At 54.0% G+C, this 56,181-nt stretch carries 56 protein-coding genes and 3 pseudogenes (1 of these 59 only partly in view); 33 read left to right on the top strand and 26 right to left on the bottom strand.

Annotated elements, in window-relative coordinates; translation table 11 throughout:
- The 4 genes and pseudogenes from C3451_RS11685 to C3451_RS11700 all read left to right on the top strand — a co-directional run.
- Positions 1–109 (top strand): IS3 family transposase (locus tag C3451_RS11685; protein ID WP_131023897.1); only part of this gene is annotated, 109 nt, incomplete at its 5' end.
- A 247-nt stretch (positions 110–356) separates the two neighbouring features.
- Positions 357–584 carry a hypothetical protein gene (locus tag C3451_RS11690; RefSeq protein ID WP_223862217.1) on the top strand — a complete coding sequence of 76 codons (228 nt, stop codon included), beginning with the start codon at positions 357–359 and terminating at the stop codon, positions 582–584.
- Positions 585–845: 261 nt separating this feature from the next.
- Positions 846–1,070: pseudogene (locus C3451_RS24535) on the top strand (hypothetical protein); the annotation flags it as partial.
- Positions 1,009–1,365, top strand: coding sequence for a putative T6SS immunity periplasmic lipoprotein (locus C3451_RS11700; protein WP_063139186.1), 357 nt, complete (start codon positions 1,009–1,011; stop codon positions 1,363–1,365). The pseudogene C3451_RS24535 and the gene C3451_RS11700, both read left to right, overlap by 62 nt.
- A 21-nt stretch (positions 1,366–1,386) precedes the next feature.
- Here C3451_RS11700 and C3451_RS11705 read toward each other — a convergent pair whose 3' ends face one another.
- On the bottom strand, positions 1,387–2,031 hold the full coding sequence (locus tag C3451_RS11705; protein WP_038416650.1) for a LysE family translocator: 645 nt from the start codon (positions 2,029–2,031) through the stop codon (positions 1,387–1,389).
- A 543-nt stretch (positions 2,032–2,574) separates the two neighbouring features.
- On the opposite strand from C3451_RS11705, the gene C3451_RS11710 reads away from it, so the two are divergent.
- The 3 genes and pseudogenes from C3451_RS11710 (at position 2,575) to C3451_RS11720 (ending at position 5,155) form a co-directional block, all read left to right on the top strand.
- Positions 2,575–3,750 carry an outer membrane protein transport protein gene (locus C3451_RS11710; protein ID WP_045622061.1) on the top strand — a complete coding sequence of 392 codons (1,176 nt, stop codon included), beginning with the start codon at positions 2,575–2,577 and terminating at the stop codon, positions 3,748–3,750.
- Positions 3,751–3,813: 63 nt separating this feature from the next.
- Positions 3,814–4,443, top strand: coding sequence for a winged helix-turn-helix transcriptional regulator (locus C3451_RS11715; protein ID WP_022649277.1), 630 nt, complete (start codon positions 3,814–3,816; stop codon positions 4,441–4,443).
- Positions 4,444–4,543: 100 nt separating this feature from the next.
- A pseudogene (locus C3451_RS11720) lies at positions 4,544–5,155 on the top strand (outer membrane beta-barrel protein).
- Positions 5,156–5,213: 58 nt separating this feature from the next.
- Here C3451_RS11720 and C3451_RS11725 read toward each other — a convergent pair.
- Entirely contained in the window at positions 5,214–5,612 is a 399-nt protein-coding gene (locus tag C3451_RS11725) for a hypothetical protein (RefSeq protein ID WP_022649275.1), read from the bottom strand.
- Positions 5,613–5,783: 171 nt separating this feature from the next.
- Here C3451_RS11725 and C3451_RS11730 point away from each other — a divergent pair, with 171 nt between their 5' ends.
- Entirely contained in the window at positions 5,784–7,766 is a 1,983-nt protein-coding gene (locus C3451_RS11730; protein ID WP_045622063.1) for an alkyl sulfatase dimerization domain-containing protein, read from the top strand.
- A gap of 102 nt (positions 7,767–7,868) precedes the next feature.
- Here C3451_RS11730 and C3451_RS11735 read toward each other — a convergent pair whose 3' ends face one another.
- Together C3451_RS11735 and C3451_RS11740 are read right to left on the bottom strand one after the other, a co-directional pair.
- Positions 7,869–8,753 carry an SDR family oxidoreductase gene (locus C3451_RS11735; RefSeq protein WP_022649272.1) on the bottom strand — a complete coding sequence of 295 codons (885 nt, stop codon included), beginning with the start codon at positions 8,751–8,753 and terminating at the stop codon, positions 7,869–7,871.
- 61 nt (positions 8,754–8,814) lie between these two features.
- Positions 8,815–9,204 carry a YdeI family stress tolerance OB fold protein gene (locus C3451_RS11740; RefSeq protein WP_022649271.1) on the bottom strand — a complete coding sequence of 130 codons (390 nt, stop codon included), beginning with the start codon at positions 9,202–9,204 and terminating at the stop codon, positions 8,815–8,817.
- A 139-nt stretch (positions 9,205–9,343) separates the two neighbouring features.
- Here C3451_RS11740 and C3451_RS11745 point away from each other — a divergent pair, with 139 nt between their 5' ends.
- Genes C3451_RS11745 through C3451_RS11760 form a run of 4 tightly spaced genes read left to right on the top strand, consistent with a single transcriptional unit; the run spans position 9,344 to position 11,840 of the window.
- The gene (locus tag C3451_RS11745; protein ID WP_124304315.1) at positions 9,344–9,847 is read left to right on the top strand and encodes a hypothetical protein; all 504 of its coding nucleotides are present in this window, start codon (positions 9,344–9,346) and stop codon (positions 9,845–9,847) included.
- Positions 9,848–9,856: 9 nt separating this feature from the next.
- Positions 9,857–10,303 carry a YetF domain-containing protein gene (locus tag C3451_RS11750; protein ID WP_022649269.1) on the top strand — a complete coding sequence of 149 codons (447 nt, stop codon included), beginning with the start codon at positions 9,857–9,859 and terminating at the stop codon, positions 10,301–10,303.
- 15 nt (positions 10,304–10,318) lie between these two features.
- A complete protein-coding gene (locus C3451_RS11755) occupies positions 10,319–10,837 on the top strand; it encodes a 2-oxo-tetronate isomerase (protein ID WP_022649268.1) in 519 nt (172 codons plus the stop codon).
- A 16-nt stretch (positions 10,838–10,853) separates the two neighbouring features.
- Positions 10,854–11,840, top strand: a complete 987-nt coding sequence (locus tag C3451_RS11760) for an SDR family oxidoreductase (protein WP_023298529.1) — start codon at positions 10,854–10,856, stop codon at positions 11,838–11,840.
- Here the strand turns inward: C3451_RS11760 and C3451_RS11765 are convergent, their stop codons facing one another.
- From C3451_RS11765 to C3451_RS11795, 7 genes are all read right to left on the bottom strand, one after another.
- Complete coding sequence (locus C3451_RS11765) at positions 11,841–13,466, bottom strand: alpha-amylase family protein (RefSeq protein ID WP_045622067.1); 1,626 nt, start codon at positions 13,464–13,466, stop codon at positions 11,841–11,843.
- 8 nt (positions 13,467–13,474) lie between these two features.
- Positions 13,475–14,485, bottom strand: a complete 1,011-nt coding sequence (cydB, locus tag C3451_RS11770) for a cytochrome d ubiquinol oxidase subunit II (RefSeq protein ID WP_022649265.1) — start codon at positions 14,483–14,485, stop codon at positions 13,475–13,477.
- Positions 14,485–15,888 (bottom strand): cytochrome ubiquinol oxidase subunit I, encoded by a 1,404-nt coding sequence (locus tag C3451_RS11775; protein WP_003862857.1) that lies wholly within the window; start codon positions 15,886–15,888, stop codon positions 14,485–14,487. Before C3451_RS11775 ends, cydB begins: the two co-directional genes overlap by 1 nt.
- Positions 15,889–15,958: 70 nt before the next feature.
- The gene (locus C3451_RS11780) at positions 15,959–16,831 is read right to left on the bottom strand and encodes a manganese catalase family protein (RefSeq protein ID WP_022649263.1); all 873 of its coding nucleotides are present in this window, start codon (positions 16,829–16,831) and stop codon (positions 15,959–15,961) included.
- A 17-nt stretch (positions 16,832–16,848) separates the two neighbouring features.
- A complete protein-coding gene (locus C3451_RS11785) occupies positions 16,849–17,355 on the bottom strand; it encodes a ferritin-like domain-containing protein (protein ID WP_038416640.1) in 507 nt (168 codons plus the stop codon).
- 62 nt (positions 17,356–17,417) lie between these two features.
- Positions 17,418–17,915 (bottom strand): ferritin-like domain-containing protein, encoded by a 498-nt coding sequence (locus C3451_RS11790; protein WP_003862851.1) that lies wholly within the window; start codon positions 17,913–17,915, stop codon positions 17,418–17,420.
- A gap of 90 nt (positions 17,916–18,005) precedes the next feature.
- Positions 18,006–18,194: a general stress protein gene (locus C3451_RS11795; RefSeq protein ID WP_022649261.1), complete on the bottom strand. Its 189-nt coding sequence runs from the start codon at positions 18,192–18,194 to the stop codon at positions 18,006–18,008.
- Between the two features lie 452 nt (positions 18,195–18,646).
- Between C3451_RS11795 and yjdI the strand changes: the two genes are divergently transcribed.
- The gene (gene yjdI, locus C3451_RS11800; protein ID WP_022649260.1) at positions 18,647–18,877 is read left to right on the top strand and encodes a 4Fe-4S mono-cluster protein YjdI; all 231 of its coding nucleotides are present in this window, start codon (positions 18,647–18,649) and stop codon (positions 18,875–18,877) included.
- 10 nt (positions 18,878–18,887) lie between these two features.
- Positions 18,888–19,160 (top strand): GNAT family N-acetyltransferase, encoded by a 273-nt coding sequence (locus C3451_RS11805; protein ID WP_006811846.1) that lies wholly within the window; start codon positions 18,888–18,890, stop codon positions 19,158–19,160.
- A gap of 33 nt (positions 19,161–19,193) precedes the next feature.
- Here C3451_RS11805 and C3451_RS11810 read toward each other — a convergent pair whose 3' ends face one another.
- Together C3451_RS11810 and C3451_RS11815 are read right to left on the bottom strand one after the other, a co-directional pair.
- On the bottom strand, positions 19,194–20,423 hold the full coding sequence (locus C3451_RS11810) for an amino acid permease (RefSeq protein ID WP_045622068.1): 1,230 nt from the start codon (positions 20,421–20,423) through the stop codon (positions 19,194–19,196).
- A 116-nt stretch (positions 20,424–20,539) separates the two neighbouring features.
- Complete coding sequence (locus C3451_RS11815) at positions 20,540–21,004, bottom strand: multidrug/biocide efflux PACE transporter (protein ID WP_022651793.1); 465 nt, start codon at positions 21,002–21,004, stop codon at positions 20,540–20,542.
- Positions 21,005–21,105: 101 nt separating this feature from the next.
- Between C3451_RS11815 and C3451_RS11820 the strand changes: the two genes are divergently transcribed.
- The 3 genes from C3451_RS11820 (at position 21,106) to C3451_RS11830 (ending at position 24,244) form a co-directional block, all read left to right on the top strand.
- Positions 21,106–21,972: a LysR family transcriptional regulator gene (locus tag C3451_RS11820; protein ID WP_045622069.1), complete on the top strand. Its 867-nt coding sequence runs from the start codon at positions 21,106–21,108 to the stop codon at positions 21,970–21,972.
- Between the two features lie 92 nt (positions 21,973–22,064).
- The gene (locus C3451_RS11825) at positions 22,065–23,243 is read left to right on the top strand and encodes an acetyl-CoA C-acetyltransferase (protein ID WP_032626064.1); all 1,179 of its coding nucleotides are present in this window, start codon (positions 22,065–22,067) and stop codon (positions 23,241–23,243) included.
- 317 nt (positions 23,244–23,560) lie between these two features.
- On the top strand, positions 23,561–24,244 hold the full coding sequence (locus tag C3451_RS11830) for an oligogalacturonate-specific porin KdgM family protein (protein WP_063139185.1): 684 nt from the start codon (positions 23,561–23,563) through the stop codon (positions 24,242–24,244).
- A gap of 291 nt (positions 24,245–24,535) precedes the next feature.
- Here the strand turns inward: C3451_RS11830 and C3451_RS11835 are convergent, their stop codons facing one another.
- Positions 24,536–25,720, bottom strand: coding sequence for an oligogalacturonate lyase family protein (locus C3451_RS11835; RefSeq protein ID WP_045620836.1), 1,185 nt, complete (start codon positions 25,718–25,720; stop codon positions 24,536–24,538).
- A gap of 300 nt (positions 25,721–26,020) precedes the next feature.
- Between C3451_RS11835 and kduI the strand changes: the two genes are divergently transcribed.
- The 3 genes from kduI to C3451_RS11850 all read left to right on the top strand — a co-directional run bounded on the left by kduI (position 26,021) and on the right by C3451_RS11850 (position 29,410).
- Entirely contained in the window at positions 26,021–26,857 is an 837-nt protein-coding gene (gene kduI / locus C3451_RS11840; protein WP_045620837.1) for a 5-dehydro-4-deoxy-D-glucuronate isomerase, read from the top strand.
- Between the two features lie 63 nt (positions 26,858–26,920).
- Complete coding sequence (gene kduD / locus C3451_RS11845; RefSeq protein WP_045620838.1) at positions 26,921–27,682, top strand: 2-dehydro-3-deoxy-D-gluconate 5-dehydrogenase KduD; 762 nt, start codon at positions 26,921–26,923, stop codon at positions 27,680–27,682.
- A gap of 312 nt (positions 27,683–27,994) precedes the next feature.
- The gene (locus tag C3451_RS11850) at positions 27,995–29,410 is read left to right on the top strand and encodes a sugar porter family MFS transporter (protein ID WP_023298523.1); all 1,416 of its coding nucleotides are present in this window, start codon (positions 27,995–27,997) and stop codon (positions 29,408–29,410) included.
- Positions 29,411–29,480: 70 nt separating this feature from the next.
- Here C3451_RS11850 and C3451_RS11855 read toward each other — a convergent pair whose 3' ends face one another.
- Genes C3451_RS11855 through C3451_RS11870 form a run of 4 tightly spaced genes read right to left on the bottom strand, consistent with a single transcriptional unit; the run spans position 29,481 to position 33,706 of the window.
- Positions 29,481–30,767: an ABC transporter substrate-binding protein gene (locus tag C3451_RS11855; RefSeq protein ID WP_023298522.1), complete on the bottom strand. Its 1,287-nt coding sequence runs from the start codon at positions 30,765–30,767 to the stop codon at positions 29,481–29,483.
- A gap of 13 nt (positions 30,768–30,780) precedes the next feature.
- Positions 30,781–31,908 carry an ABC transporter ATP-binding protein gene (locus C3451_RS11860; protein ID WP_032626059.1) on the bottom strand — a complete coding sequence of 376 codons (1,128 nt, stop codon included), beginning with the start codon at positions 31,906–31,908 and terminating at the stop codon, positions 30,781–30,783.
- Between the two features lie 12 nt (positions 31,909–31,920).
- Positions 31,921–32,823 (bottom strand): carbohydrate ABC transporter permease, encoded by a 903-nt coding sequence (locus C3451_RS11865; RefSeq protein ID WP_022649251.1) that lies wholly within the window; start codon positions 32,821–32,823, stop codon positions 31,921–31,923.
- On the bottom strand, positions 32,816–33,706 hold the full coding sequence (locus tag C3451_RS11870) for a sugar ABC transporter permease (protein WP_003862825.1): 891 nt from the start codon (positions 33,704–33,706) through the stop codon (positions 32,816–32,818). The genes C3451_RS11865 and C3451_RS11870 overlap by 8 nt, the downstream gene beginning before the upstream one ends.
- 543 nt (positions 33,707–34,249) lie before the next feature.
- Between C3451_RS11870 and wzz(fepE) the strand changes: the two genes are divergently transcribed.
- A complete protein-coding gene (wzz(fepE), locus tag C3451_RS11880) occupies positions 34,250–35,386 on the top strand; it encodes an LPS O-antigen length regulator Wzz(fepE) (protein WP_023298520.1) in 1,137 nt (378 codons plus the stop codon).
- Between the two features lie 33 nt (positions 35,387–35,419).
- Here the strand turns inward: wzz(fepE) and C3451_RS11885 are convergent, their stop codons facing one another.
- Positions 35,420–35,743 carry a cupin domain-containing protein gene (locus tag C3451_RS11885; protein ID WP_045620839.1) on the bottom strand — a complete coding sequence of 108 codons (324 nt, stop codon included), beginning with the start codon at positions 35,741–35,743 and terminating at the stop codon, positions 35,420–35,422.
- Positions 35,744–35,878: 135 nt separating this feature from the next.
- Between C3451_RS11885 and C3451_RS11890 the strand changes: the two genes are divergently transcribed.
- Positions 35,879–36,571, top strand: a complete 693-nt coding sequence (locus C3451_RS11890) for an aspartate/glutamate racemase (RefSeq protein WP_045620840.1) — start codon at positions 35,879–35,881, stop codon at positions 36,569–36,571.
- On the opposite strand, the gene C3451_RS11895 is transcribed toward C3451_RS11890, so the two are convergent.
- Positions 36,566–37,492: a LysR family transcriptional regulator gene (locus tag C3451_RS11895; RefSeq protein WP_022649247.1), complete on the bottom strand. Its 927-nt coding sequence runs from the start codon at positions 37,490–37,492 to the stop codon at positions 36,566–36,568. The two genes, C3451_RS11890 and C3451_RS11895, sit on opposite strands and share 6 nt — an antisense overlap.
- A 120-nt stretch (positions 37,493–37,612) precedes the next feature.
- On the opposite strand from C3451_RS11895, the gene lysA reads away from it, so the two are divergent.
- The gene (lysA, locus tag C3451_RS11900; RefSeq protein WP_045620841.1) at positions 37,613–38,875 is read left to right on the top strand and encodes a diaminopimelate decarboxylase; all 1,263 of its coding nucleotides are present in this window, start codon (positions 37,613–37,615) and stop codon (positions 38,873–38,875) included.
- On the opposite strand, the gene C3451_RS11905 is transcribed toward lysA, so the two are convergent.
- The gene (locus tag C3451_RS11905) at positions 38,845–39,882 is read right to left on the bottom strand and encodes a LacI family DNA-binding transcriptional regulator (protein WP_023298518.1); all 1,038 of its coding nucleotides are present in this window, start codon (positions 39,880–39,882) and stop codon (positions 38,845–38,847) included. The genes lysA and C3451_RS11905 overlap by 31 nt on opposite strands.
- Positions 39,883–40,181: 299 nt before the next feature.
- Between C3451_RS11905 and C3451_RS11910 the strand changes: the two genes are divergently transcribed.
- The 4 genes from C3451_RS11910 to C3451_RS11925 all read left to right on the top strand — a co-directional run bounded on the left by C3451_RS11910 (position 40,182) and on the right by C3451_RS11925 (position 44,267).
- A complete protein-coding gene (locus C3451_RS11910) occupies positions 40,182–41,507 on the top strand; it encodes a PTS transporter subunit EIIC (RefSeq protein WP_003862812.1) in 1,326 nt (441 codons plus the stop codon).
- Positions 41,508–41,514: 7 nt separating this feature from the next.
- Positions 41,515–42,942, top strand: a complete 1,428-nt coding sequence (locus C3451_RS11915; protein WP_045620842.1) for a glycoside hydrolase family 1 protein — start codon at positions 41,515–41,517, stop codon at positions 42,940–42,942.
- A gap of 78 nt (positions 42,943–43,020) precedes the next feature.
- Positions 43,021–43,794 carry a GntR family transcriptional regulator gene (locus C3451_RS11920; RefSeq protein ID WP_022649243.1) on the top strand — a complete coding sequence of 258 codons (774 nt, stop codon included), beginning with the start codon at positions 43,021–43,023 and terminating at the stop codon, positions 43,792–43,794.
- Complete coding sequence (locus C3451_RS11925) at positions 43,791–44,267, top strand: GNAT family N-acetyltransferase (RefSeq protein WP_023306858.1); 477 nt, start codon at positions 43,791–43,793, stop codon at positions 44,265–44,267. The genes C3451_RS11920 and C3451_RS11925 overlap by 4 nt, the downstream gene beginning before the upstream one ends.
- Here C3451_RS11925 and galR read toward each other — a convergent pair.
- Positions 44,222–45,244 carry an HTH-type transcriptional regulator GalR gene (gene galR, locus C3451_RS11930; RefSeq protein WP_003862806.1) on the bottom strand — a complete coding sequence of 341 codons (1,023 nt, stop codon included), beginning with the start codon at positions 45,242–45,244 and terminating at the stop codon, positions 44,222–44,224. The two genes, C3451_RS11925 and galR, sit on opposite strands and share 46 nt — an antisense overlap.
- Positions 45,245–45,861: 617 nt before the next feature.
- On the opposite strand from galR, the gene aas reads away from it, so the two are divergent.
- Together aas and lplT are read left to right on the top strand one after the other, a co-directional pair.
- On the top strand, positions 45,862–48,021 hold the full coding sequence (aas, locus tag C3451_RS11935) for a bifunctional acyl-ACP--phospholipid O-acyltransferase/long-chain-fatty-acid--ACP ligase (RefSeq protein ID WP_045620843.1): 2,160 nt from the start codon (positions 45,862–45,864) through the stop codon (positions 48,019–48,021).
- Positions 48,014–49,207 carry a lysophospholipid transporter LplT gene (gene lplT, locus C3451_RS11940; protein WP_022649240.1) on the top strand — a complete coding sequence of 398 codons (1,194 nt, stop codon included), beginning with the start codon at positions 48,014–48,016 and terminating at the stop codon, positions 49,205–49,207. The genes aas and lplT overlap by 8 nt, the downstream gene beginning before the upstream one ends.
- A 105-nt stretch (positions 49,208–49,312) precedes the next feature.
- Here lplT and C3451_RS11945 read toward each other — a convergent pair whose 3' ends face one another.
- From C3451_RS11945 to C3451_RS24540, 4 genes and pseudogenes are all read right to left on the bottom strand, one after another.
- Positions 49,313–50,353, bottom strand: a complete 1,041-nt coding sequence (locus C3451_RS11945; protein WP_015571754.1) for an NADP(H)-dependent aldo-keto reductase — start codon at positions 50,351–50,353, stop codon at positions 49,313–49,315.
- Positions 50,354–50,485: 132 nt separating this feature from the next.
- Positions 50,486–50,704, bottom strand: a complete 219-nt coding sequence (locus C3451_RS11950; RefSeq protein WP_003862794.1) for a YgdI/YgdR family lipoprotein — start codon at positions 50,702–50,704, stop codon at positions 50,486–50,488.
- A gap of 128 nt (positions 50,705–50,832) precedes the next feature.
- Complete coding sequence (gene mutH, locus C3451_RS11955; RefSeq protein ID WP_022649239.1) at positions 50,833–51,525, bottom strand: DNA mismatch repair endonuclease MutH; 693 nt, start codon at positions 51,523–51,525, stop codon at positions 50,833–50,835.
- Positions 51,526–51,680: 155 nt separating this feature from the next.
- Positions 51,681–51,755: pseudogene (locus C3451_RS24540) on the bottom strand (hypothetical protein); the annotation flags it as partial.
- 454 nt (positions 51,756–52,209) lie between these two features.
- Here C3451_RS24540 and rppH point away from each other — a divergent pair.
- The 4 genes from rppH to thyA all read left to right on the top strand — a co-directional run.
- Positions 52,210–52,740, top strand: coding sequence for an RNA pyrophosphohydrolase (rppH, locus tag C3451_RS11960; protein WP_032622373.1), 531 nt, complete (start codon positions 52,210–52,212; stop codon positions 52,738–52,740).
- 12 nt (positions 52,741–52,752) lie between these two features.
- Positions 52,753–54,999, top strand: coding sequence for a phosphoenolpyruvate--protein phosphotransferase (ptsP, locus tag C3451_RS11965; RefSeq protein WP_023306854.1), 2,247 nt, complete (start codon positions 52,753–52,755; stop codon positions 54,997–54,999).
- A gap of 228 nt (positions 55,000–55,227) precedes the next feature.
- Entirely contained in the window at positions 55,228–56,103 is an 876-nt protein-coding gene (gene lgt, locus C3451_RS11970; RefSeq protein WP_032626044.1) for a prolipoprotein diacylglyceryl transferase, read from the top strand.
- Positions 56,104–56,109: 6 nt separating this feature from the next.
- On the top strand, positions 56,110–56,181 hold the start of the coding sequence (gene thyA / locus C3451_RS11975; RefSeq protein ID WP_006811817.1) for a thymidylate synthase. It continues 723 nt past the right edge of the window; only the first 72 of its 795 coding nucleotides appear in the window; it begins with the start codon at positions 56,110–56,112; its stop codon lies off the right edge, out of view.

The raw sequence follows: 56,181 nt of genomic DNA on the forward strand, positions 1-56,181 counted from the left end.
TGATTACATCGAAATGTTTTATAACAGTAAGCGTCGGCATGGTTCCAGCGATCAGATGTCACCGACAGAATATGAAAACCAGTATTATCAACGGCTAGGAAGTGTCTAGATTATCCGTGGCGATTCAAAGTTTGTACATGAATCAATACTAAGTGTTAATCAATACAAAGTACTTCTGACTTTCGCAAAGCGAAACCAACCATTGTCGTAATGTCCTTGCATCACCCAAATAATAAGAAAGTGGAGATGGAATCTGCCGAAAAGTTTCGGCTGGATTGCAGTAAAGTTCATCATTATGATTGCTTGCATAATCAGCGATTGGAAAAACACTTTTGGGAGATAAGGGACGAGACGATATGAAAGTGACTGATGAGGCTTTGTTACGTTCAGGGTTTACGCAGCCCGAATTGCAGAAGATAAAAAGCAATATTGATAAATATGGAGGAACGCCTGGAGAGGCCATAAATGACCTCGCTAGACGATTTGTTACCCTGGCGGGAGTGGTGGCTGTGTGTACCTTTACCCTACTGTACTTTTCGTCTTCAGCTCACCTGATAGAGCAGCTGCATGGGGGCTGGCGATGATCTTTGGGGTTGCCATTATGTCCTTCGCACAGCCGCCGGTAATTTCCTATAAATCCTGGCGTTATCGAAAAAATACAAAGGATTAACGGGTTCCATTTTCTGCTGTTAACAGGTCGAAAATCACTTTTGCTTTAACGCCATAACCGACAATCTTCATTGTTATCTTAGGAGTGCTGATTGTGCTGACATTGCGATAGTAATCGTGTGAAAGCCAGCGGAATAATCTCCAGGCTCCAGTTTTCGAGCAAGTCCTACTGGGTTGCTGAATATACCTACAGACTGGATAAAGAAAAGCTCACTGATTACTCTCTTGAACAGCAAGCCTCTATTTTAGCTGATTACTGGTTACTGCTGGTTTATGGGATTAGTAAGTGGTCTTATTATCAAAGGCCTGGGCGCATGGGGATGTACAGGGGCGTTAAACATGAAGTACAAAATGTTGCTGGGTGTTGTGTTCATCTTAACGGGATGCCCTGGGCCTGGTGATCGAATGGTAGATCGTGAATCTTCAACGGCATTAATCAAAGATAATCAAGTTTGTGTCGTGTCACCACTGGAGCCACAGGAACGGATCACTGCTATCCAAATTAACAGTGATAATAGCGACTCTCTTCACAAGATTTTTGATGACAAGCCCGTGTATGTTCAAAAGGGCGGGTGTCTTCCTGTGTTCGGATTTAAGTTTACACCTGGAGAGCGGTATAACTTCGCCTATTACGTCCAATCTGATAAATCAGGGTCACATTTAGTCACTGCTGTATTTTCTTATCCCAAAGAATAAGGGGCTGAACGCCCCATATTCTTAACGGCGTGTAAACGCCAACCTGAGCCCTAATCCAATGAATGTTACACCAACAATTCTATCCAGTATTTTCTGCAACCTTCTGTTTTGCGAAACGGTTCCGGCTGCACTACCTGCAAGTACGGCGAACGTTAAATCAGTCATAAAAGCGATCAATGCGTAGGTCATTCCCAGGAGTAGAAAAGAAGCTGTCTGGTGCTCGCTTCCAGGCGCAACGAATTGAGGGAAAAAGGAGATGAAGAATAACAGTACCTTCGGGTTGGTTAAGGTAGTTATGAAACCTTTAGTAAGTAGACTCGTCAGAGTCGCTTTTGCCTTAACACGTTCAGCTTCGTTGTGATTCGTGGTTTGCTTTGTCAGCGTTCCCCAAATCATCTTACTACCGAGATACATCAGATAAGCCGCACCGAGAGACTTAATGATGGTGAACATCATCGGAGATGCTGTTATCAACGCGGTTAATCCCACAGCGCTTGCAATTGCATGTGTGCAACTACCTAATGCTACACCAGCGGCAGAGATAATTCCCGCTCGTCTTCCATTAACCACGCTTTGACCTACCACGTAGGCTATATCAGGCCCAGGTGTAACGGAAAGGAGAAATACAGATAGGACGAAAAGCCCAAAATGAGTTATGTCCAGCATAGCCATCTCCAGAAAAAAATTATGTACCTCCATGCTAACACTGAATTTTTATGCCGTAAAAGGTGATTTTATATGCTTTTAGTCTGCTTTTGCTAAACAACGAATCACTCATGGCATAACACGCTAAGTTGCACATTTCCTGTACCCTGGATACCCTGAGATTAATCCTAATAACTCAAGGGTGAGTATGGCTAGCGGGAAGAGAAAGAATCAAAAGGAATCGCCTGAAGAAGAGTTAGATCGCCTGCTGGATGAGCTTGAACTCACACCGGAGCAACGGGAGTTTATCGAATCCATGCGAGAGGATAAGAGCGATCCCAGTAGTGAGTAACGCTTGTCTTAAGCCGAACGAGTACAAACGGCATTGTAAGAAATTCTTCTCCTGGTGCATGCAGAATCACGGTGCCTTTGTTCCGGCTGTCGCTGGAGTGTCATAAATATAATTACGCGCGCGCATAATTTAAAATTAAACCCTCTTTCTTTTTACGTAATCAATCGCCCCTGTTATATCTGTCGGCAAATTTTTTATTTCCCGGATCGCAGATGAAAACACGAATCCTCCTGTGCGCTGGCTTATTAGCTGCCTCCAGTGCCCATGCCAGCGCCCTCTATTTTTATGAAGCTGGCACCGAAGATACCGCGCTTGCCGGAGCAGGGCAGGCGGCTCGTGCGCAGGATGCCTCTACAATTATGACCAACCCGGCTGGCATGACGCGCTTACCGGATCATATGGTCACCGGTGGGTTACAGGTTATGGATGGCTCCATCGACAACCAGCTGGATAACGATGCCCATCAAAGCCCCGGCGATGTGATGAAAACCATCCCGAATGCCAGCGCCTTTTATAGTCAGAAGATAAACGATGATCTTTATGCCGGGGTCGGGCTTTACGGTAATTACGGCCTGGGGATCGATTACGGCAGCTGGATGGGCGACAGGCTGATTAAAAAGAGTACCATGGTAGCCATGACGCTCAGCCCCTCGCTGGCCTATAAGCTTAACGACCGTCTTTCGATTGGCGCGTCCGCCAACGTTAACTACGGTTACTTCTCGCTGACTCGCAGCGTTAACGATGATGACTACCGGCGACGCGATGAAGACCTGGCCATGAGCTATCGGCTTGGGCTGCTGATGCAGCTAACTGACCAGACCCGAGCCGGTATTACCTGGAACAGCGAAACGGACTACAGCTTCAATATTGACGGCAACGCGCGTCTACAGAACGGCACCTACGACCTGCCGGTGTCAGCACAAATCAGCGCGCCGCAGCAAATTATGCTCAGCCTTGTGCATGACATTAACCCGCAGTGGTCGGTTATGGGCGATCTCGGCTGGCAGGACTGGAGCCAGTTCGGCGCGCCGCAAATCGTCGTCGGGGACCAGCAGCTTAACAACGTCAGCCGCCTGAAGGACACGTGGCACGGTGCGGTGGGCGTGCAGTATCGTCCAACGCCTCAGTGGCGACTGAATGCCGGTGTGGCGTTCGACAGCTCGCCGTATGAAAGCCAGAGCGATGTGGCCTTAACCTTACCTACCGGCGATGAGTGGCGATTTGGTACGGGAGCCCAGTATCAGATCACCCCGGCCAGCAATATTGGTATTGCCGTGTCGTATCTTCATATGCAGTCGTCGCATGTGAAATCGCCGGTGGCGTTTGCCGGAAGTTACGACCATCCTTATCTTTGGTTTGCCAGCGTCAACTACAGCTATCAGTTTTGATCGGCTAACCGCTTAAAATATATGGTCTATAATGGCAGATACTGAATGTCAGAAGGTTGTACCATGCATATTTTACCGCCTGTTCGACCCGAAAAATCCATCGAACGACTGACCGCTATCCTTGAGCCGATAGCGGAGAAAGTGCACGTTGTTCCACGTAAGCGACTCACCTGGTTACGGAAGGGGAAACAGCAGATGTACCTCTTTCTGGAAGGGGAGCTGTCCCTGCTGCGGACATCGGATGGACTGGTGGTCGTGACCGTTTACGAGCCGCATTTGTTTGGTATTGCTGAGATGATCCAGCCTACGCAAGGCCATTTTCTCCGTGCGGAAAGGGAGTCGACCATTTTACGTCTCGATGCGGACAAGGCGGCCGAGTTATTCCGTGCCGAGGGCGTCTGGGAGGATGTCGCAGCGCTGCTCTCATACCATACGGCCTATTTGATATTCCGTGATGCGCAGGTACTCCAGCAGCGTACCTATTCCGTTATTCGTAACCACCTTCAGGAAATGATTTTGCTCCCGGAGGAGACGCGTTTGCGTACCACGATACTGGAATATATTCAGGATCGTACGCTGCTTTCTCGCAGTAGTATACTCAATGTATTATCCGCCCTTAAACAGGGAGAATATATCTCCTTTAAGCGCGGTGGGTATTTGCTTGAAGTCAGACACTTACCTGAATCATTCTAGGGGAAGTTTAAAATTAAACAGAAATGGAATTAACGAGGCTGTTAATTTTCTATATCGTTTGCTTTCTAAGGTTTATCTTTATTAAGTAAACGGTATATTTATGAAAAAGACAGTTCTCGCTTTGATTATGGTTAATGCGTTTACCGCCACTTCCGCGTTCGCCGCCGCTGATGCGGGCACCTGGTATGGCGGAGCGAAATTCGGCTGGTCACACTATTTTGATACCAATATGGGTTCAAAAGCGTTTGATAACAATAATTCCGACCACTTCGATTTTGACCATGATAATGTCGGTGGGGGTGTTTATACGGGTTACCAGATTACCCCATGGCTTGCGGTAGAAGGCGGTTATGATTATTTAGGCAACATGCAGATCAAGGGTCAGCATGGCGCAGGGGCGCAAATGAAGACGCAGGGTCTGTAAATGTCACTGAAGGCCAGCTATGCCTTGACCAATGACTGGGATATCTACGGCCGTGCCGGTGCGATGGGCTATCGCGCTGAATCCGATGTAAGTGGTCACAATCGTTTTGAAACCGGTGTGCGCCCGCTTGCAGCTGTGGGTACTGAATACGCCTTCAATAAAAACTGGGCTGGCCGCCTGGAATATCAGTGGGTAAGCAATGTGGGTAATGCAAACCAGATCGGTGTGAGCAGCGACCTGAGTTCCGTCACCGCAGGGCTTAGCTATCGCTTTGGTCAGTACGACTGATGCATGTGATATGGCGATTAAGAAAAACCCGGCTGCTATGTTGCCGGGTTTTTTGTTATCAGCTGGCGAATAACGGTTCAAGCATAATATGAATATTTTGCAGGCCCGTGACATTATTGTCTTTCAGGTATTGCTGATTAACCATATCTAACTGTTCCAGTTTGGTCAGCGAGGCGTAAACGCGTTGAACAGCGCTGTCCGCAACAAAAATTTCTTTTGCGGTAGTGTCCTGAAGATACTGTGATTTTACGCTGCGCGTTAAGTTATCGATCTGCTGTTTATTTTCCTGATAAAGAGACGCGATATGAGATATCTGTGCCTGCGGCGGTTTTTCCCCCGGTAATACCAGCGGAATTTGCAGATGATTAATCTTTTCAACGTTGTCTGGTGGTGGAGAGCTACATGCTGTTAATGTGCTCAGACTTAATATAGCGAAAAAGAACGGCAGGCTCTTCATCGAATCACTCCGGGGAAATAATTGGACTCAGCATTATCCCTGAAGGCCGCAGCGACGAAAGAATAAACTTATTTATTTATAAACGTTATTTCCATAGGTAAAAGAAAAGCCCGGTGATAGCCTCCTTTCCCCCCATGTACCGCCAGCGTGAATATGACGCCTCGAGGATGTATGAAATTTAAAACTCTCGTTAGTGCGATGGCCGTTGCTGGTCTGCTATTGGCCTCGTTGATCTCATTGCCTGTCCTGGCACAAAAGGAGGTGAAGGAAGCCACTGCCCATACGAAACAAATGAATGATGCACTTTATGGTCAACTGCCCTTCTTTGATAAAACCGATTTCCGAAATGCGCATAAAGGCTTTATTGCCCCGCTGCCACCTGCGGTGATTAAAGGTGAAAAAGGCGCCGTTATCTGGAATCCCCAGAAATACGCTTTTATCAAAGAAGGGCAAAAAGCGCCGGATACCGTCAACCCGAGCCTGTGGCGTCAGGCGCAGCTGAATAATATCGGCGGTCTGTTTGAAGTCACGGAAGGCGTCTACCAGATCCGCAACCTCGATCTGTCGAATATGACAATCATAGAGGGCAAAGAGGGGATCACGGTTATCGATCCGCTGGTGTCTGCGGAAACGGCTAAAGCGGGCATGGATCTTTACGTTAAGCATCGCGGCAAACGTCCGGTTGTTGCCGTTATTTATACCCATAGCCACGTCGATCATTATGGCGGCGTGCGTGGCGTAATTGATGAAGCCGGGGTAATGTCCGGCAAAGTGAAAGTCTATGCGCCAGCCGGTTTTATGGAAGAGGCGGTATCGGAAAATATCATGGCCGGAAACGCCATGAGCCGCCGTGCCAGCTATATCCACGGAAACCTGCTGAAACCCGGTGTGAAGGGGCAGGTGGGGGCAGGTCTGGGGACTACCACCTCAGCCGGAACGGTCACGCTCATCGCGCCCACTCACTCTATTACCGAAGAGGAGCAGAAAGAGGTCATTGACGGTCTCACCTATGACTTTATGCTGACGCCGGAATCGGAAGCACCGTCTGAAATGCTCTGGTATGTGGAAGAGAAAAAGCTGATCGAAGCAGCAGAGAACGTCACTCACACCCTGCACAATACCTACTCGCTGCGCGGGGCTAAAATACACGATCCGCTGGCATGGTCAAAGTACATCAATAACGCCATTGATCGTTGGGGTGATAAAGCGGAAATCATTATCGCGCAGCACCACTGGCCCACGTGGGGTAACAAAAAAGTGGTGAAGCTGATGAAAAGCCAGCGTGATATCTACCGCTATATCAACGACCAGACGCTCAGACTGGCGAATAAGGGGCTGACGAGGGATGAAATAGCCGCTAATTTCGCCCTGCCTTACGGGCTGGCTAAATCCTGGGCAGGCCGTGGCTATTACGGCTCGGTAAGCAACAACGTCAAAGCCACCTATGTCTACTATCTTGGCTGGTTCGACGGCAATCCGGCGACGCTCGATGAACTGCCTCCGGTCGAGGCGGCGAAAAAGTATGTCGATTACATGGGCGGAGCCCGCGCGATCCTTGAAAAAGCCCGTGTCGATTATGCCCGGGGGAATTATCGCTGGGTGGCTCAGGTGGTCAGTAAAGTCGTTTTTGCCGATCCGAATAATAAGGCGGCGCGCGAACTGGAAGCCGATGCGTTTGAACAGCTGGGATACCATGCGGAGTCAGGGCCGTGGCGTAACGCCTACCTCACCGGTGCGCAAGAGTTGCGTAACGGCGTGAAGATAAAGCCGACGCCCAAAACCGCCAGCCCGGATGCGGTCCGTGCCATGTCAACTGAGATGATTTTTGACTACTTCGGCGTTCACCTTAACGGCGTCAGAGCGGCGAATGCCAGAGGCATTTTTAACGTTGATTTAGGCCGCGAGGGCGGCAGGTATAAGCTGGAGCTGGAGAATGGCGTGCTAAACCACAGTGCCAATATCCAGGCAGAAGATCCGGATGCAACCATTACGCTCAGCCGCGAAACGCTGAACAAAATCATCCTTAAGGAAACCACGCTGAAAAAGGCGCAACAGGCAGGAGAGGTGACGATCGTCGGCAACGCCGTGAAGGTAGATGAAATGCTGCGCTGCATGGAGAGCTTCAGTTTCTGGTTTCCTGTCGTCACCCCTTAAAAGTAAAAAAGGCTGCTTTCGCAGCCTTTTAGCATTAGCCAACAACAATTTGCCGGGTGGCGGCTTCGCCTTACCCGGCCTACACTCTGCGCTGCTTGAGCGCTAGATGACGCCGTCGCCGCCGTCAGAACACCAGACCTGCCCGGAGGTGTATGAACACTCATCCGAGGCCAGAGTGACATACAGCGGTGCGATCTCCACGGGCTGTCCCGGGCGTCCCAGAGGGGTACTCTCGCCAAAATGTTTCACTTTTTCCTGTGGCTGCCCACCGCTGGGCTGGAGCACGGTCCAGTAAGGTCCGGGCGCTACCGCGTTCACGCGGATCCCTTTCGGACCCAGCTGTTTCGCCAGCGCTTTGGTAAACACCGCGAGACAGGCTTTGGTCTGCGCATAGTCAAGCAGTACGGCGCTCGGTTTTACCGCCTGTACAGATGAGGTATTAATGATGGAAGCGGGAGCTTTCATGTGGCGCAACGCCGCCTTTGTGATCCAGAAAGGCGCATAGACGTTGGTTTTAAAGGTCGCGTCAAAATCTTCCGTGGTCAGTTCTTCCAGCGTCTCACGGTACTGCTGGCGGCCTGCGTTATTCACCAGGATGTCCAGCCCGCCCAGTTTTCCGACGGCCTGTTCCACCAGGTTCTGACAAAAAGTTTCGTCCCGCACATCGCCCGGAAGCGCGACGGCATTCCGTCCTTCCGCTTTAATCAGGGCGATCACTTCCGCAGCGTCTTCTTCCTCTTCCGGCAAATAGTTAATGGCGACATCTGCCCCTTCGCGGGCATAGGCAATGGCTACCGCGCGTCCGATGCCAGAATCGCCACCGGTAATTAGCGCCTTCTTACCGGTAAGCCGGCCATGCCCTTTGTAGCTTGTCTCGCCGTGATCGGGAACAGGGTCCATTTCAGAGGCCAGGCCCGGTGGCGTCTGGGGCTGCTCCGGGAAAGGTGGCGTTGGGTAAGCGTTAGTACGTTGTTCATTATCACTCATAGCTAACTCCTTGTTAGGGGTGAGATTTGATGGATAGTTACAGCGTTAACGCTTCGCTGAATTATTTTTGCAAGTGGCTGACCCGCACTACGGGTGGGGATGATTTTTTATCGAGCGAGCCGCTAATACTGATCATGTTGTCAGGTTCCACGGTTCTGTCATCAAATACGGCTTTCGGGATAATAACGTCGATTTTCCCGGTTTTATCCTGGAATACGTATTTATCGCCGTTGCCATCAATAAGATTGCCACGCAGTGAAATAGAGGCGCCATCATGCATCTCTTTCGCCTGAGTAATGGTCATAATGCGCGCATCATCGGTACCACGATAACCACTGTCCAGGGCGTGCGGCGGTGGCGGCGCTTCACCCTTTTGTAACCCGCCGTTATTATCTGCCCATGCGGAAGGGATAATTAATATTAACAAGGCTGAAATCACTGATAATTTCATCTGATATCCTTCATTTTGGATGTCTTGACTTATTAAGTATTGTTGCTATTCCTTTATGTGGCAAATGTGATAAGTCTTAAAAGCATTTGCGTAGAAAAATCAAAAATTTCGGCAATTAAGCGAAACGGTGACAAAAGCCATGGAACCAAAAAATGAAAAAGTGCCTGGGATAAGAGAGAGTTATCGTTTACTGACGTTTGAGTATGCATTTCGTCAGGTGGGTTTTATTGTACTGTTAGGTATTATCGTGGCCGCATTAGCCGGCCTGTTTTCCAGCGGTGCGGTTAGCGACGTGGAGAGAACAAACGAAGCAAAATCCCTGAACCTGAGCTATGAGCGCTTCGGCCGCCGCCAGACCGAATCGCGGATGACGCTGACGTTTCCGGTGACGTCTGAGGGTAAATATATTCTCAGCCTGACCAGCGAAAGCAGCGACGTATATGAGCCGGGCAGCGTCTGGCCGCAGCCGGACAGCATGTATAGCCGGGGGAATACCCTGTTTCTCGTTTACGACAATCTGAAACAGAGCGATAAGTTCACCGTCCTGCTGTTCATCACGCCGACAAAAGCAGGGAAATGGACAAACAGCATCCGCGTAAACAACGGGCCAGATATCCGCTTCTGGCAGTTTATTTACCCCTAGGAGTCGAATATGGACATGGTTTTTCGTGCCCTGGCAATATACCTGTTTCTGGTGATCGTGTTTAAAGTCGCCGGACGGCGCGCCCTGCTGCAAATGACCAGCTTTGACCTTATTTTGCTCTTAATTATCAGTGAGGCGACACAGCAGGCGCTACTGGGCGAAGATTTTTCCGTCACCGGTGCGATGATTACAATAACAACGCTGGTGGTGGTGGATATTATTTTTGGCCTGATTAAAAAATATTCTTCTTCTGTTGAGAATGTTCTTGATGGCACCCCGGTGATATTGGTAGAGAATGGTATTCCCATTGCGGATAAACTGAAAAAAGTCGATGTATCCTGCGATGATATATTGGTTTCAGCACGGCAGAACCACGGCATAACGGAATTAAAGGATATTAAGTACGCGATCCTTGAGCGTAACGGCCATATTTCAATTATTCCTGAAGAAAATTAACTAAGGGGCACATCCATGAGCAACCTTATTCACGATAATAATACGACCATCAGCGAGCTGACGAAAAAGCTTGCCACTACGCTCACAGAAAGAGGACTGCGTCTAACCACGGCGGAGTCCTGCACCGGGGGTAATCTCGCGGTTGCGCTTTGCGCTGAAGAGAACACGGCGGAATTTTATGACGTTGGCATGGTGGTGTTCAGCGATGCGGCGAAGGAGAGGATCCTCGGCGTGCGGCACGAAACGATTGAGCGCTTCACCGCCGTCAGTGAACAAACGGTTACTGAGATGGCCGCTAAAATTCGCGATATTGCCGAGGCGGATATTGGTGTTGCCATCAGCGGCTATGCGGGACCGGAAGGCGGAGACGATGGCACGGCAGCCGGTACGGTCTGCTTCGGCTGGAATATTCGCGGACAGACGGAAACCCGCACCGTGCTGTTTTCCGGTGAATGTCAGGATGTGGTGGAAAAAGCGGTGCGTTATTCGCTGTCTGAACTGATCGAAATACTCTCCGGATGGGATAACGTCTGAGACAAGGGGAAAGGTTATGGCTGTTATCGTTATTACCGGCGGTACGGCGGGCGTGGGGAAAGCCACGGCGCTGCACTTTGCTAAAGCGGGCTACGATGTAGGCATTATTGCCCGCGATGAGCAGAGCCTGCGCTCCACAGAAGAGGAGTTGCGCCGTTTCGGGATCAACGCGTGTGCCGTTCAGGCCGACGTGGCGGACAGCAAGGCGGTGACCGATGCTGCTAACGAAATTGAATACCGGCTTGGAGCCATCGATGTGTGGGTGAATAACGCCATGGGCGGGATGCTGGCGCCGTTTCGCACCATGTCCCCGGAGGAGTTTCGCCGCGTCACCGAGGTGACCTATCTGGGCTATGTTAACGGCACCCGCGCCGCGCTGGAGTTAATGACCCCTCGCGATCGTGGAACGATTATTCAGGTTGGCTCCGCGCTGGCCTACCGTTCCATTCCCTTGCAGTCAGCCTACTGTGGGGCGAAGGCCGCGATCCGCGGATTTACCGATGCCGTACGCACCGAGCTGATGCATGAAAACAGCCGGGTGCAGATCGCAATGGTACAGATGCCGGGCCTCAATACGCCGCAGTTCGAGTGGGCGAGGAATAAATTTGCCTGGGCGATGCGCCCGGTTCCTCCCGTATTTCAGCCGGAAGTGGCCGCCAGCGCTATTTTTAAGGTGGCGCAGAAACCGGTGCGGGAGCTATGGGTGGGCAGCAGCACCGTCCAGTCGATTGTCGGGCAGTTTCTTTTCCCCGGTTTTCTGGACCGGCTGATGGTTAAAAAGGCCTGGGAAGGGCAGATGACCGATACGCTAAATGCGGATGACCGTCAGGACTATCTGGATCAGCCGGTTAACGATCTGCATAAAATCCACGGGCATTTCACCGACGAAGCAAAAGAGCGCGCCACCAGCGTTACCTCCGGCATGCCGGGGAAAGTGCTGCTCGGCTCCCTCGCCGTTACGGGCGCGATCGTGGCGCGTCTGCTGCTCTCGCGGAGACGATAATCAGCGCAGTGCGGTACGATCGGTCCAGAACCAGCGGTAGCCATAGCCGCTGAGGTTAAGCGCGACGGTTTTGCCGCATACCAGCGCGTCGTCGTAGCGTTTGTCCGCCAGGCATGCGGTCCAGGTCGCATGCCGGATCCCTCTGGCGGTAAAATTAACGGGCTTATCGCTGAAATTAACGAAGGTCAGAATGCTGCGCGTGTCGGTTTCGTAATAGATCCCCAGTACCGCATCGTTGTCGATAGTAATAAGACGAAACGGCGCGACGCCGATCTCAGGAAACTCCGAGCGCGTATTGGCGATATCGATAATGCAGTGCAGGAGGGAGTTGCGGTGCAACAGCGAATCCGCCACGTTGATTTTTTGATAGCGGTACGGACCATGGTCAATCATTGGGGCGATAAAGGTTTCCGGGTCGGCATCTGAGAAACCGCCGCCCTGCGATCCGGCCCACTGCATCGGGGTGCGTACGGCGTAACGCTCCTCCAGATCTAAATCATCGCCCATTCCAATTTCATCCCCGTAGCGCATGACCGGTACGCCCGGCAGCGAAAACAAGACCGCATGGCAAAAGGCCAGCCGCTTTCGATCGCCCTTAAGCATCGGCGCCAGACGGCGGCGGATCCCTCGCTGATACACGCTCATCTCTTCATCAGGGGCGAAGGCATCAATGACGGTCTGCTTCGCTTTTTTGCCTATCCCTTCCAGATCCAGCTCATCATGATTGCGCAGCCAGTTGGCGAAGCAGCAGGAGTCCGGCGGCACGATCATCTTCTTCACTGCGTTGCGCAGCGGTCGTGCGCTCTTCTCTGCAAGGCTGACGTAAAAGTACTTATTGAGCCAGAAATTCAGCACCAGGTTGAGCCGGTCATTCTGACCAAAATAATCTTTGTAGGCGTCGACCTCCACGTCGACTTCGCCGAGCAGGATCGCGTCCGGATTGCGCTGTTCGATAAGACGGCGCAGATGCTCCAGGATCCACAGGCCACGTTTTTCATCTCCACGCCCGGCCTGTTTTGTCAGGTGCGACGCTGCATCCAGGCGAAAGCCCGACACCCCGAGCTTTAGCCAGAAGATGATGATGTTCTCAACCTCCTTCAGCACCGCCGGGGAGGCCAGATTGAGATCCGGCTCGTGGTGATAAAACATATGCCGGTAGTATTGCCCCGCTTCGTCGTCCCATGTCCAGACGCTCTTTTCCACGCCGGGGAACATCGGTGGCGTATCGTCCTCGTCCGTGTCAGACCAGAGATAATAGTCACGGTAGGGTGACTGCGGGTTGCGGCGGGCCTGCTGAAACCAGGGATGCGCATCCGAGGTGTGCTGGATCAGCAGCTCAATAATGACCTTCATCCCCAGCTCCCGCGCCTGTTCAATAAAGGCGATGATATCGTTGAGCTTGCCGAAGCGGGGATCGACCTGCAAATGGTCGCTTACGTCATAGCCTTCATCGAGAAAAGGGGTGAGGTAAAACGGGGTGATCCAGATAACCGTCGCGCCCATCCGGCGGATGTAGCGCAACTTCGCGGCGATCCCGGCGATGTCGCCACAGCCATCGCCGTTAAGATCGTAAAACAGGGCGGTATCAATCTGGTAAATAATGGCGCGTGTATGCCAGCCTGCCATAGCAATCCTTAGTGATAACCTTCGGTATCAGACACTTTGCCCCGGAAGACGTAGTAGCTCCAGGCGGTGTAAACCAGGATCACCGGGATGATTAACAGCGTGCCGATCAGCATAAACAGCTGGCTGGCAGGCGGCGCGGCGGCTTCCCACAGGGTGATGTGCGGCGGGATAATGTGTGGCCACAGGCTGATGCCCAGTCCGCTAAAGCCGAGGAAAATCAGGCCCAGCGTTAACAGGAACGGACGGGCATGGCTGTCGGGATTGCGCGTCAGCCGCCAGATCCACAGGCTGAATACCGCCACCAGAACCGGAACCGGCAGGAACCAGAAGAAGTTAGGCAGTGTAAACCAGCGCTCGGCGACAAACTGCCAGCCGAGCGGGGTCCAGATACTCACCACCGCAATAACGGCGATCAGTGCCAGCAGCACGTGCCGGGTCAGCTCACGCATCCGGTTTTGCAGCGCGCCTTCGCTTTTCATGATCAGCCATGTGGTAGCCAGCAGGGTATAGGCGACAATCAAACCCAGCCCGCAGAACAGGTTAAACGGGGTTAACCAGTCCAGCGAGGAGCCCACAAAGCGTCGCCCTTCCACGTCAAAGCCGTTGATCATCGCGCCGACCACGATCCCCTGGCTGAAGGTTGCCAGCAGGGAACCGCCAGCAAAAGAATAGTCCCAGAATTTGCGGTGGGAAGGGGTCGCCTTAAAGCGAAACTCAAATGCCACGCCGCGGAAAATAAGCCCGATCAGCATGGCCGTGAGCGGGATGGTCAGGGCATCGATAATCACCGCGTAGGCCAGCGGAAACGCGCCGAACAACCCTGCGCCGCCGAGAACCAGCCATGTTTCATTTCCGTCCCAGACCGGAGCGACGCTGTTCACCATCACGTCGCGTTCTTTGGCATCGCCCACAAAGCTGAACAGCATGCCGATACCGAGATCGAAACCGTCCATGATGATGTACATCAGCGTGGCGAAGACAATAATGGCAAACCAGATGACCGGGATATCGACGCCCATCAGATCTTCTCCTCTTCCGGAACAGACTCGGCGGCGGACAGCGGACGGGCAGGGGTGCCCGACGTATTAGACGTTAGCGTGCCGACAGGCTGCGGCCCTTTCTTTATCAACCGGGCGAGATAAACATAACCCACGCCAAATACCGAACAGTAGACCACGATAAAAGCCAGCAGGCTGATGCTCATCTGCAACGTGCTGTGCAGAGACACCGCATCTATCGTGCGCAGATAGCCGTAGACGACCCACGGCTGGCGGCCCACTTCGGTGGTAACCCACCCGGCGAGCAGCGCAAGCAGTCCGGCTGGCCCCATGCACAGGGCAAACCAGTGGAATGGTCGCGAGTGATAGAGCCGGCGGCGATAGCGCAGCCAGACGCTCAGCACACCAAGCGTAATCATCAGCAGCCCCATGCCGACCATAATGCGGAAGGACCAGAAGACGATGAGCGAGTTCGGGCGGTCCTCTTTCGGGAAATCTTTCAGCGCCGGGACCTGTTTATCCAGGCTGTGCGTCAGGATCAGGCTGCCGAGCGCCGGAATTTCAAGCCCGTATTTGGTGCGCTCCTCCTCCATATCCGGTACGCCGAACAGCAGCAGCGGGGTAGCCTCGCCGGGCGGATTTTCCCAGTGGCCTTCAATCGCGGCGATTTTGGCAGGCTGATGCTCAAGCGTATTCAGGCCGTGCATATCCCCAACGACTGCCTGGATGGGCGCGACCAGCAGCGCCATCCACATGGCCATGGAGAACATTTTGCGAATAGCGGGCGTGTCGTTGCCGCGCAGCAAATGCCATGCCCCGGACGCGCCCACAAACAAGGCGCTGCACAGGAAGGCGGCGATGGACATATGGATCAGACGGTATGGGAATGAGGGGTTAAAAATAATGGCCAGCCAGTCTTCGGGAATGACCTGACCGTTCTGAATACTGAAGCCCTGCGGGGTGTGCATCCAGCTGTTGGAGGCGAGGATCCAGAAGGTGGACATCAGCGTGCCCAGCGCTACCATGCAGGTGGCAAAGAAGTGCAGGCCGGGGCCGACCTTGTTCCAGCCGAACAACATCACGCCCAGGAAACCGGCTTCGAGGAAGAAGGCGGTTAAGACTTCATAAGTGAGCAGAGGGCCGGTTATGCTGCCTGCGAACTGGGAAAATCCGCTCCAGTTAGTCCCAAACTGATAAGCCATTACCAGCCCGGAAACCACGCCCATACCAAAGTTAACGGCGAAAATTTTCAGCCAGAAATGGTAAAGCGAGCGCCAGACATCATTTTTTGTGCGAAGCCACATGCCCTCGAGAACCACCAGATAGCTCGCAAGCCCGATGGTGATTGCCGGAAAGAGAATATGGAAAGAGACGGTAAAGGCGAACTGTATCCTGGCCAGATGAAACGCATCAAGCTCGAACATGCTCCGTACCTCTGGAACTGATAGCCCACAAGGCATTGCCAGACAGCCTCAGGCTGCCTGGCAAAACCGGTTACGGTTTTTTCTTACCCGCGCCAAGCTCGGCACCGGTAAGCGGATCGGCTTTAGGATCGGATTTCGTACGTGCGCACATTGCTTTGACCAGCGTAGCCTGCTCTGTTGTGAGCGTTACGCTTGCGCCGCCGTCACCGCCATCGACCGCTGGCTGAGGAGATTCCACGTAGTCGAAGTGCTTGTCGCTGTTCCAGCTTCCGCGAACTTCTCCCCCCTCAGACATATTGTAGTACTTGTTGGTGTACTCTTCGATTGGCGGCAATTTACCCGGTGGGAAGTTGTTACGGATCGACTGGAGCGCCTTCTCAAACGAAAGCTGGTGTGCTGCCTCACGCGTCATTAAAAACGCCAGCGCATCTTTAACACCTGGATCGTCCGTTACGTTAATAAGCCGTTCGTAGATAATTTTGGCGCGCGCCTCGGCCGCAATGTTGGAGCGCAGATCCGCGGTGGGTTCGCCAATGGTATCCACGTACGCCGCCGTCCACGGTACGCCTGCGGAATTAGTGAGCGGAGTACCGCCCCCGTAGAGCAGGGAAGTGATATGACTGTCGTTGCCGTTTTCGGTCATGGACCGGTACAGCTCCGCTTCATTTTCAACGCCTTCCGCCAGTTCACCTTTCGCACCCTTATTAAGCATACCCACCAGGGTGCCGATAATTTCCAGGTGACTTAACTCCTCGGTCGCGATATCCATCAGCATATCTTTACGGCCGGGATCGTCGTCGCTCAATCCTTGCGTAAAGTAACGACATGCCGCGGCAAGTTCGCCCTGTGGCCCGCCAAACTGCTCAAGCAGAAGATTAGCCAGACCCGGATTCGGTTCGGCTACGCGTACCGTGTATTGCAGCTGTTTTACGTGTCGAAACATAGTTTCTCCCTCTTCCGTTATTTTTTCGCTTCAACGCCGTCCGCGTCGGAGCGCAGCAGGAACTGTTCCGTCGTCTGTGGAATATGTTGAATCAGCCAGTCCGCCATCTGGCGCTCTTCTTCCAGAATGGATTCAATGGCTGGAATGGAGGCGGTATCGCCCGCTTGTTTGGCCGCGGCCAGCAGAGAGGTGTAGCAGGCAATTTCAAACTGCTCAAAAACGTAGCCGCTGATGGAGCCTTTAACAATTTCGTCGGAAGGGAACATGCCGCCAATGGACTGGCCGAGCGCCGCCATTTTGCTCATGGAATCTTTTATGACCGAACGGGAAATATCATTGCGGTCGAGAATTTCTTCCAGCACGGTAATTTGATGTTTAGTTTCATTAACGTGTTGTTCAATTCGTGCACGTAAGTCGGGATAATTATCAATACGGCTGGCCATTGATTCCAGCATGGATTCGGCTTGCTTTTCCATCGCATGGGCATCGCGTAGCCAATCATGGTAGTGTTCTACATGATTCATAATTAACTCCTGTGATTTATTTTCTGGTTAATTGTTGGTGCTGATGCTCATCAAATTATTATTTATCCTTTCTGGGCTTTTTGATTAATATTGCCGACAGCCAGATCGGTTAATTTGAGATCGGTTTCTTTTTCTTCTTCCAGCGTTTCTGCAAGAAGTTTAACGGCTTTTTTATAGCCTAATTGTTCAGCCAGGGTGGCTAGGGTGCCATAGCTGGCAATTTCGTAGTGTTCGACTTTCTGTGCGGCGGCAATTAATGCAGCATCACGCACTTCGTTTTTCTCAGTGCTCTCAATAACTTCGTTGGCTTCTTCAATTAAGCCTTCCATTGCAACGCATTTCATGCGCTTCAGCTTGAGGCCGGATTCCTGCTCAATAATCTGATCGATACGTTCGATCTGTCCCTGCGTCTCCTCAAGGTGAGCCGTGAACGCAGCGCTCAGCTTCTCGCTTGATGCGGCACGGGCTAACTTGCTTAGCGCGCGGGTCAGCTGCTTCTCAGCGCTGTAGGTATCGGATAACAGGTGAATAAATACATCTTCAACAGTTTTCATATTCATATATTCGCTCCAGTGAAATAAAGGGAAGGTACTGCGAGCCGACAGGCCCGCAGCATGCTCTCGGTATATTTATAAGAGCTTTAAATAAGATCAGGAGTTATCAGATTTACGGCCCCCGCCGTGACTGTTCTGTCCCCCTTTCTTACCCGCTTCAGATGCGCGTTGCGGATCGTTTTTGAAATTACCGCCGCTGTGCTGGCCGCCTTTACGTCCAGCTTCTGATGCTTTTTCACGGTCTTGCGCGAAATTACCGGAACCACCACGATGTTGCTCTGCCATATATCAACCCTCATGTTGCGTTTATGTCAGGTGATACGATAAGTAATTCGTATCAGTTGTCGTTCAGAAATTAACATTAGTCGTTATGTGAGAAGAGTCAAATTTCCTGCCTGGGTTGTTTTGCGCCATTTCCAGAGATGCGGGGAAAATACCGCTTCGTTACGTTTTTTGAAAATTGGAAGTAAATCCATTGCTTATGGGTAAATAACTTGTGTCGTTAGGATTCCGCTTAGCTAATAATCTTAATATGAACGCGGCGGAAATGATTACAAGAATTGACGTAGCGCAAAAATATATCTTGCCGACCTGAGTCTTTATAATCGGAATAGTCTTAAGCGAGAAGTAAAATAACGAGCCGAAACAGTGTATCCGATCGTCGTTTTTGACGTGGTCAGGCGGATCGGGTGAGGGTATGCTGCATTTGTCACCACAATAATTACAGAGGCAATGTCATGGATCAGGAGCTACTGGATGCAGGGTACCGGGCCTATACCGGTGAGAAAATCGATGTCTACTTCAACACAGGGATCTGCAAACACTCGGGCAACTGCGTACGCGGCAGCGCGGCGCTGTTCGACCTGAAGCGTAAACCTTGGATCGCACCGGATGAAGTGGATGCAGAAACTGTTGCGCGCGTAATTGATACCTGCCCGAGCGGTGCGCTGAAGTACCGCCTAAAATAAGTGAGGAACCATGGATATTCTTGAAGGCCATAACAAGTTTTATGTCAACGACGCCGAAGGCAATCAGGTTGCGGAGATCGTCTTTGTCCCGACCGGCGAGCATCTGAGCATCATCGAGCACACCGATGTGGATCCGAGCCTGAAAGGGCAGGGTGTGGGTAAGCAGCTGGTGGCGAAGGTGGTAGAGAAGATGCGCGGGGAGAACCGTAAAATTATCCCGCTGTGTCCGTTTGCGAAGCATGAGTTTGATAATACGCGGGAGTATGACGATATTCGGGCGTAAAACAGATGCCCGGCATTGCGCCGGGCAGCACACTCAACCGACAAACATCACCGACACACACAGCACACCCACAATCAGCGTCAGCAGGTTACCGATGGAGCGGTACGGTTTTAACGACGGGATCAGGTACGTCGACAGCGTCGGCATGATGAACAGGATCATGGCGATAAGCGGACCGCTGATGGCGTAAATCATCGAGATCGCATTCGGGTTGATGCAGCAGACCGCAAAGGTAATCAGCGACACGCCGAGAATCGAAACCGCGCGGTTAAAGGCGCGACTTTTCTTCACCCCCACCTGATTCAGCGACGATTTCACAATTTCCGTTGCCCCTTCAATCACGCCAAAATAGGTGCCGAGGAACGATTTCGACATCGCTATAATTGCCACGATAATGCCGGAAATGCCCAGCCATGCCGGGGACGAAGGCATCATCGACAGCGCGGACAGGATCGTCACCCCTTCCTCTTTTGCCGCCACGATATAGGACGGTGGAATCGAAAGCAGGCAGCTGAACACAAAGAACAGCACGCTGAGGCAGATGATCAGGTACGCCACTTTCATGATTTTTTTGCATTTACCCATAGCCTCTTCACCGTATTTCTCGCGACGATCTACGGCGAAGGTCGAGATGATCGGGGTATGGCTAAAAGCGAAAACCATCACCGGGATCGATATCCACACCTGGTGCAGCGTATGCTGGTCGAAGGCCATCTGGCTGGTCAGCAGCGACGGCTGCCAGCTGCCCGTCAGATACAGCGAGACAAACAGGAAATAGGCGATCAGCGGAAAGACAAGGAAACCCATCACCTTAATGGTGATGTGCCGCCCCATCAGGAAGATCAGATTCAAAATCAGCACCACGCCAAAACTCACCATCATCCGAACGCTGGTATCCACCGTCATCCGTTTCGCCAGCTGTTCTGTAAGTGAGTTGGTTATCGCCACCGCGTAAATCAGAACCACCACAAAGAAGGCTACGAAATAGAGCGTGGTGATGAGGTTGCCGATCTTTTTGCCGTAGTAATGGGAAACGGCACCGGTGATCCCTTCGTTGCCTTTCGTCTTCGACGACAGAATAAATTGCGCCAGCGCTTTATGCGGCCAGTAGGTTAAGGGATACGCCACAAGGGCGGTGATCAGCAGGACAATCGCGCCAGCAGAGCCGAGCTGAATGGGCAAGAACAGGGTTCCTGCGCCCACGGCAGTGCCGTAGAGGGCGAAACTCCAGAGAGTCTCTTCTTTTGACCAAATTTTCGACATTAGAGCAACGTATCAACTATAAAACGAACAAAAAGGAGTGCAATTTACCATAATTATGCGTTGAGGTCGCCGTTGCTTCGCTGGGGTTGGGCCGGAGAAGGTCTCCGGCCGGAAGGTCATTCGCTTGCCAGGGCGCGACGTTGCTGGCGGCGCTTGATAATTTTCTCCCGCAGGGTGTCATACGCCCAGTTGTAGAGCATGGTGTACGGCAGGAAGAACAGGAAGAAACCAATCTCCAGCGTGAAGGCCTGGAGCAGCGTCACGCCCAGCACGGCGGCAACGATGGTTACGCCAATCACAATAAAGCCGCATTCAAAACCCAGGGCATGCAGGGCGCGCACTTTCGCCGTGCGCTTCACCCGCTGGACGGGCCAGAAACGGTCGAAGCCAAAGTTATAGATAATGTTCCAGAGCATTGCCGTGGTCGCCAGAATAATGGTGAGACCCCCCATTTCAACCACCGAGCGCTGCATTAGCCACGCGGCCGTCGGGGCGAGGATCGCCGTAGCAATGCCTTCAAAACAGACGGCATGGAAGATCCGCTCCGGCAATTTACGTTGGAGTGCATCCTGATGTTGCATATTTACCTCATGTAGACGCCAGTATGGGCGTTGATGCGGCCTATTCTTATCGCTTAAGGTGATATATAAAAGATAGTATCCATCGATAAAGTAGATACATCATGCGTTACTCTCCCGAAGCACTGACCGCGTTTGTTGAAACTGTCGCCGCAGGTTCGTTTTCAGCTGCGGCACGACGGCTGCGTAAAAGCCAGTCCACCATCAGCACCTCCATCGCCAACCTTGAAGCTGACCTTGGCTTTGAGCTGTTTGATCGCTCGGCGCGTCACCCGGTGTTAACCGCCCAGGGTCAACAGGTGCTGGGCTATGTCCAGTCAATCCTCGCCGCCAGCGCGCGCCTTGATGAGCTGGCCGTATCCTTAACAGCGCAAACGGAGGCGCGTTTTACCTTTGTTCTCTCCGATACGCTTAACCCGGCCGTACTGGAAGAGATGATGAGCCAGTTCGACCAGCGTTTTCCGCACACCGAATTTGAGTGCCTGATTGGGGAAGAGGAGGACGTGATCGATCTGCTGCAAAAGGAGCGGGCGCAAATTGGCCTGACGGAAGCACGCGACAGCTACCCGACCGATATTGGCGCGACCCGTCTGCCTATGCAGACGCGGATGGCTATTTACGTTTCTGCCGGACATCCTCTGGCAGGGCAACATGAGACGCAGGCGGACGAGCTGCATGGCTGGCGCGAGCTGCGGCTGAGTACCTATCTTGAACGGGAAGCGCCCCTTGCGCGCGGGCCGGTCTGGTCTGCGCCGAACTACCTGCTGCTGCTAAGCATGGCGGTACAGGGCTTTGGCTGGTGCGCGTTACCCTGCGCGCTGGTCGACGAATTTGCCGCATCGAAATCGCTGGTGCAGCTGAACGTGCCGGGCTGGCCGAGGTCGATTGCCATCGATCTGGTATGGAACAAAAGAACCCCGCCCGGCGTCGCCGGAAGCTGGCTGCGCCAGTACTTGCAGGACGCACGATAATCCTGTGACTAAACTCACTAATTTTAAACATTTGCGTCAATTGTTGATAACAATCCTCTACTATCGTCATGTCATTTTGCACAGAGGTCGTGATGAAAGATGTCGTTATAGTGGGTGCGTTACGTACGGCTATCGGCTGTTTTCAGGGAGCGCTTGCGCGTCACTCTGCGGTTGATCTCGGCAGCGTGGTGGTAAGAGCGCTGGTGGAACGCAGCGGGGTTGCCGCACATGAAATTGATGAGGTGATCCTCGGCCAGGTGCTGACCGCTGGCGCGGGACAAAACCCTGCGCGCCAGGCGGCGCTGAAAGGCGGCCTGCCTAACACCGTTTCGGCGATTACCATCAACGACGTCTGTGGTTCAGGTTTGAAAGCGCTCCATCTTGCGACGCAGGCCATCCAGTGCGGTGAAGCGGACGTGGTCATTGCCGGAGGGCAGGAAAACATGAGCCGCGCCCCGCATGTCCTGACCGACAGCCGGACCGGCGCGCAGCTCGGGAACAGTCAACTGCTTGACAGCCTGGTTCATGACGGGCTGTGGGACGCCTTCAACGACTACCATATGGGCGTAACGGCGGAAAACCTGGCGCGGGAATACGGCATCAGCCGCGAGCTTCAGGATGCGTATGCGCTTAGCTCGCAGCAAAAAGCACGCGCGGCGATCGATTCTGGCCGTTTTCGCGATGAAATTGTCCCGGTCAGTACCCTGCGCCAGAACGGCGAAGCGCTCATCGTTGATACCGACGAGCAGCCGCGCACCGATGCCAGCGCAGAAGGGCTGGCAAAACTCGATCCGGCCTTCGAAACGCTCGGTTCTGTAACGGCAGGTAACGCATCATCCATTAACGACGGTGCGGCGGCGGTGATGATGATGAGTGAAAGCAAAGCCCAGGAGCTGGCGCTGCCGGTGCTGGCGCGCATCAAAGCGTTTGCCAGCGTGGGTGTTGATCCTGCGTTAATGGGGATCGCCCCGGTCTATGCCACGCGCCGCTGTCTTGAGCGGGCGGGCTGGCAGCTGAACGATGTAGATCTGATTGAAGTCAATGAAGCCTTTGCTGCACAGGCGATCTCGGTCGGGAAAATGCTGGAATGGGATCCGCTGCGGGTCAACGTCAACGGCGGTGCGATCGCGCTCGGTCATCCTATTGGCGCTTCCGGCTGCCGCATTCTGGTGTCGCTAGTCCACGAAATGAAAAAGCGTAACGCCCGAAAAGGGATCGCAACGCTCTGCATTGGCGGAGGGCAGGGGGTAGCCCTGGCTATCGAACGGTAATTTCCCCCTCTGCGCACAGAAAGCCTCCCTCGGGAGGTTTTTTTATGTCTACAGAATCCTTTTCTAACACTTCTGCGTTCTTTCTTAATCCCACAATAATTATTGCGCGGTGAATTATTCGCTTTGTGAAGTTCTTAGTGTGATCTCACGCCTGGAATTTATGCGTTATACGCCTTTTTTGTTGATGAGGTTCACGTCGATCTTTGCCAAAAAAAATGAAACAAATAATTTCGATCCTTGTCACTAAAATAACGGTACATAAAAAATAAACTCAAGTTTCATAAAAACGAAACGTTATTTTAATTGAGGGTTTTTTCATGTTTAAGAAATCTCTGCTCCTTGCTTCCCTTATTAGTGCCTCTTTTGCGGCTAGCGCCGTTACCGTCGATCTGCGTCACGAATATATTGACAGCGGCTCGAATGCCGACCGTGTTGCCGTCTCGCACCGCTTTGACAATGGCTTCGGTTTTTCAGTCGAGGCGAAGTGGAAATCAGGCGGGGACAAGGCAGATCAGCCATTCGCGGATGTGGTGGGGAACGGTCACGAAGATCAGATTAGCTGGCGCTGGAAAGCGACAGACAATATCGCCCTGACGCCTGCGTTTACGATTGAAAGCACAGACATTCGTACCATTTATAAACCGAATCTGCATGTGCAATATAGTTTCGATAATGGCTTCTACGTGGCCGCGCGTTACCGTTATGAATATACCCGCTACCCGTCAAGCTCAAATAAGGACGATGATAAAGTTAACCGTGGTGATGCGTGGGTCGGTTGGGTATTAGGTGACTGGCGTACCGAGCTGAACTATGTTTACGCGAAAAGCTCTGAAGGCGTGGCCCGAAATAACAATAAAGATTATTCCAATGAATATAACGCCAAGCTCGCCTACAAATGGGATAAAAACTGGGCACCGTATGTTGAGGTGGGCAACGTGGGGGTTAAAGACACTGACGAACGCCAGACCCGTTTCCGTTTAGGCGTGGCGTACTCCTTCTGATAATCCAGCTTCTTCGCTAAAAACCGCCGGGTGGCGCTTCGCTTACCCGGCCTACACTTTCCTTCCACTCCGTCGTTTCGTATGCCGGATGGCGCTGCGCTTACCCGGCCTACACTTTCCTTCTACTCCGTCGTTTCGTATGCCGGATGGCGATGCGCTTACCCGGCTACACTTTCTCTCCAATCAGTCGTTTCGTAGGCCGGGTAAGCGTTAGCGCCACCCGGCAAAAAGCGCCGCAATCACCCAAAAAAAAGCCCTCCGAATCGGAGGGCAAGGCCAGTTACAGAAACACTAACTCATCCAGGCATGCAACATTTCAGGTTGCTCGGGGAGTTTCGCGATATAGAGGGCTGGTTTGCCGTCTTTATCGGAACTGTACAGCACCGCTTTTTCGTCCGGCGTGAAGGACGGATGCGGGTGGGTTACCTGGCGGCTGTTCGCCACCGTAGCCCAGGAAGTGTCATGACGGGCAATGCGGTAATAGGCTTTCTTCGCCACGTCAAAGGCATACAGATAAGGATCGTTATCAATGGTGTAGCCGCCGGTGTCTTTCACATCGACAGGCGTGCCGGAACCGTCGCCAACCAGCATGGTGCCGTCAACATTGCTCATCAGGTGCGAACAGGCGGGCATGTTCATTACCGCTTCATTCACGCCGGTGTCCGGATTGAAGCGGGAGATGGTGCGCCCTTGCTGACCTTTCAGGTAAGAGACGTAGATCAGCGCGGACCCGTCCGGCACCCAAAATTCATGCGTGCAGCTTTCCCCTTCCGCGTGCGTTTTCACTTTCCGCACGTTGCTGCCATCTTCGTTGACCAGCCACATGCGGGCGTCAACCAGGTCGTGTGGCCCTTCATGACAGAAGGCCACGGTATTGTCATCGAACGGGCGATAAATCGGATGTCCCAGCCAGATCTTCTCGTCATGGATGGTGGTGCTTTCACCCGTTTTTAGATCAACGCGCAGCAGGCGGCAGTGCGGCCCTTTGTGGAAGAAGTCGTGGAAAATTTTCCAGTCGTTGAGTGGCGTCCAGTCACGTCTGGCAATCTCAATACCCACCAGTTTGGTGCAGTCGCTGTTCGCGACCCAGGTGCCGTAGCCAACCCACTCTTCCGGGACGCGGTACACTTCGCGCTCTGCCAGCGTCTGTAAATCCACCTCAAGCAGGGTGCGATCGTTTTTCACATAGTAGAGGGATTGATCGTCCGGAGAGAGGAACCCGCCAAAGGTGTTATCGCCCGCGCCTTCGGTCAACTGCACCGCTTCGGCGTTTTTCAGATCCAGCAGGTAATAGTTCCAGTGACCGTCGAACTCCCCGGCGAACAGCAGGTGGCTGCCATCGTTAAAGAAGCACTTCTGGTAAAAGTAGTTGCGATGACAGGTTACTTCCGGTGGGGTCAGGCGGGTAACTTCCACGCCTGTATCCGGATCGCGGCTGACCTCGTAGTTCAGCTTGACCCGCATACCTTTAGCCATAATGCACTCCTTTGAACGCGTAATGTAGGTTGAAAACTAGGTGTTAAATTATCAAAACATCGTTTCATTATGTGTGACTGACAGCGCAAATTCTCAGTTTCTTTAACCAGATTGAGGGGCTTAAAGATTTATCGTGATCGAAACACCATTTCTGGCATAAACATACAGAAAAAATGAAACGTTGTTTTAAATGTAATTGAAAACCCCATGTACAGGGGATAATATGTGTTCATCACGAAAACGGAACATTGTTTCGTTATTCATCTTTGCCTTCGGGCACGATCAATTCTGGAGGTTTACGTGGACGTCAGACAAAGCATCCACAGTGCGCACGCAAAAACGCTGGATACTCAGGGGCTGCGCAGTCAGTTTTTAGTTGAGCAAGTGTTCGAAGCCGACAAGTACACCATGGTCTACAGCCATATTGACCGCATTATTGTGGGCGGGATTATGCCGGTGGCGAAAACCGTCTCCGTGGGCGGTGAAGTGGGCAAACAGCTGGGCGTGAGCTACTTCCTCGAACGCCGTGAACTGGGCGTGATTAACATTGGCGGGCCGGGCACCATAACCGTCGATGGCCAGTGCTACGAAATTGGTCACCGTGACGCGCTGTACGTCGGAAAAGGCGCGAAAGAAGTGGTGTTCGCCAGCATCGATGGCAGCAAACCGGCGAAGTTCTACTACAACTGCGCCCCGGCTCATACGACTTACCCAACCAAAAAAGTCACGCCAGCGGACGTTGCCCCGGTGACCCTTGGTGACAACCTCACCAGCAACCGCCGCACCATCAATAAATACTTCGTACCGGATGTGCTGGAAACTTGCCAGCTCAGCATGGGGCTGACCGAGCTTGCGCCGGGCAACCTGTGGAACACCATGCCGTGCCATACCCACGAGCGCCGCATGGAAGTCTATTTCTACTTCAACATGGATGAAGATGCCTGCGTGTTCCACATGATGGGACAGCCGCAGGAAACTCGCCATATCGTGATGCACAACGAGCAGGCGGTCATTTCGCCAAGCTGGTCCATCCACTCTGGCGTGGGAACGAAAGCTTATACCTTTATCTGGGGTATGGTCGGTGAAAACCAGGTCTTCGATGACATGGACCACGTCGCTGTTAAGGATCTGCGCTAGTCGCAGGCAGTTAAGCATACATCTGCCTGTTGGTGACAGGCGCTGAACGATTAAGGAACAAACATGATTCTGGATGCATTTTCTCTGCAGGGTAAAGTGGCTGTGGTTTCCGGGTGTGACACCGGGCTGGGGCAGGGTATGGCGTTAGGTCTGGCGGAAGCGGGCTGTGATATCGTCGGGATTAACATCGTAGAGCCAACGGAAACCATCGAGCGCGTCACCGCGCTGGGCCGTCGTTTCCTGAGCCTGACCGCGGACCTGCGCAAAATCGATGCGATCCCTGAACTGCTGGATCGCGCGGTGGCGGAGTTCGGGCATATCGATATTCTGGTCAACAATGCGGGCCTGATTCGCCGTGAAGATGCGATTAACTTCAGCGAAACGGACTGGGACGACGTGATGAACCTGAACATCAAGAGCGTGTTCTTTATGTCCCAGGCGGCTGCGAAGCACTTCATCGCGCAGGGGAAAGGCGGCAAGATCATCAATATTGCCTCCATGCTCTCTTTCCAGGGCGGCATCCGCGTACCGTCTTACACCGCATCGAAGAGCGCCGTGATGGGCGTGACCCGTCTGCTGGCGAACGAGTGGGCGCAGTACAATATCAACGTCAACGCGATTGCGCCGGGCTACATGGCCACCAACAATACCCAGCAGCTGCGTGCTGATGAAGAGCGCAGCGCGGCAATTCTGGAACGTATTCCAGCGGGTCGCTGGGGTCTGCCGAGCGATCTGATGGGCCCGGTTGTGTTCCTGGCTTCTCCGGCTTCGGATTACATTAACGGCTATACCGTCGCCGTTGACGGCGGCTGGCTGGCACGTTAATTCAGCCTTAATAAAGAACCTCTGCCCTCGGGTGGAGGTTTTTTTTGCGCCAAAATTGGCTTTATCCATATCCTTAAAGATGAAAAATCCATACTAAAAAGGAATAAATGACGGGTATCACACATTTATTGCTTAAATATTAACTAATTAATAAAAAATAAGGTTAAACCACCCTGATTTGAAATTGTAATGTCCATCACAGAACGGTATGTCGTAGCGAAATAATCCATATCTTCACCAGTTCCGACCTGACACTTTCTTCCGGTATCTCGTAATTTCACTTAACGAATTTCGCTGTTGAGGCAGGAAACTATGACATCTATAAATGACTCTACCCTTATGCCCGCTGCGCTGCGCGATACCCGACGCATGAACCAGTTTGTTTCTGTTGCGGCCGCCGTAGCCGGTCTACTGTTTGGTCTGGATATCGGCGTTATCGCTGGCGCACTGCCCTTTATTACCGACCACTTTACGTTAAGCAACCGCCTGCAAGAGTGGGTGGTGAGCAGCATGATGCTGGGCGCGGCCATCGGCGCGTTGTTTAACGGCTGGCTGTCGTTCCGTCTCGGGCGCAAATACAGCCTGATGGTTGGGGCGATCCTGTTCGTCGCAGGCTCCATTGGCTCCGCGTTTGCGACAAACATAGAAGTGCTGCTGCTTTCACGCGTGTTGCTTGGCGTAGCGGTGGGTATCGCGTCCTACACCGCGCCGCTTTATCTCTCTGAAATGGCAAGTGAGAACGTGCGCGGGAAGATGATCAGTATGTATCAGCTGATGGTGACGCTCGGTATCGTGCTGGCGTTTCTGTCGGATACGTACTTCAGCTACAGCGGCAACTGGCGGGCAATGCTTGGCGTGCTGGCGCTGCCTGCGCTGCTGCTGATTGTGTTAGTCATTTTCCTGCCGAACAGCCCGCGCTGGCTGGCGCAAAAAGGGCGTCACGTGGAGGCGGAAGAGGTGCTGCGCATGTTGCGCGACACGTCTGAAAAAGCGCGTGAAGAGCTGAACGAAATCCGCGAAAGCCTGAAGCTGAAGCAGGGCGGCTGGTCCCTGTTTAAGGCGAACCGCAACGTGCGCCGCGCAGTGTTCCTCGGCATGCTGTTACAGGCGATGCAGCAGTTTACGGGGATGAACATCATTATGTATTACGCCCCGCGCATTTTTAAAATGGCCGGTTTTACCACCACCGAACAGCAGATGATCGCCACGCTGGTGGTGGGGCTGACCTTTATGTTCGCCACCTTTATCGCGGTGTTCACCGTTGATAAGGCCGGACGTAAACCCGCCCTGAAAATTGGCTTTAGCGTGATGGCGCTCGGCACCTTAATCCTTGGCTACTGCCTGATGCAGTTCGATAACGGCACGGCGTCAAGCGGCCTCTCCTGGCTCTCCGTGGGCATGACCATGATGTGTATCGCCGGTTACGCGATGAGCGCCGCGCCGGTGGTGTGGATCCTGTGCTCTGAAATACAGCCGCTGAAATGCCGCGACTTTGGTATCACCTGTTCCACCACCACCAACTGGGTGTCGAACATGATCATTGGCGCGACCTTCCTGACGCTGCTGGATGCGATTGGCGCGGCAGGCACCTTCTGGCTCTATACGGTGCTGAACGTGGCGTTTATCGGTGTGACCTTCTGGCTGATCCCCGAAACCAAGGGCGTGACACTGGAGCATATTGAACGCAAGCTGATGAGAGGGGAGAAACTACGTAATATCGGCGTGTAATGTAATTGCCCGGTGGCGCTTCGCTTACCGGGCCTACGATACCGTGTAGGCCGGGTAAGCGGCTTAGTGTTTACCGCATCGCACGTCTCAAAATACGCTCCGCCTGACGCTGGAAGTCAGCGGCCGTCTCTTCCACGGTTTTCTGGCCGTAGTCGATATACTGCAAAGAAGTACCGAACTGCGCCACAATCTGTGGGTCGTCAAAGTATGGCGAGACGGTGAGTTTCGCCGGCAGCGACTGCGCCAGACGCAGGCCTGCCACGGAAGGATCGTCCTCTTTAATGGTGCCGTCTTCAGTCAGATACTGCACCGCTACTTTGCTCAGCGGTACGCCACGCTCAAGGCCCAGCGTATCGACCCCTTCTTTGCTGTTGAGCAGGAAATTAATCAGCTTCGCCGCCGCTTCCGGGTTTTTGGTCGACTTACCAATCGACAGCATTTGCGCCGGTTTGAAGAACAGGCCCGCGTCGGTGGCGCCCGGCAGCATTGGGTAGCTGCCCAGCTCCAGTTTCGCCGGTGGCTTCAGGTTGTCGGAATATTTGTTGATGGTGGAGTTCCACATATAGGTGCCGCCCCATTCTCCCTGGATCCACGGCTTCATCTCATACATGTTGCTCTTACCAAATGAGGCATAATATTTGGTGTCCGGCATGACGTGGCTGTCGATCAGCTTTTTGTAGGTCTGGAAGAACTCCACCCACTGTTCCTTTGTGTAGCTGAACTTTTTGGTTTTCTCATCCACCGCAGGAATGTTGTACTTCTGGATCATGTACGAATTCAGCAGCGCCAGCGTATCCTGGTGCTCGAGGATCACCGGGTAGTATTGCTTACCGAGCTTGCTCTCGAAGGTTTTACCGGCCGCCATCAGCTCGTCCCAGGTTTTCGGGTACGCAATACCCGCTTTTTTCCAGGTTTCGTCATTGAAGTAGAACACCCGCGCCGTCACCGAGATCGGAATGCCGTTCAGCTTGCCATCCACGGTGGTGGTTTGCAGCTCTTTGGGATCGAACTGCGACAGGTCGATCACCTCCTTCAACTTGTTCAGATCGTAGAAGCCGTCACCGGTTTTGGAGAAGATCGGCAGCCAGTTCCAGTTCGTCTGCATTACGTCTGGCTCGGTTCCACCCGCAATCTGGGTGGTCAGACGGGAGAGGTGACCGTCCCAGCCGGTGTATTCCGCTTTCACGTTGATGTCCGGGTTCTGCTTATGGAACTCCTCCAGCGCTTTCAGGGTGACCTGGTGACGGCCGTTGCCGCCCCACCAGGACATCCGTAAATCCACATTCTGCGCCATCGATGGCAAAGCGGTAAGGCCCAGGGTCGCGGAGATAGCTGCGCTTAAAAGCACTTTTTTCATTTTTATCACTCCATCAGAGAGAGAGGTTCTGTTCAGTTTTTGCGTCAAAAATATGACACTTATTCATATCAAACGTGAAATACACCTTACGATGAAGTCCCTTATCAATCATTGGTTTAGCTTCATCGGACGGGATTCTGGCGGTCAGTTCGTAGTCCGCGACCTTCAGGTACACAAAGAATTCGTGGCCCATGTTCTCAACGCGCACCATCTCCCCACTACAGCCGCCGTTCGGGAAGGGCTCATCAGAGAGCGACACAAATTCCGGGCGCACGCCGAAGAAGATCTCCTTACCCGCGTAAGCGGCGACTTTCTCCTGCTTCTCCGCGTTCAGCGGCATGCTTTCATCACCAATGGCGATGTGCAGCTGTCCCGCTTTTTCGACCAGCACGCTTTTGCGTATATTCATCTCCGGCGCGCCGATAAAGCCCGCTACGAACATGTTCTTCGGCTTGTGGTAGAGATTGTCCGGCGTATCCACCTGCATGATATGGCCGAGCTTCATCACGCAGATGCGGTCGCCCATGGTCATCGCTTCGGTCTGGTCGTGGGTCACGTAAACGGTGGTGGCCGGTTTTCCGGATTTCTTCAGCTGCTTGTGCAGGTCGGAAATACGGATACGCATCGAGGCGCGCAGTTTGGCGTCGAGGTTTGAAAGCGGCTCATCGAACAGGAACACATCCGGCTTTTTCACAATCGCACGGCCTACCGCCACGCGCTGCGCCTGGCCGCCGGAAAGCTGGCGCGGCAGGCGGTCGAGCAGCTCTTCAAGCTCAAGAATTTTGGCGGCTTCATTCACCTGGGACTCAATCTGATCTTTCGGCAACTTGCTCAGCTTGAGGCCAAAGGCCAGATTCTCGCGCACCGTCATGTGTGGATAGAGGGCGTAGTTCTGGAACACCATCGCAATCCCGCGCTCTTTCGGCGCGAGGTTGTTCACGATCTTGTCGCCGATACGCACCTCGCCGCCGCTGATGGTTTCCAGTCCCGCCAGCATGCGCAGAGTAGTGGATTTGGCGCAGCCGGATGGTCCGACGATCACCATGAATTCCCCTTCGGCGATTTTAAGATCGATAGCGTGTACCGCTTTAAAACCGTTGGAGTAGACCTTTTCCAGCTTGTTGAAAATAACTTCAGCCATGGTATTTCCCTCTTAACCTTTAATTCCGCTGCTGGTGACGCCCTGTACGAAGTAGCGCTGTGCCAGGAAGAAGACAATGATGGATGGCAGAATGGAGATGCTCGCCATTGCCAGAATTTCGTTCCACGGCGCCCCTTCGGTGACGTCGATGGACATTTTCAGCGCCAGTGCAATCGGGTATTTATCCACGCTGTAGACATAAATCAGCGGCCCGATAAAGTCGTTCATAGACCACATGAACTGGAACAGGGCGACGGAGATAATGGCCGGTTTAAGGATCGGCACAACCACGTACCACAGCACCTGAAGGGAGTTACAGCCGTCAATCTGCGCCGCCTCTTCCATGTCACGCGGGACGCCGCGCAGGAACTGGATCAGCATGAAGACGAAGAACCCCTGGGTGGCGAAGGCCAGCGGCAGGTACAGCGGCATATAGCTGTTCAGCATGCCCATCTCACGGAACATCAGGTACTGCGGGATCAGCAGCACGGTGCTTGGCAGCAGCATGGTGGTAATGAGCGTGGCGAACCAGAACTTCTTCCACGGGATCTCGAAGCGGGCAAAGCCATACGCCACGATGGTGGAGGAGATAATGGTCAGGATCACTTTCGGGATCACATACTTAAAGGTGTTCAGCATGTAGTGGCCGAAGTTGTACTCGGTGCCGGTTTTCCAGCCGTTGATGAAGCCGTCCCAGGTGGCATGGGCAGGCCACAGGCTCAGGGTGGTGAAGATCTCGTGGTTCGGTTTGAACGACGCGGAGAACATCCACACCAGCGGGTAAAGCATCAGCAGGCCGACAAACAGCAGGATCGCATAGCGAACGGTGGCGTTGATTTTCTCTCTGCGCAGCGTGCGGGCTACTTCGCGTTCGGCGATGCTTCTTGCCGTGGAGAGTTGTTGAATATCAGCCATTTTTGCCTCCTTTATCGGCGGAGTAGAACACCCAGTATTTCGACGACTTAAAGGCGATACCGGCGAAGACGGCCACCACCAGGAACAGGATCCACGCCAGCGCCGCGCCATAACCCATATCGAAATACTTAAACGCGGTGTCGTAGATGTAGAGCGAGAACAGGTAGGTCGAATAGGTCGGCCCGCCGCCGGTGATCACGTACGGCCCGGTAAATTCCTGGAACGCCTGCGTGGTCTGCATGATGAAGTTGAAGAAGATCACCGGCGTAATCAGCGGCACGGTCACCTTCATGAACATCTGCCATTTCGATGCGCCATCGATCATCGCCGCTTCATACTGGGACTGCGGTACGTTTTGCAGCGCGGCCAGGAAGATGACCATCGCGGAACCGAACTGCCAGACGCGCAGCAGGGTAACGGACATTAGTGCCAGTGACGGTTCACCCAGCCAGTTCACCGGGTCAAAACCAAATACGCCGATAAAGCTGTTCAGCAGGCCATCGATGGCAAATAAGGCGCGCCACAATACGGCAATGGCGACGGAACTGCCGAGGATCGACGGAATATAGTAGGCAGTACGGAAAAATCCGATGCCGCGTAATTTAAAGTTCAGGACAAAGGCAATCCCTAATGCGAAGGCGAGCTTTAACGGAATGGTTAAAAATACGTATGCAAAGGTCACGCCCATTGATTTCCAGAAGAGCGTGTCTTCGGTAAACATGTAGCGATAGTTTTCGATGCCGTTAAACACCGGCGGACTCATCAAATCGTAATCCGTAAAGCTGAGGAAAAATGATGAGACGAAGGGGAATGCCGTAAAGAGTATCAACCCGATGATGTAGGGTGATATCCATGCGAGCCCCAGCAGCTTGTTTTCATTCATACATACCTACCTGGCGATCAATGGTTTAAAACGGAATCTGCTTTGTTACATCTTCCCAGGCCAGCATCGCGCGGCATGAGAGCTGAGTTTTAGGGTGCAATATCTGGCGTCGGCTAAATATAAAATTGTTTTTTAACGCTTTTTTGCCTTCCTCTTTGCGCTAAATGCGTTGGGTTTCAAAAGAGCTGAACCGCCGTTCTTGGATACTAAAACATCGTTTTATTTTATATTATTGCGATTTATTTCTGCGTCATTCGCTTAATGATGGAAATGTGATCAGCGTCGAAACGCTGTTTCAATATAGTGAGGGAGGTGGCATTTTTGCCTTTTCACGGACGTTCGTCGGGGCTGCGAGGAGGCGATACGAAGCACAAGTGGAAACGGGAAAAACAATAGTCACGCAGCGTGGCTAACTACCAGATCTGATAGCAGGTCTACAGATGTACCAATTCGGCATTCAGATAATTCTTACATTCTTGTATGATTTCTCAAACCGGAACCAGTCAGGCAGAATTTCACTGCATCCTTAAAAGAAGAACAGTTATGTCAGCAATGGATTTCAAACAACATACGGATCTCAACTTTCCTCACTATGCTCCCCCGGCGGTCAGCGCTAAAGAAATAGATCTCCTGGGTCTGCTGGACGTCCTGCTGGCAGCAAAAAAACGCATCATTACCATTGTGTTTGCATTTGCACTGGTCGGCCTGGCAATCGCCTTCCTGATACCGCAAAAATGGACCAGTAAAGCGGTCATTACGCCAGCGGAACAGACGCAGTGGAGTTCGCTGCGCCAGATGATGGTGACGCTGCAGGTGCTTGATGTGGACGTTAAAGTTACCCGTGCGGATGTATTTAATCTGTTTATCAAAAAGTTTCAGTCTCAGTCCCTGCTTGAAGAGTACATGAAGAGCTCTCCTTACGTGATGGCTCAGCTCGATGGCGCCGAGGTTGACCCGCTGGAGCTGCACCGCGCGGTGGTCAATATCGCCGAAAAGATGAAGGCTATTGATAACACCCAGGAAAAAAATGCTGATAAAGCACCGTATCTCTCCTGGACGTTAAGCTTCACTGCCCCAACGGCAGAGGACGCGCAGAAAGTGTTGAATGGTTACATTCAGTACATTTCCCGCATTGTCGAGCAGGAGACCATGCAAAACATCCGCGATCAGCTGATCCTGAGAACCAAAACGGTTCAGCAGCAGCTGGAGCTGGATCGGGTTCGACTGACCAATATCCACAATACCAACCTGCAACGCCTTAACTACTCGCTGGAAGTGGCGAACGCGGCAGGGATCAAAAAGCCGGTTTACAGTAACGGACAGGCGGTGAAAGACGATCCGGATTACTCCGTCGCGCTCGGCGCGGACGGGATTGCGCAGAAATTGCAGATTGAAAAAAATCTGAAGGATGTTTCTGAGCTGAACGCCGATTTCCAGAACCGCGAATACTATCTGGCGCAGCTGCAAAAACTCTCCTTCGAAGACGTGAGCCTGGAGCCGTTCAAATACCAGCTCTCTCCTTCTATGCCGGTGAAAAAAGATGGCCCGGGCAAAGCACTGATCGTGCTGCTGGCGGGTATTCTGGGTGGGCTGTTCGCCTGTGGCAGCGTGCTGCTGCGCGAAGCAATGCGCTCCCGCAACCCGCTGCCGGAACAACTTCCTGAGCCGGTTACGGAATAACATGAAAAAAGGCGCTCTGATGAGCGCCTTTTTTTATTTCAGGAAATCCTCGCGTACCGGCGTAAAGGTATCCAGCAAGGTGCCGGGTTTGAGGCAAACGCAGCCGTGCATCACGTGCGGCTTTTTATAGAGAGTGTCGCCCGCCGTCACCACATGCTTTTCCTCGCCAATGGTGAACTCAAATTCCCCCGAGAGAACGTAGGTGAGCTGCTCATGCGGGTGGTTATGCAGCGGGCCAATCGCACCTTGCTCGAAATTCACTTCCACCGCCATCATCCTGCCATCGTGCGCCAGAATACGACGCGTCACGCCGTTGCCCAAATCGTCAAGCGTGGTCTCTTTATGGAAAATAAACATATTTTCGCCCTGTTATGTAATGAAACATTGTTTCATTTAACTTATCTCAGCCGCAGCGAAAAGAAAACGTTTAGCCAAATAAGTGGAAAGGCGATCACAAGTTTGCTTCACTGGGTGAAACGTACAGGAGGAAAGATGAAAACGATCGGTCTGTTAGGGGGCATGAGCTGGGAATCAACGATCCCGTACTACCGCCTGATTAATGAAGGCGTCAAACAGCGTCTGGGCGGTCTGCATTCGGCCAGCCTGCTGCTGCACAGTGTGGATTTCCATGAAATAGAAGCCTGCCAGTCGAGCGGGGAGTGGGACAAAGCCGGGCAAATGCTGGCAGACGCCGCACTTGGCCTGGAGCGTGCGGGCGCGCAGGGTATTCTGCTGTGTACCAACACCATGCATAAGGTGGCGTCGCATATTGAAGACCGCTGTTCGCTGCCGTTCATACATATCGCGGATGCCACCGGGCGTGCCATACGTGCCGCCGGCATGACGCGCGTGGCGCTGCTGGGGACGCGCTACACCATGGAGCAGGATTTTTACCGCGGGCGGCTGAGTAGCCAGTTCGGGATTGAAAGCCTGATCCCGGAGGAGGCAGACCGGGCGCGCATTAACCAGATTATTTTTGATGAACTGTGCCTCGGCACCTTCAGCGAAGCTTCGCGCGCCTGGTACGTCAGCGTGATTGAGAAACTGGCGCAGCAGGGGGCGGAAGGAGTCATCTTCGGCTGTACCGAAATTGGCCTGCTGGTGCCGGCAGACCAAAGCCCGATACCGGTCTTTGATACCGCCGCCATCCATGCCGCGGATGCGGTGGAGTTTATGCTGTCATAAAGGTTTTTGCAGGTCAGGTAAGCGAAGCGCCACCTGACGCGCGTGCGCAATCAGGTGTTCACTAAAGGCATCAACCAGCGCTGAGGCGGGCCGGTGCAGCGGGCGGATCAGGCTTACGGTAAAGGGAACGGAAACGCTAAAACGGCGCAGAACCACGCCGCTGCTGGCGTAGTCCATAGCCGTGAGCGGGTTCACCACCGAAATACCCACGCCCGCGCGCACCATCGCGCAAATTGATGCCGCACTGTGCGTTTCCATCACCATCCGCCGCTTCACCTGATGTTCGGCAAACAGGCCATCCAGAAGCTGCCGGTAGCTGTCGGTCTGCGACAGGCTGATATAGTTCTCACCGTGAAAATCTGCCGGGGTCAGAACTGCTTTGAAAGCAAGCGGGTGGCTGGCAGGCAGCACGCAGACCTCATCCAGCGAGAGCAGCTCCGTGCGTTCCGTTCCCGCTGGCGTGACGAGGGTTTCGGTCAGACCCAGATCGTGGCGCTGGGCCGAAAGCCACTCCTCCAGCAGCGGCGACTCCTGCGGCACGATGGTCAGGCTGACCTCCGGATAGCGGGCCAGAAACGGCTGTAGCAGTACCGGCAGGAATGACTGAGAAAAGACCGGCAGGCAGACGATGGACAGCTCGCCCTGGCGAAACTCCCTCAGGCTCTCCGCCGCGCTCACGATCCTGTCCAGCCCGTACCAGGAGCGCTGAACCTCCTCAAAAAGACGTAAACCCTGCACCGTTGGATGCAGCCTGCCGCGGGTGCGTTCAAACAGCTTCAGCCCCAGCACTTTTTCAAAACGCGCCAGCTCGCGGCTGACCGTCGGCTGCGAGGTGTGCAGCATCTGCGCGGCTTCAGTGAGATTGCCGGTGGTCATCACCGCATGAAAAATCTCGATATGGCGTAGGTTAACGGCGGGCATAGGGCACCTGATGGCTGAGCGTGGTCCATATCATTTTTGCATAGACTCACGATAAAACGATATTTTTTATTCTCTTCAGGCTGTGGCGTAATGATAAAAAACAGAATACCGGAGACGACCATGCCACGCCCGCTCAACCAGACCGAAACCGATTTAAACGCCGATAACCTGCTGCGCCTGCCTGCCGAATTCGGCTGTCCGGTGTGGGTCTACGATGCGCAGATTGTTCGCGAGAAAATCGCCGCGCTGCATCAGTTTGACGTGGTGCGTTTTGCGCAGAAGGCCTGCTCCAATATTCATATTCTGCGCATGATGCTCGAGCAGGGCGTGAAGGTTGACTCCGTATCGCTGGGTGAAATCGAACGTGCGCTGGCGGCCGGGTTTGATCCGAAAGCCGACAGCGACGCGATCGTCTTCACCGCTGACCTGATAGACGACGCCACGCTGGCGCGCGTGCATGAGCTGCAAATCCCGGTCAATGCCGGTTCGGTGGATATGCTGGAACAGCTTGGGCAGGTCTCTCCTGGCCATCGCGTCTGGCTGCGCATCAACCCGGGCTTTGGTCACGGTCACAGTCAGAAAACCAATACCGGGGGCGAAAACAGCAAGCACGGGATCTGGTATGCCGATATGCCTGCGGCGCTGGAGGTTTTACAACGCTACAACCTCAAGCTGGTGGGCATTCACATGCATATCGGGTCCGGCGTGGATTACGGCCATCTTGAGCAGGTTTGTGGCGCGATGGTGCGTCAGGTTATCGATTTTGGTCAGGATCTGGAGGCGATCTCCGCCGGGGGAGGGCTTTCGATCCCTTACCGCGAAGGGGAGGAGGCGATCGACACGGATCACTATTACGGCCTGTGGAGCGCCGCGCGTGACAGCATCGCCGCTCATCTGGGCCATGCGGTGAAGCTGGAGATTGAGCCGGGTCGTTTCCTGGTCGCCGAAGCTGGCGTGCTGGTGGCGCAGGTGCGGAGCGTGAAGGAGATGGGAAGCCGTCACTTTGTGCTGATTGATGCTGGCTTCAACGACCTGATGCGCCCGTCCATGTACGGCAGCTATCATCACATCACCGCGCTTGCCGCCGATGGCCGCGAGCTGGTCAACGCCCCGCGCATCGAGACCGTTGTTGCCGGCCCGCTGTGTGAATCCGGTGACGTCTTTACTCAGCAGGAAGGCGGGAAAGTCGAAACCCGTTCGCTGCCAGAGGTAAAACCGGGAGATTATCTGGTGCTGCATGATACCGGTGCGTACGGGGCGTCTATGTCTTCGAACTATAATAGCCGTCCGCTGCTGCCGGAAGTGCTGTTTGATAACGGCGTGGCGCGGCTGATTCGCCGTCGCCAGACCATTCAGGAGCTGCTGGCGTTAGAGCTGGTCTGATTAAACCAGGGGCCTGTTGTCACGGAATCGCGTAATACCAGCGTGCCGGTGAACGGTGGGATCGCTTCAACCGGCTGGTTTTTTGCCAGCCGGATCGCCTGGTCGATCGCCGTGACGATCATGTTGTCGATCGGCAAATACACCGACGACAGGGCAGGCTCCAGCCACTTTGCGCTGGGGGCATCGTCAAAACCAAACAGCGAAATATCCTGCGGGATCTTCAGCCCGGCCTGGTGTAATGCTTTGGAGGCGCCCAGGGCCATGTCATCGTTACAGGCAAACAGGGCGCTGAACGATGTCTTTTCCGCAATCAGCTCCTTGCACAACTCGTAACCCCGCGTCATGCCTGCATCGCCGTATTTAATCCGCCGCTCGTCAAGACGAATACCGTGCTTCTCCAGCGCCTTACGGTAGCCCATCAGCCGCGCTTTACCCGTTGGGGTGTGGATCGGGACGGTGATACAGGCGATCTCCCGATGGCCCTGGCTTATCAGGTAATCCACCGCTTTGAAGGCTGCGTCCTGCTGTTCAAAGAAGACGCAGCGATCCGCCGCCTGGCTCACTTCGCGGTTAATGATCACCAGCGGCGTCTGCACGCTGTTGATCAGCTTCAGGATCGTCTTTTCGCTCATGTAACGCGTGTACAGCACGATGGCGTCGCACTTGCGGTCGGCGAGCATCTGCACCGCCAGTTCTTCCTGTTCAGGGGCATCGTGACCGTCGGTAACAATCAGCTGTTTACCGTGCGTTTCGGTCTGCCGTGACGCCTGCTGTAGCAAACGACCAAAGTAAAATCCGTCGAACGTCGAGACGACCAGACCGATGCTGTTGCTGGTCTGGTTAGCCAGCGAGCGCGCGAGAAAGTTCGGACGATAGCCCAGCTCCTCCATCGCGCGAAATACCTGCTGGCGCGTGCTCTCTTTAACCTGACCTGTGCCGTTCAGCACGCGCGAAACGGTGGCCTTCGACACGCCCGCACGCAGTGAGACATCCAGCATTGTTGCCATTCGAAATTCCTGTTTCCACGTAATGGTTTGCAGTTTAACACAGACCATCCGGCGCATAAGCGACGTGGGAAGGACAAAACCCCATAACGATCACGCTTTTCAGTAACGATCCTCGCCCGCGGAATAAATGCCTGCCATTGGTATACCAAAATGGTGATAAATCATAATCTGGAATACCTCTAACGGCGTTGGGAGCTTAATCACAGAACAAATCGCCTGTGGACGCTATTTTTGGCATACCAATAGTATCCGGCTGTACACCTTATTCAATAAAAGCCCTTTTACTGAGGTATTACCCTATGGCATTTCAGGAAAAACTGATCGACGCTCTGGGCAGTTTTGCCACTACCTTCAACAGCTATCGCTATATCCAGGCGATCAAGTCTGCGTTTATTACCTTAATGCCAGTCATCATAGTGGGGGCGTTCTCGGTATTGATCTCCAATATGGTGCTGGATCCGAAAAACGGTCTGGCGAGCTTTCAGTCGCTGTCGTTTCTCGCGGCCTTAAAGCCGATCACCAGCGCGCTCAACTATGCCACGCTGAACTTTCTCAACATCGGCGCGGTGTTTTTAATCGGCATTGAGCTGGGGCGTATTAACGGCATTAAGTCCCTGTTCCCCGGCCTGCTGGCGGTGATCTGCTTTATCTGCGTGACGCCGACCACGGTGGAAATGCTGGTGGACGGTGAGATGCACGTGGTGAAAGATGTGCTGCTGCGCCAGTTCTCAGATACCCGCAGCCTGTTCCTCGGTATGTTTATCGCCATCCTGTCGGTGGAGATCTACTGCTGGCTGGAAAACCGCAAGGGGCTGAAAATCAGGATGCCGGACACGGTGCCGCCGAACGTTGCCGCGTCGTTCTCTGCGCTGATCCCGGCCATTATCACCACCACCGCCATCGCCACCTTTGGCTTCGTGTTTCATCAGATTACCGGCATGTATCTCTACGACGCGGTATACCAGGTGGTGCAACAGCCGCTGGAGCGCGTGGTGCAAAGCCTGCCGGGGATCCTTCTGCTGATGTTTGTCGCCCAGCTGTTCTGGGTGATTGGTATTCACGGCAACCAGATGATCAAGCCGATCCGCGAGCCGCTGCTGCTGGGGGCAATCACCGTTAACATGAGCGCGTTCGAGCAGGGCAAAGAGGTGCCAAACATCATCACCATGCCGTTCTGGGACGTCTATATGAGCATCGGCGGCTCCGGCCTGACCATCGGCCTGCTGATAGCCGTCATGATTGCCACCAAACGTAAAGAGATGAAGGAGATAGCCAAGCTCTCCATCGGGCCGGGTATTTTTAATATCAATGAGCCGGTGATCTTCGGTATGCCAATCATGCTCAACCCGATCCTGGCTATCCCCTTCATCATCACGCCGCTGGTGACGGGCTCGATTGGCTACTTTGCCACCGTGACCGGATTTGCCGGGAAAGCCGTGGTGATGGTGCCCTGGACCACGCCGCCGCTGATCAACGCCTGGCTGTCAACGGCGGGCTCCATGGGGGCGGTGATCACCCAGTTTATCTGCATCGTGACCGCGGTGATTATCTATCTGCCGTTTGTGAAAATTGCTTCACGCCGCGCAGAGCAGGCCGCACTGCAACAAGCCACCGATAACGCATGAGGATACGATGAGCACAAAACAGATAGCCATACCGCAAGATTTTATTCTGGGTGCGGCGGCATCGGCCTGGCAGACCGAGGGCTGGAGCGGCAAAAAGCCGGGGCAGGATTCGTGGATCGATCTCTGGTACATGAACGATCGTCACGTCTGGCACAACGGCTATGGTCCGGCGGTGGCAACCGACTTTATCAATCGCTTCCGCGAAGATGTAGCGCTGATGAAGCAGGCGGGACTGACGCACTATCGCACCTCGATCAACTGGTCGCGCTTTTTAACCGACTATGAAAATGCGACGGTAGATGAAGAGTACGCCGCGTATTACGACGCGCTGTTCGATGAAATGCACCGTCAGGGCATTGAGCCGATGATCTGCCTGGAACACTACGAATTGCCGGGCGTGCTGCTGGAGACCTACGGCGGCTGGGCGTCAAAGCACGTCGTCGAGCTGTTCGTTCGCTATGCAGAAAAGGTATTTGAGCGCTTTCACGGCAAAGTCACCCGCTGGTTTACCTTCAACGAACCGATTGTGGTCCAGACGCGCGTCTACCTTGACGCGCTGCGCTGGCCCTATGAGCAGAGCACCAGCACCTGGATGCAGTGGAACCACCATAAGGTGCTGGCGACGGCGAAAGTGGTGAAGCTGTTTCGCGAGAAAGGGTATGACGGCACGGTGGGCTGTATTCTTAACCCGGAAGTGACCTATCCGCGCTCCCGCGCGCCGCATGACGTGCGAGCGGCAGAGATGTACGATCTGTTCTACAACCGCGTCTTTCTCGACCCGCTGGTGCACGGGCGCTATCCGCAGGCGCTCTTTACCCTGCTGGCGCAGCATCAGGTGCAGTGGGACTACACGGCTGACGAGCTGGCGCTGATTGCCGACAACACCGTCGATGAGCTGGGCATTAACCTCTATTACCCGCATCGCGTCAAAGCCCCGTCCCGCGCCTGGCACCCGGAGACGCCGTTCCATCCGGCGTACTACTACGAGCCGTTTGAGCTGCCCGGACGGCGTATGAACACCTCCCGCGGCTGGGAGATCTTTCCGCGCATTATTTACGACATGGCGATGCGGATTAAAAACGACTATCGCAACATTGACTGGTTTGTGGCGGAAAGCGGGATGGGCGTGGAGAACGAAGTGCAGTATCGCAATCGTGACGGTGTCATTGACGACACGTACCGCATCACGTTTATCAGCGAACATCTCTACTACACGCTGCTGGCGCGGGAGGCGGGGGCGAACTGTCACGGTTATATGCTGTGGGCCTTCACCGACAATGTCTCCCCGATGAACGCGTTTAAAAACCGCTACGGGCTGATTGAGATCGACCTTGAAAATCAACGCGCACGGCGGGCAAAGAAATCAGCGTCCTGGTTCCGCCAGCTGCGCGATGAGCGTGTGCTGACGCTCAGGGTAGACGATGAATGGAAGTAAGCCTTCTGGTAAAATAGCGCACAAACTGGCCGGGAGGACGTCCGGCCCGCGCATTAACTGAAAAACACAGGTGAAAACGTGGATAAGGCTGTCATCCTGCCGGAAAAAAAACAGTACCAGGAGATTGGCGAGGATTTACGGGCGCAGATTATCCAGGGGCATTATCCCGTGGGATCGCGTCTGCCGCCGGAGCGCAACATCGCCGAGACGTATGGCGTCAGCCGCACTATCGTGCGCGAGGCGCTGCTGATGCTTGAGCTTCAGGGGACGGTGGATATTCGCCAGGGGTCAGGCGTGTACGTGATGCGCATTCCGGAAGAGCATGAAAACGAGGAAGAGCGTTTTCTGAACAGTGACGTTGGGCCGTTTGAAATTCTCCAGGCGCGTCAACTGCTTGAAAGCAACATCGCTGCCTTTGCCGCAAAAATGGCGACACGGGCGGACATCGACAACCTGCGCCGCATTATCGAGCAAGAGCAACGGGCGATTGCCGTCGACGATCGCAGCCAGGACAACAACAAAATGTTCCACCTGGTGCTGGCTGGGGCCACACAAAACCAGATGCTGCTGGCGACGGTTGAGAGCGTCTGGCATCACATGGACAGCAGTCCGCTGTGGCAGCAGTTCAATGGCCATATCGCCAGCCGCGCCTGGCGCCTGAAGTGGCTCGGAGACAGGCAAACCATTCTCGCTGCGCTCCGCCGCCGCGACGTGATGGGGGCGTGGCAGGCGATGTTCCAGCATCTTGAAAACGTCAAAAAGAGCCTGCTCGAGCTGTCAGACGAAGACGCGCCCGATTTTGACGGCTATCTCTTCGAATCGGTCCCTCTTTTCCAGGGGAAGCTGGTGTGAATATACTGCCGCTTCACGCTGCGCCGCAGTTTACACAGCAGGTGATCGACTGGATCTGGAACGCGTTTGGTGAAGGTATGCCGCGTGCCTTTTTCCAGAGCATTGTCGAGCACAGCCTGACGCCAGGCGAGTTACCGCTCACCTTTATTGCCGTTGAGGATGACCAGCTGCTGGGCACCGTTGGGTTGTGGCGTTGCGATTTAATTTCCCGGCAGGATCTTCATCCCTGGCTGGCTGCGCTGTATGTCGATGAAGCCGCGCGGGGAAACGGGCTGGCGGGAAAACTTCAGCAGCATGTTATCGGCTACGCGCGACGCGCCGGGTATCACGAGCTTCATCTCTGGTCTGCCTGCCGCGACTTCTACGAACGTTACGGCTGGCACTACATCGGTGATGCCCTGGAATACCCGGATAAAACCGTCCATCTCTATCGCTGTTCGCTCACGGCTTCCGCGGGCGATACCACCGAGTGACGGCGCACTAAGGTTGGGCTGAACAGGTGGGTAATTTCCGGTGGCGGGCGATGCTCGGCCAGCGCTAACGCCAGTTCTGCCGCCTGCGTTGCCATGGTCACAATCGGGTAGCGCACGGTGGTCAGGCGAGGGCGCACGTAGCGCGACACCAGCACATCATCAAAGCCAATCAGCGAAATTTCTGCCGGGACGTCAATCCCGTTATCATTCAGCACGCCCATCGCGCCGGCGGCCATGGAGTCGTTATAGCTGGCCACGGCGGTGAAATTCCGCCCGCGGCCCAGCAGCTCCGTCATCGCCTGCTCGCCGCCACTCTCATCCGGTTCTCCGTACGCCACAAGACGATCGTTGCACGGCAGACCGGCTTCGCGCAGCGCGTCGTAATAGCCCTGAAGGCGATCTTCCGCATCGGAAATTGGGTGGTTGGAGCACAGATAACCAATTCGGGTATGGCCCTGCTGGATCAGGTGACGGGTTGCGAGCCATGCGCCGTAACGGTCGTCGAGCGCCACGCAGCGGGTTTCAAATCCGGGAATAATACGGTTGATAATCACCATCCCCGGCATCTGTTTCATCAGATGGATCAGCTCGGCGTCGGGGATCATTTTGGCATGGACCACCAGCGCCGCACAGCGATGACGGATCAACTGCTCAATGGCCTGGCGTTCTTTCTGTTCATTGTGGTAGCCATTACCAATCAGCAGGAAATTACCGGTGTGATAAGAAACTTGTTCTACGGCTTTGACCATCGCACCGAAAAACGGATCGGATACATCCCCGACCACCAGCCCGATGGTTTCTGTCGACTGTTGGGCAAGGGCGCGTGCGTTGGCGTTAGGGTGATAATTCAGGTTTTCCATGGCGTCCTGCACGGCCTGGCGTGATGCATCACTCGCTTTAGGGGAGTTGTTGATCACGCGGGAGACGGTCGCGACGGAAACACCGGCCAGACGAGCCACATCCTTAATTGTCGCCATTCAATACCTTCTTATAGGGGTAAGCGTTTACACACTAACTAGTGTTGCGGAAAAGCGGCGTGCATTCAAGGGGAGCGGGTGAGCGTCCTCTGCAAACGTGAAGCAGAACATCCCTCGCGGTGTAATCGTTACACGGCCAGTCATGTCTGAATAATGTCAATCTGAACCTTTAGTTACACTTTGCCTCAGGCTGTTGCGATTGTCCGTTGGCAACGATGCGTTGTGAATTGCTAGAGTCGAGATCCCAGAGGTATTGATAGGTGGAATCAACTTCGGTTGATTAACACGATTTACACCAACCTGCGTTTTACGCAGGTTTTTTTTTGCCTGTAAGTTCAACCTGTAACAGCAAAAGAGATTATTCACACCTGGTTGCACTTCGGCTCATTCCCTTGCGTTTTCCTGCTGGCGAAGCCTGTCGCCGGAGGCCACAATCAAGATCCCAGAGGTATTGATTGGTGAGAATTCCTGGTACGTTTTCGTACTCTTCACTTGCACCAACCTGCGCGGATGCGCAGGTTTTTTTTCGCCTCTGTTTTTGCTATCGCTCCCTCACTACTTCTCGTGTAATCTGCCACCATTTATACCTTTCACACTGGCTGGCAAAGGGAGTTGAAATGCTTTTTGGGTTCTTCCGCACACTGTTTCGTGTCCTGTTTCGCATTCGCGTGACTGGCGATACGCAGGCACTCTATAGCGAGCGTGTTCTTATCACACCGAATCACGTCTCTTTTCTTGATGGCGTATTGCTGGCGCTGTTTTTGCCCGTGCGGCCCGTCTTTGCGGTGTACAGCTCCATCAGTGAAAAATGGTACATGCGCTGGCTCAGGCCGCTGATTGATTTTGTCCCGCTCGACCCTACCAAACCGATGATGATTAAACATCTGGTGCGTCTGATTGGGCAGGGGCGTCCGGTGGTTATCTTCCCGGAAGGGCGGATTTCAGTGACGGGCTCCCTGATGAAAATTTACGACGGCGCCGGTTTTGTCGCGGCGAAGTCTCAGGCCACCGTCGTGCCGCTACGCATCGACGGGGCTGAGCTGACCTTTTTCAGCCGTCTGAAAGGGCTGGTGAAGCAGCGTCTGTTCCCGAAAATTACGCTGCATATATTACCGCCGACGTCACTGCCGATGCCCGAGGCGCCGCGCGCGCGTGACCGCCGTAAAATCGCCGGGGAAATGCTGCACCAGATTATGATGGAAGCGCGCATGGCCGTACGCCCGCGCGAAACGCTGTATGAATCGTTGCTGTCGGCGCAGTATCGCTACGGTGCGAAGAAAAACTGCATCGAAGACATCAACTTTACGCCGGATACCTACCGTAAGCTGTTGACCAAAACGCTGTTTGTCGGGCGTATCCTGGAAAAGTACAGCAAACAGGGCGAAAAGATCGGCCTGATGCTGCCAAACGCGGGTATCAGCGCGGCGGTGATCTTTGGTGCCGTCTCCCGGGGCCGCATTCCGGCGATGATGAACTACACGGCGGGCGTGAAAGGGCTCTCCAGCGCGATTACCGCAGCACAAATCAACACCATCTTTACCTCCCGCCAGTTCCTGGACAAAGGCAAGCTGTGGCACCTGCCGGAACAGCTGACGCAGGTGCGCTGGGTGTTCCTGGAAGATCTGAAAGCAGACGTCACGACCGCCGACAAGCTGTGGATTTTCGCGCACCTGCTGATGCCGCGTCTGGCGCAGGTTAAGCAGCAGCCGGAGGATGATGCCATTATCCTCTTTACCTCCGGCTCTGAAGGCAACCCGAAAGGTGTGGTTCATAGCCACAAAAGCATTCTGGCAAACGTCGAACAGATTAAAACCATCGCTGACTTTACCGCCAACGATCGCTTTATGTCGGCGCTGCCGCTGTTCCACTCATTTGGTTTGACCGTGGGTCTCTTTACGCCGCTGCTGACCGGTGCCGAGGTGTTCCTCTACCCAAGCCCGCTGCACTACCGCATTGTGCCGGAGCTGGTTTATGACCGTAACTGCACGGTGCTGTTTGGGACGTCCACCTTCCTCGGAAACTACGCGCGCTTCGCCAACCCGTATGATTTCTTCCGCGTGCGCTACGTGGTGGCGGGGGCGGAAAAACTCCAGGACAGTACGCGCCAGATCTGGCAGGACAAGTTTGGCCTGCGGATTCTGGAAGGCTATGGCGTGACGGAGTGCGCGCCGGTGGTCTCCATCAACGTTCCGATGGCGGCGAAACCGGGAACGGTTGGCCGCATTCTGCCGGGGCTGGACGCGCGTCTGCTGGCGGTACCGGGTATTGAAGACGGCGGACGTCTTCAGCTGAAAGGGCCGAACGTCATGAACGGCTATCTGCGTGTGGAAAACCCGGGCGTGCTTGAGGCGCCGACGGCCGAGAACGTCAATGGCGAGGTTGAAACGGGCTGGTACGACACGGGCGATATCGTGCGCTTCGACAATCAGGGCTTCGTGCAGATCCAGGGACGTGCAAAACGCTTCGCCAAGATCGCCGGGGAAATGGTCTCTCTTGAAATGGTCGAGACGCTGGCGACCGCAGTCTCGGCGGAGAAAATGCATGCGACCGTGGTGAAAAGTGATGCCAGTAAAGGCGAGGCGCTGGTGCTCTTTACTACTGACGGTGAACTGAAGCGTGATGCGCTTCTCAGGTATGCGCGCGAACATGGTATCCCCGAGCTGGCGGTCCCCCGCGATATTCGTTACCTCAAACAGTTACCGGTGCTGGGCAGCGGTAAACCCGATTTTGTGACCCTGAAGGGCATGGTTGAAGAGGCGGAACAGCATAATGCGTGAGTCAGTACACACTAACACTTCAATCTGGTCGAAAGGCATGATGGCGGTTATCGCCGCCCAGTTTCTTTCCGCGTTCGGCGATAACGCGTTGCTGTTTGCTACGCTGGCGTTGCTGAAAGCTGAGTTTTATCCCGACTGGAGCCAGCCGATCCTACAGATGGTGTTTGTGGGTGCTTACATTGTATTTGCGCCGTTTGTTGGCCAGGTGGCGGACAGCTTCCCCAAAGGTCGGGTCATGATGTTTGCCAACAGTCTTAAGCTTCTGGGCGCGGCAAGCATCTGCTTTGGTATCAACCCGTTTGTTGGCTACACGCTGGTGGGCATTGGCGCGGCCGCTTACTCTCCGGCGAAGTACGGCATTCTGGGGGAGCTTACCACCGGTGATAAGCTGGTGAAGGCCAACGGCCTGATGGAGTCCTCCACCATTGCGGCGATTCTGCTGGGTTCGGTGGCGGGCGGCGTACTGGCAGACTGGCACGTGCTCGCCGCGCTTGGCATCTGTGCCCTGATGTACGGTGGCGCGGTGATCGCCAACCTGTTTATCCCCAAACTGGCCGTGGCGCGTCCGGGACAATCCTGGCGCTTCGGGCCAATGACCGGCAGCTTCTTTAACGCCTGCCGCGTACTGTGGCGTAACGGTGAAACACGCTTCTCGCTGATGGGCACCAGCATGTTCTGGGGGGCCGGCGTTACGCTGCGTTTCCTGCTGGTGCTGTGGGTGCCGGTGGCGCTGGGTATAACAGACAACGCCACGCCGACCTACCTGAATGCCATGGTCGCCGTCGGGATTGTGGTCGGGGCCGGGGCTGCGGCCAAACTGGTGACGCTCGAAACCGTTGCGCGCTGCATGCCTGCGGGGATCCTGATCGGCGTCGGCGTTCTGTTCTTCTCCCTGCAACATGCCATATTGCCTGCCTATGCCCTGTTGTTACTGATCGGCGTATTAGGCGGTTTCTTTGTGGTGCCGCTCAACGCGCTTTTGCAGGAGCGCGGCAAGCAGACCGTCGGGGCTGGCAACGCCATTGCGGTGCAAAACCTTGGCGAAAACATGGCGATGCTGCTGATGCTGGGGATTTACTCGCTGGCGGTAAAAGCAGGTGCGCCGGTTGTGGCAATCGGGGTGGGGTTTGGCGCACTGTTTGCGCTGGCGATTACCGGGCTGTGGGTCTGGCAGCGTCGGCGGTGATATCTTTGCCGGGTGGCGGCTCCGCCTGACCCGGCCTACGTTTCGTGATGTTGGCGGATTTTGTAGGCCCGGTAAGGCAACGCCGCCACCGGGCAAATCGTCAACTTAAGGTGCCGGGTAAGTATAAACCTGATGCACCGCTTCAATCTCCGCTAAGACCTCTTCACTCAGGTTCAGGTGGAAACTCTCAATATTGGTTTTTAACTGATCCATTGTCGTTGCGCCGAGCAGGGTACTTGCCACAAACGGCTGACGACGCACGAAGGCCAGCGCCATCTGCGCCGGATCGAGTCCGTGACGCTTCGCGATATCCACATAGGCCGCCACGGCTTTTTGTGTCTGCTCGCCGCTATAGCGGGTGAAGCGGCTGAAAAGCGTGTTACGCGCGCCAGCCGGTTTCGCGCCGTTCAGGTATTTGCCCGTCAGGGTTCCGAAGCCCAGGCAAGAGTAGGCTAGCAGCTCCACCTCTTCGTACTGCGTCACTTCCGCGAGACCCACTTCATAACTGCGGTTCAGCAGGCTGTACGGATTCTGGATGGTCACGATCCGCGGCAGGTCGTGTTTATCGGCCAGATGCAGATAGCGCATTACGCCAAACGCCGTCTCGTTGGAAACGCCGATGTAGCGGATCTTACCCGCGCGCTGGCATTCCGTAAGCGCCTCCAGTGTTTCCAGCAGGGTGACGGCCGGAGCACTCTCGTTCCAGGTGTAGCCAAGCTTACCGAAGCAGTTCGTCGGACGCTGCGGCCAGTGCACCTGATAAAGATCGAGATAGTCGGTTTGCAGGCGCTTGAGGCTGGCATCCAGCGCAGCACGGATATTCTTGCGATCGAGGATCTGGTTAGGGCGGATCCCGGCATCGTTATTACGGGAAGGGCCGCTAACCTTAGAAGCGATGACCAGCTTTTCGCGATTGCCGCGTTTCGCCAGCCAGTTGCCGACATACGTTTCGGTAAGACCTTGAGTTTCCGGGCGGGGAGGAACTGGGTACATCTCCGCCACGTCAATCAGGTTAATGCCCTGGCTGACGGCGTAATCGAGTTGTGCATGGGCATCGGCTTCGCTGTTTTGTTCACCAAATGTCATGGTGCCTAACCCCAGCTGGCTGATCTCCAGAGCGCTATGGGGGATACGGTGATAATGCATAGCCGGTTTCCTTTTTTAGACATACAGACCGCGTCAGGAACCTCCCGACAAAGGAATATAAACATGGCAGAGGGAAGGCAAAAGGGGAAGGAAAAAATCAAAAAGGCCAGCAAGCTACTGACCTTTATCTGTTTAACGCTCGATGATCTGGGAGACTTCGTCGCGATTAATTTGCATTTGATTGCCTTCGCGATCGCGGTAACTCACCAGACCGGTATCGTCGTCGACTTCGGGTTTGCCATCGGTCAGGATCATACGACCATCTTTCGTTGACATGACATAGTCGCTGCTACAACCCGATACCGCAAACGCTAAACCGACTGCTGAGATAATTACTGCCCATTTTTTCATCGTTCTCATCCTCACCTGGCTCGTATCAAATCATAGTGTAGTAATAACCTGATATTACGACAGGTGAAAGGGGGGAAATCTTAAAAAGGAGGAGATTATGTTAGCCGGAGCGCAAAATTGGTAAAAAACTATGTTTTCAACAGGAAGTGTCGTGCCAGCAGTGCACCGGTGAAATTCTTTTTAAGATAGAAGCCGCGCGGCAGCGTCAGGATCGGTTCGCCCTGTGCACCTACCGCTTCAGTGAGCGCTTTGCTGTTGGCGGCTTTGGGACGGAGTTGCAGCACTTCGCCATGCCGGGCGGTGATCTGCTCAACCTGTCCCAGCACAATCATGTCCATCAGCTCTTCCCAGTCCTGGGAAAGCTGTCTTTCTTCTTCTTCATCCGGGCTCCAGAGCAGCGGGGCGCCAACGCGACGCTCTGCCAGCGGGATCTGCCTGTCACCCTCAACGGGTACCCACAACACCCGCTTCAGCTTATGCCTGACGTGGCTGGTTTCCCATGTCACTCCGCTATTACCCGTTAGCGGCGCAACGCAGACAAAGGTAGTTTCCAGTGGCCGCCCCAGGCTATCAATGGGGATCGTCTTCAGTTCCACCCCCAGCGCCGCAAAATCTTGCTCGGGTTTACTGCCCGCGCTTGCGCCCAGCCAACGTTCAAGCAACACGCCGATCCAGCCTTTATCGCGCTTCAGATCGTTGGGTATCGTCAACCCCGCCATCACGGCCAGCTCGCCCAGTGCATAGCCTGCCAGACGTTGTGCCTGCTGGAGCAACTGGGCTTCACTGACGGGAGGAGAGAGCAGTGGGGCGAGAGAATGCATGCTGACAACCTTTTGGTTAAAAAATGAACTGATATTTTATCCCTTGTGGATAGAGTTTACTTTTTTCTGAGTACATATTCCATGTGGATGATTTATATTATTTTTTTTAGAAATGTATCCCGTCGCGCCATGGCTAAAAAACAGGTTGTGCAATTCTGGTCACTGACAATAAACAGGATCTTACACCATGTTATCCACAGAAAAATGGGATAACTGGGAATAACCGCCACTACTGTTTCAATTTACAGCCTTGACGTGCGATGAAAATCGAATTTTCACACAAATTGTGCCTAACTTATTGGCACAATCTGTGGATAAAACCGACGCTGTTCGATCTTTCATCACCAGGAAGATCTTTGATGTGACGATCGTCACGTTAATCGCCTTTGATACCCTAAATTTACGTTTAACTAGATGAATTTAAATAATTTATTTTAAGTGATGAAAATTGCCGATTCGCCGGGCCACAAGGTTGTTCATCGGTAATTCCATACTTCTTCACAACTATATCCACAGAAAAGGTGAATAAAAATGGTCTCAGTCGCCCTCATCTGTTTATAACTCCTCACAAAATTGTGAGTTATTCAAATGTTATTAGGTTGCAGGCCTGTAAGAGAGTGGTTTACCGCCTCCCTGTAGTGTGAAACAATCATTCATATATCAGATTTAGTTTGGGGTAGTCCGGTGATTGATGACGATGGCTACCGCCCAAACGTAGGAATAGTAATTTGTAATCGTCAGGGCCAGGTGATGTGGGCCCGGCGATATGGTCAGCACTCCTGGCAGTTCCCGCAAGGCGGGATCAATCCTGGAGAGTCCCCAGAACAAGCGATGTACCGGGAGCTGTTTGAAGAGGTTGGTTTAAGCCGAAAAGATGTTCGCATCCTGGCTTCGACCCGCAACTGGTTGCGTTACAAGTTACCGAAACGTTTGGTGCGTTGGGACACAAAGCCGGTTTGTATCGGCCAGAAACAGAAGTGGTTTCTTTTGCAGTTGGTGGGCAACGATTCAGATATCAATATGCAAACCAGCAGCACGCCAGAGTTTGATGGCTGGCGCTGGGTAAGCTACTGGTATCCGGTTCGTCAGGTCGTGTCATTCAAGCGCGATGTATACCGTAGGGTGATGAAAGAGTTCGCAAGTGTCGTGATGCAGCTTCAGGAGACGACTCCGAAGCCACAGAGCGCACCTGCCTGGCGACGTAAAAGAGGTTAAGCTACGCAAATCATGCTCACCCGCTTGCGAGAAATAGTTGAAAAGGTCGCCAGTGCGCCTCGCCTCAACGAGGCGCTGAATATTCTGGTGACGGACATCTGTCTTGCGATGGAAACCGAGGTCTGTTCGGTCTACCTGGCCGACCATGACCGACGTTGCTACTACCTTATGGCAACCCGCGGATTAAAAAAACCACGGGGACGCACCGTCACGCTCGCGTTTGATGAAGGTATTGTTGGCCTGGTCGGGCGACTGGCGGAGCCAATCAACCTTGCCGATGCGCAAAAACACCCCAGCTTCAAATATATCCCTTCCGTCAAAGAAGAGCGTTTCCGCGCGTTTCTTGGCGTACCGATTATTCAGCGCCGCCAGCTGCTTGGCGTGCTTGTTGTTCAGCAGCGCGAGCTGCGCCAGTACGATGAAAGCGAGGAGTCCTTCCTCGTCACGCTGGCAACGCAGATGGCGGCGATCCTCTCTCAGTCCCAACTGACAGCTCTTTTTGGTCAGTATCGTCATACGCGTATTCGCGCGCTTCCGGCCTCGCCGGGGGTCGCTATAGCCGAAGGCTGGATGGATGCCACGCTCCCGCTGATGGAGCAGGTCTACGAAGCCTCTACGCTGGATGAGGCGCTTGAGCGCGAACGGCTCACCGCTGCGCTGGAAGAGGCGGCGAATGAGTTTCGTCGCTACAGCAAACGCTTTGCCGCTGGCGCGCAAAAAGAGACGGCGGCCATTTTCGATCTCTACTCACACCTGCTTTCCGATGCGCGTTTGCGTCGTGAGTTATTTGCCGAGGTCGATAAGGGGTCGGTGGCAGAGTGGGCGGTTAAAAAGGTCATTGAAAAATTTGCCGAGCAGTTTGCGGTACTGACTGACGGCTATCTGAAAGAGCGCGCCGGCGATTTACGCGCGCTTGGGCAACGTCTGCTGTTCCACCTCGATGATACTATTCAGGGGGCGAATGCCTGGCCGAACCGGTTTGTGCTGGTGGCCGATGAACTCTCGGCGACGACGTTGGCGGAATTACCGCAGGACAGGCTGGCGGGCGTGGTGGTGCGCGATGGCGCAGCTAACTCTCATGCCGCCATTATGGTGCGTGCGCTCGGTATTCCGACCGTGATGGGGGCGGATATTCAGCCCTCCGTACTGCATCGCCGCACGCTGGTGGTGGACGGATATCGCGGTGAGTTGCTGGTGGATCCTGAGCCGGTTCTCCTTCAGGAGTACCAGCGTCTTATCAGCGAAGAGAATGAATTAAGCAAGCTGGCGGAAGATGATGTCAACCTGCCCGCGCAGCTCAAGAGCGGTGAGCGGGTAAAGGTGATGCTCAACGCGGGATTAAGCCCCGAGCATGAAGAGAAGCTCGGCAGCCGCATCGATGGCATTGGTCTCTACCGCACCGAAATACCGTTCATGCTGCAAAGCGGCTTCCCGTCAGAAGAGGAGCAGGTTGCGCAGTATCAGGGCATGTTGCAGATGTTTAACGACAAACCCGTCACGTTGCGCACCCTCGACGTCGGCGCGGATAAGCAACTGCCCTATATGCCCATCAGTGAAGAGAATCCCTGCCTCGGCTGGCGTGGGATCCGCATTACCCTCGATCAGCCGGAAATTTTCCTTATCCAGGTTCGTGCGATGCTGCGTGCCAACGCGGCCACGGGGAATCTCAGCATTTTGCTGCCGATGGTCACCAGTATTGACGAGATCGACGAAGCGCGGCGGTTGATTGAACGTGCAGGGCGCGAAGTGGAAGAGATGATCGGCTACGCGATCCCTAAACCCCGTATTGGCGTGATGCTGGAAGTGCCTTCGATGGTCTTTATGTTACCGCAGCTGGCAACCCGCGTTGATTTTATCTCCGTTGGCACCAACGACTTAACGCAATACATTCTGGCGGTCGATCGCAACAATACCCGCGTGGCCAGTATCTACGACAGCCTGCATCCGGCGATGCTTCGTGCCCTGGCGATGATCGCCCGCGAAGCCGAGCAGCATAATATCGACCTGCGCCTGTGCGGTGAAATGGCCGGCGATCCGATGTGCGTGGCGATCCTGATTGGCCTCGGTTTCCGTCACCTGTCAATGAACGGACGTTCCGTTGCGCGCGTGAAATACCTGTTACGTCACATCGAACAAGATGAGGCGCATGAGCTGGCCGCGCGTAGCCTGGAAGCACAGCTGGCAGCCGAAGTGCGCCATCAGGTGGCGGCGTTTATGGAGCGACGCGGCATGGGCGGTTTGATCCGCGGCGGCCGCTGATCCCCACAAAATAATGACTGCTCGGACGACCCCCTCTCCCTTGAGGAAGAGGAATGGGGTGAGGGGGAACAGCGCGCATAAAACCCTATACACATCTTTTACATCTCAGGCGCATCCTCCGCGCCTGCCTTATGCTATGATTCGCAACTTTGGAGCACCTGCCAACGGCGGGAATGCAATTCAGCCGCTGTCCACTTTCAGCGGAATAACAACATCTTGTGGTGACAGATGAACAGTGGTTATCTGCATTTTCCGGAATTCGATCCGGTTATTTTCTCAATAGGACCTGTAGCGCTTCACTGGTACGGACTGATGTACCTGGTGGGCTTCGTCTTTGCCATGTGGCTTGCTGGTCGTCGCGCCAGTCGTCCGGGCAGCGGCTGGACGAAGAACGAAGTGGAAAACCTGCTTTATGCTGGCTTTCTTGGCGTATTCCTGGGCGGGCGCATCGGCTATGTCCTGTTCTACAACTTCCCGGTATTCCTGAACGACCCGCTCTATCTGTTGCGCGTCTGGGACGGCGGCATGTCCTTCCACGGCGGACTGATTGGTGTGATCCTCGTGATGGTGATCTTCGCCAAACGCACCAAACGTAACTTCTTCCAGGTGGCTGATTTTATTGCGCCATTAATCCCGTTTGGGCTGGGTGCAGGGCGTCTGGGCAACTTCATCAACGGTGAACTCTGGGGGCGTGTCGATCCGAGCGTGCCGTTTACCATGCTGTTCCCGGGCTCCCGCGCAGAGGATATCGCGCTGCTGCCTTCGCATCCTGAGTGGCAGTCCATTTTCGATACCTACGGCGTTCTGCCGCGTCATATGTCTCAGCTTTATGAGCTGGCGCTGGAAGGTGTGGTGCTGTTTATCATCCTGAATCTGTATATCCGCAAACCGCGCCCAATGGGGGCAGTATCTGGTCTGTTCCTGATTGGCTACGGCGCGTTTCGTATCATCGTCGAGTTCTTCCGCCAGCCGGATGCACAGTTTACCGGCGAGTGGGTACAGTACATCAGCATGGGGCAGATCCTCTCCATTCCGATGATTGTCGCGGGTGCCATTATGATGATTTGGGCGTATCGTCGTCGTCCACAGCAACAACTTTCCTGAGGAATCATGAAACAGTATCTTGAATTGATGAAAAAAGTGCTCGACGAGGGCACGCCGAAAAACGACCGCACCGGCACC

The sequence above is a fragment of the Enterobacter sp. 301B genome, assembly GCF_003850715.1.
In the GTDB taxonomy this organism is placed as follows: Bacteria; Pseudomonadota; Gammaproteobacteria; order Enterobacterales; family Enterobacteriaceae; genus Enterobacter; species Enterobacter intestinihominis.

Coding starts and splice junctions, on each gene's coding strand:
- lysA (WP_045620841.1), top strand. CDS start 37,613: ATGCCACGCCCGCTCAACCAGACCGAAACCGATTTAAACGCCGATAAC.
- C3451_RS11780 (WP_022649263.1), bottom strand. CDS start 16,831: ATGTTTCGACACGTAAAACAGCTGCAATACACGGTACGCGTAGCCGAA.
- C3451_RS11805 (WP_006811846.1), top strand. CDS start 18,888: ATGGATATTCTTGAAGGCCATAACAAGTTTTATGTCAACGACGCCGAA.
- C3451_RS11755 (WP_022649268.1), top strand. CDS start 10,319: ATGAGCAACCTTATTCACGATAATAATACGACCATCAGCGAGCTGACG.
- C3451_RS11710 (WP_045622061.1), top strand. CDS start 2,575: ATGAAAACACGAATCCTCCTGTGCGCTGGCTTATTAGCTGCCTCCAGT.
- C3451_RS11885 (WP_045620839.1), bottom strand. CDS start 35,743: ATGTTTATTTTCCATAAAGAGACCACGCTTGACGATTTGGGCAACGGC.
- C3451_RS11830 (WP_063139185.1), top strand. CDS start 23,561: ATGTTTAAGAAATCTCTGCTCCTTGCTTCCCTTATTAGTGCCTCTTTT.
- aas (WP_045620843.1), top strand. CDS start 45,862: ATGCTTTTTGGGTTCTTCCGCACACTGTTTCGTGTCCTGTTTCGCATT.
- yjdI (WP_022649260.1), top strand. CDS start 18,647: ATGGATCAGGAGCTACTGGATGCAGGGTACCGGGCCTATACCGGTGAG.
- C3451_RS11795 (WP_022649261.1), bottom strand. CDS start 18,194: ATGGCAGAGCAACATCGTGGTGGTTCCGGTAATTTCGCGCAAGACCGT.
- C3451_RS11835 (WP_045620836.1), bottom strand. CDS start 25,720: ATGGCTAAAGGTATGCGGGTCAAGCTGAACTACGAGGTCAGCCGCGAT.
- C3451_RS11905 (WP_023298518.1), bottom strand. CDS start 39,882: ATGGCAACAATGCTGGATGTCTCACTGCGTGCGGGCGTGTCGAAGGCC.
- C3451_RS11825 (WP_032626064.1), top strand. CDS start 22,065: ATGAAAGATGTCGTTATAGTGGGTGCGTTACGTACGGCTATCGGCTGT.
- C3451_RS11745 (WP_124304315.1), top strand. CDS start 9,344: ATGGAACCAAAAAATGAAAAAGTGCCTGGGATAAGAGAGAGTTATCGT.
- C3451_RS11765 (WP_045622067.1), bottom strand. CDS start 13,466: ATGGCAGGCTGGCATACACGCGCCATTATTTACCAGATTGATACCGCC.
- C3451_RS11945 (WP_015571754.1), bottom strand. CDS start 50,353: ATGCATTATCACCGTATCCCCCATAGCGCTCTGGAGATCAGCCAGCTG.
- C3451_RS11910 (WP_003862812.1), top strand. CDS start 40,182: ATGGCATTTCAGGAAAAACTGATCGACGCTCTGGGCAGTTTTGCCACT.
- C3451_RS11740 (WP_022649271.1), bottom strand. CDS start 9,204: ATGAAATTATCAGTGATTTCAGCCTTGTTAATATTAATTATCCCTTCC.
- C3451_RS11820 (WP_045622069.1), top strand. CDS start 21,106: ATGCGTTACTCTCCCGAAGCACTGACCGCGTTTGTTGAAACTGTCGCC.
- C3451_RS11810 (WP_045622068.1), bottom strand. CDS start 20,423: ATGTCGAAAATTTGGTCAAAAGAAGAGACTCTCTGGAGTTTCGCCCTC.
- C3451_RS11860 (WP_032626059.1), bottom strand. CDS start 31,908: ATGGCTGAAGTTATTTTCAACAAGCTGGAAAAGGTCTACTCCAACGGT.
- C3451_RS11775 (WP_003862857.1), bottom strand. CDS start 15,888: ATGTTCGAGCTTGATGCGTTTCATCTGGCCAGGATACAGTTCGCCTTT.
- C3451_RS11850 (WP_023298523.1), top strand. CDS start 27,995: ATGACATCTATAAATGACTCTACCCTTATGCCCGCTGCGCTGCGCGAT.
- C3451_RS11895 (WP_022649247.1), bottom strand. CDS start 37,492: ATGCCCGCCGTTAACCTACGCCATATCGAGATTTTTCATGCGGTGATG.
- lplT (WP_022649240.1), top strand. CDS start 48,014: ATGCGTGAGTCAGTACACACTAACACTTCAATCTGGTCGAAAGGCATG.
- mutH (WP_022649239.1), bottom strand. CDS start 51,525: ATGCATTCTCTCGCCCCACTGCTCTCTCCTCCCGTCAGTGAAGCCCAG.
- C3451_RS11730 (WP_045622063.1), top strand. CDS start 5,784: ATGAAATTTAAAACTCTCGTTAGTGCGATGGCCGTTGCTGGTCTGCTA.
- C3451_RS11890 (WP_045620840.1), top strand. CDS start 35,879: ATGAAAACGATCGGTCTGTTAGGGGGCATGAGCTGGGAATCAACGATC.
- C3451_RS11790 (WP_003862851.1), bottom strand. CDS start 17,915: ATGAATATGAAAACTGTTGAAGATGTATTTATTCACCTGTTATCCGAT.
- C3451_RS11855 (WP_023298522.1), bottom strand. CDS start 30,767: ATGAAAAAAGTGCTTTTAAGCGCAGCTATCTCCGCGACCCTGGGCCTT.
- C3451_RS11785 (WP_038416640.1), bottom strand. CDS start 17,355: ATGAATCATGTAGAACACTACCATGATTGGCTACGCGATGCCCATGCG.
- C3451_RS11725 (WP_022649275.1), bottom strand. CDS start 5,612: ATGAAGAGCCTGCCGTTCTTTTTCGCTATATTAAGTCTGAGCACATTA.
- C3451_RS11690 (WP_223862217.1), top strand. CDS start 357: ATGAAAGTGACTGATGAGGCTTTGTTACGTTCAGGGTTTACGCAGCCC.
- C3451_RS11735 (WP_022649272.1), bottom strand. CDS start 8,753: ATGAGTGATAATGAACAACGTACTAACGCTTACCCAACGCCACCTTTC.
- C3451_RS11705 (WP_038416650.1), bottom strand. CDS start 2,031: ATGCTGGACATAACTCATTTTGGGCTTTTCGTCCTATCTGTATTTCTC.
- C3451_RS11700 (WP_063139186.1), top strand. CDS start 1,009: ATGAAGTACAAAATGTTGCTGGGTGTTGTGTTCATCTTAACGGGATGC.
- C3451_RS11760 (WP_023298529.1), top strand. CDS start 10,854: ATGGCTGTTATCGTTATTACCGGCGGTACGGCGGGCGTGGGGAAAGCC.
- C3451_RS11865 (WP_022649251.1), bottom strand. CDS start 32,823: ATGGCTGATATTCAACAACTCTCCACGGCAAGAAGCATCGCCGAACGC.
- cydB (WP_022649265.1), bottom strand. CDS start 14,485: ATGGGCGTCGATATCCCGGTCATCTGGTTTGCCATTATTGTCTTCGCC.
- C3451_RS11870 (WP_003862825.1), bottom strand. CDS start 33,706: ATGAATGAAAACAAGCTGCTGGGGCTCGCATGGATATCACCCTACATC.
- lgt (WP_032626044.1), top strand. CDS start 55,228: ATGAACAGTGGTTATCTGCATTTTCCGGAATTCGATCCGGTTATTTTC.
- ptsP (WP_023306854.1), top strand. CDS start 52,753: ATGCTCACCCGCTTGCGAGAAATAGTTGAAAAGGTCGCCAGTGCGCCT.
- C3451_RS11950 (WP_003862794.1), bottom strand. CDS start 50,704: ATGAAAAAATGGGCAGTAATTATCTCAGCAGTCGGTTTAGCGTTTGCG.
- galR (WP_003862806.1), bottom strand. CDS start 45,244: ATGGCGACAATTAAGGATGTGGCTCGTCTGGCCGGTGTTTCCGTCGCG.
- C3451_RS11750 (WP_022649269.1), top strand. CDS start 9,857: ATGGACATGGTTTTTCGTGCCCTGGCAATATACCTGTTTCTGGTGATC.
- C3451_RS11815 (WP_022651793.1), bottom strand. CDS start 21,004: ATGCAACATCAGGATGCACTCCAACGTAAATTGCCGGAGCGGATCTTC.
- C3451_RS11915 (WP_045620842.1), top strand. CDS start 41,515: ATGAGCACAAAACAGATAGCCATACCGCAAGATTTTATTCTGGGTGCG.
- C3451_RS11715 (WP_022649277.1), top strand. CDS start 3,814: ATGCATATTTTACCGCCTGTTCGACCCGAAAAATCCATCGAACGACTG.
- kduD (WP_045620838.1), top strand. CDS start 26,921: ATGATTCTGGATGCATTTTCTCTGCAGGGTAAAGTGGCTGTGGTTTCC.